Consider the following 57502-nt stretch of genomic DNA (forward strand, 5'->3'; position numbering starts at 1 on the left):
GACCGGACCGGCGCCCGGCGGACGACACCACCGCCGGGCGCCGACCCGCAGCACCCTCACCTCGCACCAGGGGAGACGACATGAACGCGACCAGCACCACCGGCCCCGAGTGCGGCGCGCCCGTGATCGAGCTCGGCCTGCCCCTCATCGGCGGCTCCCACCACCGGGCGTCGGCCGGCACCGCAGGTCTCGACGTCTCCGAGGTGAACCGCAGCGAGCGCTTCGCCCAGATGCGCGCCGGAGAGCTCGGGTCCCTGCACTCCTGGGAGCTCGTCACCGCCGTGGACGGCCCCGGCACGCGGCTCACCACGTTCCTCTCGGGCTGCCCGCTGCGCTGCCTGTACTGCCACAACCCCGACACCATGGAGATGCGCCGCGGCGAGCCGATCACGGCTGACGAGCTGCTGGGCCGCATCGCCCGCTACCGGCCCATCTTCGAGGTCACCGGCGGCGGACTGACCATCTCGGGCGGCGAGCCCCTCATGCAGCCCGCGTTCGTCGCGCGTGTCCTCCGCGGCGCCAAGGCGATGGGCATCCACACCGCCGTCGACACCTCCGGCTACCTCGGCGCGCACTGCACCGACGAGATGCTGGACGACATCGACCTCGTCCTTCTCGACGTCAAGTCGGGCCTGCCCGAGACGTACTCCAAGGTCACCGGCCGCGAGCTGCAGCCGACCCTCGACTTCGGACGTCGCCTCGCGGCCCGCGGCACCGAGATCTGGATCCGCTTCGTCCTCGTCCCCGGGCTCACGGACGCCCCCGAGAACATCGACGCCGTCGCCGACTACATCGCGACGCTGCCCACCGTCAGCCGCGTCGAGGTGCTGCCCTTCCACCAGATGGGCCGCGACAAGTGGGAGTCCCTCGGGATGCGCTACGAGCTCGACGACACCGAACCGCCGGCGCCGGACCTCGTGGCCCGGGTCCGCCAGCAGTTCCGCGACCGGGGACTGACCGTCTTCTGAGCCGTCCCGGCAGGCGGCCAGCCGCTGTGACTGGCCCCCCTGTCATCCGCGGTTCAGCATGTCATCCGCGGTTCAGCTGACCCGGGAGGTCGCCGCGGCGGCGAGGAGCTGTGCAAGGTCGTCGGGGCGGCTCCACATGGGCCAGTGGCCGGTGGGGAGATCGACGAGGTCCAGGTGCTGAAGGTTGGCGACCTCGGCGAACATGGGGTGACCGGCGTTGGCCAGCTCCATCAGCTGTGCGCTCGGGATCGAGCAGCACACCAGCGTGGTCGGGACCTGCAGACGTGCGTCGTTGGTGAGTTCCACCGGCTGGCGAAGCACGGGACCGGGCTCCGGGACGGCCAGGGCCCGGAAGCGCTCGAGATCGTGACTGCTCAAGCCTTCGAGGCTGGCCTGCTCCCCGAGCGCGTCGAAGGGCGGCAGGGGCAGCTCGTCCAGATCGTCCGGCAGGTCTGGAGCGAAGCCGGCTCCGGGCGCGACCGGTCCGCTGTCGACCCAGACCACGTGGCGGACGAGCTCGGGGTGCTGATCGAGCACCAGGCTCACCGGGGCGTTGGCTCCGCTGTGCGCCACGATGATCACCGGCTGCTCTTCGGACGCTGCGGCCCGTTCGATCGCCGCTGCCTGGTCGTCAAGGGTCCTGATCGCTCGCTCGTGGTCTGCCTCATCGAGGCCGGGAAGGGTCATCGGGACGGCTCGCCGGCCGGCAGCGGTCAGGTGTTCCACCACCTCGTCCCACGCCCACGCCCCCAGCCAGTGGCCGGCGATCAGGACAATGGTCGGTTCGCCTGTGTTGGTCGTCATGCTGCGATTCTCGCAAGGCCCTTGGACAAGGGCGTGTCACCATCTCTGACATGATTCTTGTCGGGGTGCGGAAGTGAAGCGGGCAGAGCGGCTCCACGCACTGTCCGAGATGCTGCGCCGCAACGGTTCCCGCGGATGCACTGCTGAGAAGCTGGCGGCGGAGTTCGGCGTGTCGGTGCGGACAGTGAAGAGAGATCTCACCGCCCTCGAGAACAGCGGTGCGCCGATCTGGTCGCGCCCGGGGCCTGGCGGCGGCTATGGTCTCGCCGCTCGGGCGAGCCTCCCGCCGGTCAGCCTGACCCCCGCGCAGGCGGTGGCACTGCTCGCGGCCGTCTCGGCTGCCTCCGATGCTCCTTATGCCGACCTGGCCTCAGCCGGCGTCCAGAAGATCCTGGACGTCCTCGACCCCAGGACCCGAACGAAAGCCGATGAGCTCGCGAGCCGCGTGTGGGTGGACACGCCATCGCCTTCCGTTCGCGCGGTCAGATCGGCACTCGACGAAGCGATGGCCGAGCAACGCGTCGTGCGCATCCGCTACGTCTCGCGTGACGGCAGCACGACGACCCGCGACGTCGAGCCGGTCATGTTCGCTTCCACGAACGGCCGTTGGTACCTGATCGGCTGGTGCCGGTTACGCAGCGATATCCGGTGGTTCCTCGTGACGGGAATCGAGCACGCCAGCGTGACCAAGATTCCCTGTGGCAACCACAGCATTCAGGAGGTCGGCATTCCCCCAGCGACGGCAAGGTCCGTGCAGAGCCGAGGTGAGTGAGGCGCCCATCGCGAGCAAGGTAGGGCCAGGTCAGAACAGCGTGTCCTCCCACAGGCCCGGCTGAGCGGACTCTGCCGGCGGCGCGGCTTCCGCCACGGACACCGCCGCGGCGACGAGCTCCGGACCCGGCGCCACGGGCACCACCGGACGCGCCACGGCACCGTCGCCGCCCGCACCGCCGCCCGCGAGCAGGAACCGCGCCGGCGACCGCAACGACATCAGCTCGAGACCACCCAGGGCGCCGTCGAGCCGGTCGCCGTCGACCGGCAGCAGCCCGGCCCCCGGCCCGTCGAGGCCCAGACCGAGATCCAGGTCCCCGCGCATCGTCATGATCTCGACGTTGCGCCAGAACGCTTCACGCCCCTCGGCCGACGCGAGCTTGCCGACGACAGCCTTCCCGACCTCCGCCGCGACGCGCTGGCCACCGTTCTCGTCGACGTCGGCGAACGCCGCCTCGACGCTCCCGAACACGCCGAGCAGGCGGGTGGCCGTCTTCTCCCCGATGCCCCGGATACCCGTGAGGTTGTCGGACGTGTCACCACGCATCGCGGCGTACTGCCGGTACTGGGCGGGGGAGATCCCGATCATCAAGGTCAGCCGCTCCGGGGTCAGCAGCGGCGACGCCTCGATGCCCCCGTTGATGACCCGCAGCACCGACGTGCTCTCGTCGATCAGCGCGAACGAGTCCCTGTCGGACGTGACCACGACCGTGGACCAGCCCGCCGCGCGACCGCACGCCGCCGCCGACGCGAGCACGTCGTCGGCCTCGAGCCCGTCCGGCACCACCACGTGCAGGCCTGCGTCACGCAGCAGCTCGGCCGTCGACGCGAGCTGCGCGACGAGCTCGGGCGCCTTCGGCCCACGCGTCGCCTTGTAGTGCGGGTGCGCGTCCTTGCGCACCGAGCGGGTGTGGTCGTCGAAGCCGACCACCACGGCGTCGGCCCCGACCCTCTCGACGGCCCCCAGCAGCTGGGACACGAAGCCCTTGACCGCCCAGGTGGGCCGCCCGTCCCGGGTGGTCAGACCCGTCCCGAACAAGGCGTGGAACGAACGGTGGACCAGGGAGTTCCCGTCCACCGCGAGGAGGGTGCGTGTCATGTCGGTCCCGTTGTGCGTGCGAAGGCAGGGCGACCCCCCAGGTCGCGGGCACAGCGCGGCGGGAGGGCGGCCCGCGGACGGGCCCGCACAGTCTCCCACGACGCGCTGCGCCGCCGGCCGGGCCCCCGGGCCCGGCCGGCGGCCCTCTCAGCGCGTCGGCACGTTCGCGACCCCGTCGGGAAGCAGCCGACGTCCCAGCACCTTCTGCGAGTACCCCGTGCGGTCCAGGTACGGGGTGATCCCCCCGAGGTGGAACGGCCACCCCGCACCCAGCACCATGCACAGGTCGATCTGGTCGGGGGAGGCGACCACGCCCTCGGTGAGCATGAGGCCGATCTCCTCGGTGAGGCCCGTGAGCACCGCGTCGAGCACGCCCGCCCCGTCGAGGGCCGTCGCCGTGCCGCCCGCGGGGACCTCGAACGCGTCCTGCACGCCCGGGTCCACGTCGAGCTCGGCCCCCGCCCCGTCGGGCTCGGGCACCACGCGCCGCCCGTCGGCCGCGAGCCGTTCGAGACCGGGGGAGAGCGGGTAGCGGTCCCCGAGGTCGGTGTGCAGCGAGCGCAGCACGTGCAGCGCGACCGGCAGCCCCACGAGCTGGATCAGCGCGAACGAGCCCATCGGCAGGCCGAGGGGCCGCAGCGCGGCATCCGCGACCTGCACGGGGGTGCCCCCCTCGACGGCAGCCGCCACCTCGGCGAGCATGCGCAGCAGCAGCCGGTTGACCACGAAGCCGGGCCGGTCCGCGACGCCGACCGCCGTCTTGCCCAGCGTCTTCGCGAGCGCGAACGCCGTGGCCACGGCCGCGTCGCTCGACCCCTGCGTGCGCACCACCTCGATCAGCGGCATCTGAGCGACGGGGTTGAAGAAGTGGATCCCCACGACCCGCTCGGGGTGGCGCAGCTGTGCCGACATCTCGGTCACCGACAGCGCGGACGTGTTGGTCGCCAGCACAGCGTCGGGCGCCACGACGTCCTCGAGCTCGGCGAAGACCCGCTGCTTGAGCGACATCACCTCGGTCACCGCCTCGATGACCAGGTCGGCACCGGCGAGCGTCTGCAGGTCGGTGCTCACCGAGATCGACGCGAGCACCCGGTTGGCCTCGTCGGCGCTGATCCGACCCTTGGCGGCCTGGCCCTCGACGAGCCGGCGGATCCCCGCGAGGCCCGCCGCGGCCCGTTCGTCGTCGACCTCCCGCATCACGACCGGCACCTTGAGCCGGCGTGCGACGAGCACAGCGAGCTGCCCGGCCATGAGCCCCGCCCCGACGATCCCCACGGTGCGGACCGGGCGGGCCAGCGACGGGTCGGGCGCACCGGCGGGCTTGCGGGCCTTGCGGCTCGTGAGGTCGAACGCGTAGAGCCCGGCCCGTAGCTCGTCCGACATGAGCAGGTCGGTGAGCGCGTCGTCCTCCGCGGCGAACGCCGTGTCCCGGTCGCTGTCGCGGGCGGCGGCGACGAGGTCGAGCGCCCGGTACGGCGCCTGCCTGGCGCCGTGCAGCCGCTGGTCGAGCTGGCGGCGGGCGCCCGCGACCACGGCGGCCCACTCGTCGGCCCCCTCGATCTCCCGGCGCTCGACGGTCGTCCGCCCCGCGAGGACGTCGGCCGTCCAGACCAGCGACCGCTCGAGGAAGTCGGCCGGGTCGAAGATCGCGTCCATCAGCCCGAGGCTGTGCGCCTCCGCGGCCCTGGTCATGCGGTTGTTCGCGAGCGGCCGCGTGAGGATGACCTCGAGCGCGGTCCGCACCCCGACGAGCTGGGACAGCAGGTACGCCCCGCCCCAGCCCGGCACGAGACCGAGGAACGCCTCGGGCAGGGCGAGGGCGGTGACGTCGGACGCGACCGTGCGGTAGGTGCAGTTGAGGGCGACCTCGAGCCCTCCACCGAGCGCCGCGCCGTTGACGTACGCGAACGTCGGCACGGCCATCTCACCGAGCATGCGCAGCGTCTCGTGGCCCAGGTGCGCGATCGACCGGGCCTCCTCGGGGTCGTCGAGCGCCGTCATGGTCCGCAGGTCCGCGCCGGCGGCCAGGTAGTACGGCTTGCCGGTCACACCGACGGCCACGATCTCGCCCGCGGCGGCCCGGTCGCGCACGGTGCGCAGCGCCGCCTGGATCTCGGTCAGGCCACCGAGGCCGAGCGTGGTCGGCTTGGTGTGGTCGAGGCCGTTGTCGATGGTCACGAGGGCGAGCGTGCCGCCACCCCCGGGCAGTGCGACGTCGCGGACGTGGGCGTGGGCAACGCGCTCGACCGGCGTGTCCAGGGTGGGCGTGGTCATCGGGCGCTCCCGTCGGTCGTCGCGGCGATCGGCTCGTAGTCGGGGTGGTGCGGGTTCTCCCAGATCACGGTGCCGCCCTGGCCCAGCCCCACGCACATGGTCGTCAGGCCGTAGCGGACGTCGGGACGCTCGGCGAACTGCCGGGCGAGCTGGGTCATGAGGCGCACGCCCGAGGACGCGAGGGGGTGGCCCACCGCGATCGCCCCGCCGTACGGGTTGACCCGCGGGTCGTCGTCCTTGATGTCGAACGCGTCGAGGAACGCGAGCACCTGTACGGCGAAGGCCTCGTTGATCTCGAACAGCCCGATGTCGTCGATCGTCAGTCCCGACCGCTCGAGCGCGCGCAGCGTCGCGGGCACCGGGCCGATCCCCATGACCTCGGGCTCGACGCCGGCGTACGCGAACGTGACCAGACGCATCCGCGCCGACATGCCCAGCTCGTCGGCGATGTCCTCGGCCGCCAGCAGGCACGACGCGGCGCCGTCGGTGAGCGGCGCCGCGGTGGCCGCGGTGACGCGCCCTCCGGGGCGGAAGGGGGTCGCGAGGTCCCGGATCTGCTCGAGCGTGGTCCCGGGACGCGGCGGCTCGTCGGTCGTGGCCAGCCCCCAGCCGTTCGCTGGGTCCCGCAGCGCCACGTACACGAGGTCCGGGGTGATCTTGCCGGCCGCGAGCGCCGCGGCGTACTTCTCCTGGCTCGCGACGCCGTAGGCGTCCGCCCTGTCGCGGGTGAGGGCCGGGAAGCGGTCGTGGAGGTTCTCGGCCGTCACGCCCATGTTGAGCGCGTCCGTGCTCACGAGGCGTTCGGACAGGAACCGCGGGTTGGGGTCGGCGTCGAAGCCCATCGGGTGGTGCCCCATGTGCTCGACCCCGCCGGCGACGGCGACGTCCTGGGCGCCGAAGCCGATCGCTGCCGCGGTCGAGGTCACGGCGGTCATGGCGCCCGCGCACATGCGGTCGATCGCGTAGCCGGGCACCGTGCGGGGGAGCCCGGCGAGCATGGCCACGGTGCGGCCCAGGGTCAGGCCCTGGTCGCCGCGCTGGGTGGTCGCCGCGATCGCCACCTCGTCGATCCGTTCGGGAGGCAGCTCGGGGTGCCTCCGGAGCAGCTCGCGGATCGTCTTGACGCTGAGGTCGTCGGCGCGGGTGTGGGCGTAGATGCCGTCCTCCCGCGCGCGGCCGAAGGGCGTGCGCACGCCCTCGACGAAGACGACGGGGCGGACGGTACGGGCGGATGCGCGCGGCATCGGACCTCCAGGCGGGACGGCGGTGTCCGGGTGGCGGTCTGGTCAGACACGCCTGGACCGACCGTACCCGGGACCAAGGTCCCGCACCAGCCCCAAGCTACTGCGCAGTAACGTGGGGCCGGCCGGCTCAGTCGGTGGCCGCCTGCGCGAACGCCGCGGCGAGCCGGGGCGCGATCAGGCTCACCTGCCATTCGCGGGCACCGCCCGCCGTCAGGAACGCCGCGATCGACTCCTCGTCGAGCCGCGCCGGAGGGGTCCAGCACAGCCGTCGCAGCAGGTCCGGCTGCAGCAGGTTCTCGGTCGGTACCGAGTGCTCGGCCGACAGGGCTGCCACGACGTCGCGTGCGACGGCGAGCCGGGCAGCGGCTGCAGGATCGCGGTCGGGCCACGCCCGCGGCGGCGGGGGAGCGTCCGAACGGGGCCCGCGCACCGACGGCAGCTCGGAGTCCGGCAGAGCCAGACCACGGTCGATCGCCTGCTGCCACAAGGTCGCCCGCCGGCGCGTGCCCTTGCCGGAGAACGCGGGGAGCGCCACGAGCTGGGGGACCGACCGGGGCAGCGCCTGGGCGGCGGCCATGATCGCGTGGTCGGGCAGCACCCTGCCCGGAGAGATGTCGCGCTGACGGGCGTTCTCGTCCCGCGTGGTCCACAGCTCACGGACCACAGCGAGACGCCGGGCGTCGCGGATCGCGTGCAGCCCGGAGACCCGGCGCCACGGCTCGACGCGCGGCGGGGGCGGCGGGGCGAGGCGCACGGCCTCGAACTCCTGCGCGGCCCACTCGGCCTTGCCCGCGACGGCCAGCCGCTCGGCCAGGATCTCGCGCAGCTCGACGAGCACCTCGACGTCGAGCGCCGCGTAGCGCAGCCACTGCTCGGGCAGCGGACGCGTCGACCAGTCGACCGCCGAGTGCTCCTTCGCGAGGCCGAGCCCCAGCAGCTCGGCGACCACAGCGGCGAGGCCCACGCGCTCGAGGCCCAGCAGGCGCGCCCCGAGCTCGGTGTCGAAGACCCGCGAGGGACGCAGCCCCTGCTCGGCGAGCCCCGGCAGATCCTGCGACGCGGCGTGCAGCACCCACTCGACCCCCACGAGGGCCTCGGAGAGCGTCGAGAGGTCAGGCAGTGCGATCGGGTCGATCAGCGCGGTCCCCGCACCCTCGCGGCGCAGCTGGACCAGGTAGGTGCGCTGCCCGTAGCGGTAGCCCGACGCCCGTTCGGCGTCGACGGCCACCGGCCCGGTGCCGGCGCCGAACGCCGCGACGACGCGCTCGAGCGCCTCGGGGGTGTCGACCACGGGCGGGACGCCCTCGGCCGGCTCGGTGAGCGGGACGACCTCGGGCGGGAGCGGCTCGCTCCGCGTGAGGGTCGGTTCGAGGGCGAGTTCGTCAGCCTCGTCGGACGGCGCGGCGTCCGCGGTGTCGTCCGTGGCCGGTGGATCGGGGAGCATGACCTCCACCGTATGCGCTCCGGGGGGTGCCGCCGCGCATGCCGCGCTGACACGGGCAGGTCGGTCCGGGTGGCGGACGTCCGGGACGCGGGTCAGGGGATGAGACCCGAGCGGATCGCGATCGCGACGAGCGCGGCACGGTCGCCCGTGCCCAGCTTGCGGGAGATGCGGGCCAGGTGGCTCTTGACCGTCAGCGCCGACAGGCTCAGCATCTCGCCGATGCGGCGGTTGCTGCAGCCGTCCGCCACGAGGGCCAGGACGCCGAGCTCGCGCGCGGTCAGCTCGGCGCGCGGGGGAGCGGTCGCGGGCGTCACCTGCTGCGGCACGGACGGGTGGGCCTCGGCCGCGACGGCACCACGCAGGCCGCCTGCGAGCAGCCCCACGAGCTCACGACGTCCCGCCCGGCGGGCCAGGAGGATCACGCGCCCCGAGCCGCGGCGCCGCAGGTTGCGGACCAGCAGCTGCCCGTCGCCGTCGGCCAGGTCGGTCACCACGATGCACATCTGCCCGATGCTGCGACGCGCGGTGTGCTCGGCCCCGGCCGTGGGCGTGGGGACGCGGCGGGGTGTGGGCGGGACGCCGCGCACGACGGTCGCGGCCCTGCGCAACGGTTCGATGCTCACTGGGACTCCTGGCGACGGATGCGGTGCGGGACGTATCCGACCCATCGGCACCCGGCGAACCGACCTTGAGGTCCGAGCTTCAGACCTTCGCCGCGAACCATCCGCACCGGGACCGCCCGCCCGAGACGACGCTCAGCGCCGACGGGGCAGCGGGACGACGCCGACCGGCAGCGGCGGCAGGCCGGCGACGCTGCACAGCAGCGAGGCCCAGGCCCGCAGGTGCGGGGCGAGGTCGTCGTCCTGCGCGGTCCAGCTCACGCGCATCTCGATCTCGACCTGGTCGGGGCGCTCGGACAGCGCACCGAAGCTCTGCGACAGCACCCGGGTGACGGTGCCGCCCGCGGCGTGCGGGGTGACCCCGAGTCCCTGGAACGAGTCCCGGAACCAGCTCCACGCGACCTCCGCCAGCAGCGGGTCGCCGCCCACCTCGGCCTCGAGGGTCGCCCGGACGAGCGTCACGAGCCGGAAGGTGCCGTTCCACGCCTCCTGCCCCTGCGGGTCGTGCAGCACCACGAAGCGGCCCGAGGCCAGCTCGTCCGCATCGGGATCGCGTCGCGTCGCGTGCACCTCTGCCGTCAGCGCGGCCGAGTACGGGGCGATCCGGCCGGGACCAGGCACCTCGTCGACCTCGAGCTCGGGGCGCAGCCGCACCGAGCGCAACGACCGCAACGCGCGGACGAACTCGGTGGGGGCTTCGTCCGGACCGGGGGGGATCACGCCTGCGAGCGTACGGGCGCGGACCCTCGGTCTTGCGGTACGGCACGCCGCGTCGTCGTTCGTGCCTCGCGACTAGGCTGGGGCACTGTACGAGACCTCTCGGCCACCCCGCCCCAGGGCGGGCGGCAGGCGACGAAACGGAGCAAGCGCGCATGACGGCAGCAGGAACCGCCCCCACAGGAACCGCCCAGATCGGCGTCACCGGTCTGGCAGTGATGGGGCGCAACCTCGCCCGGAACTTCGCGCGCCACGGGTACACGGTCGCCGTCCACAACCGGTCGTTCGCCAAGACGCAGTCGCTCATCGAGGAGAACGGCGACGAGGGCGCGTTCGTGCCGTCCGAGTCGATGGCCGACTTCGTGGCCTCGCTCGAGCGCCCGCGCAAGGTCGTCATCATGGTCAAGGCCGGCGCGCCCACCGACGCCGTCATCGCCGAGCTCGTCCCGCTGCTCGACGAGGGCGACATCGTCATCGACGCCGGCAACGCGCACTTCCCCGACACGCGGCGCCGCGAGGCCGAGCTCAAGGAGCACGGCCTGCACTTCGTCGGCTCGGGCGTCTCGGGCGGCGAGGAGGGTGCCCTGCTCGGCCCCTCGATCATGCCCGGCGGGTCGCGCGACTCCTACGCGGTGCTCGGCCCGATCCTGGAGGACATCTCGGCCAAGGTCGACGGCGTCCCCTGCTGCACCTACGTCGGCCCGGACGGCGCCGGCCACTTCGTCAAGATGGTGCACAACGGCATCGAGTACGCCGACATGCAGCTCATCGCCGAGGCCTACGACCTGCTCAAGCAGGGCCTGGGTGCGTCCGCTGCCGAGATCGGCGAGATCTTCCGCACCTGGAACGAGGGCGACCTCGAGTCGTTCCTGATCGAGATCACCGCCGACGTGCTCAGCCACGTCGACGCGAAGACCGGTCAGGCGTTCGTCGACATCGTGCTCGACCAGGCCGAGCAGAAGGGCACCGGTCGCTGGACCGTGCAGAACGCGCTCGACCTGGGCGTGCCGATCACCGGCATCGCCGAGGCCACGTTCGCACGCGCCCTGTCGGGCTCGGTGCCCCAGCGCACCGCCGCGGTGGGCGTCCTGCCCGCCGAGACCACCCCGTTCGACATCACCGACCGCGACGCCTTCATCGAGGACGTGCGCCTCGCGCTGTACGCCTCCAAGGTCGTCGCGTACTCGCAGGGCTTCGACCAGATCGCCGCGGCGAGCGCCGAGTTCGGCTGGGACATCGACCGCGGTGCCATGGCGCGCATCTGGCGCGGGGGCTGCATCATCCGCGCCCGCTTCCTGAACCGGATCACCGAGGCCTACGAGCGCCAGGCGGACCTGCCGCTGCTGCTCGCCGACCCGTACTTCGCGGGGGCGGTCGGCAACGGGGTCGGCGCATGGCGCCGGGTCGTGTCGCAGGCCGCGCTCACCGGGGTGCCCACGCCCGCGTTCTCGTCCTCGCTGGCCTACTACGACGGCGTGCGCGCCGAGCGGCTGCCCGCGGCTCTCATCCAGGCGCAGCGTGACTTCTTCGGGGCGCACACCTACCGGCGCACCGACAGCGAGGGCACGTTCCACACCGAGTGGTCCGGCGACCGCGCCGAGCACGACGCGTGAGCGGGCAGATCCAGCCGGTCATCCTGGGCGCCGACATCGGCGTCTACGCGCTCGCGCGGTCGTTCCACGAGGCGTACGGCGTGCGCTCCGTGGTCGTCAGCGGGGCTGCGCTGGGCCCGGTGGCGCACTCGCAGCTCATCGACAACGTCCTCGTCGAGGACGGGCACGACCCGCGCCAGCTCGTCGACCGGCTCGTGCGCCTGGCCGATGAGCTGAGCGGGCGCCAGCTCGTCCTCATGGCGAACTCCGACTGGCTCGTGCGTGTCGTCGTGCAGCACCGCGCCGAGCTCGAGCCGTACTACGTGGTGCCGTTCCTGTCCGAGGACCTGCTCGAGCGGATCTCCGACAAGGCGACGTTCGCGGAGATCTGCCAGGAGATCGGCATCAGCGTGCCGCGCACGATCGTGCAGGACTTCGCCCGGGCCGGGGAGAGCGGCTGGCAGCCCGTGCCGGTCGACATCGACTACCCGCTCATCGCCAAGGCCGCGAGCAGCGCGGACTACCAGGACGTCGAGTTCGCCGGCAAGAAGAAGGTCTTCGAGATCGGCTCCGCCGCCGAGCTCGACGCGCTGTGGGACTCGCTCGCCGCGGCGGGCTTCCGGGGACGGTTCGTGGTCCAGGAGCTGATCCCCGGCGACGACACGCAGATGCGTTCGATCACGGCGTACGTCGACAGCCTCGGGCAGATCACGCTGCTGTGCTCGGCGCACGTGCTGCTCGAGGAGCACACCCCGTCAGGGCTGGGGAACCCCGCGGCGATGGTCACCACGCGCATCGACGGGATGCTCGACCAGGCCCGGCACTTCCTGAAGTCCACCGGCTACGTCGGCTTCGCGAACTTCGACGTCAAGGTCGACCCGCGTGACGGGTCGTTCCGGTTCTTCGAGGTCAACCCCCGGATCGGGCGCAACAACTACTACGTGACGGCGGCCGGGGCCAACCCGATGCGGTTCCTGGTCGAGGACCGGGTCGAGGGGCGCGCGGTCGAGCCCGTCGTGGTCGACCGCGAGATCCTGTACTCGATCCTGCCCCACCAGCTGCTGCTGCGGTACGTGCTCGACCCCGCGCTCCGGGCTCGCGTGCAGGGGCTCATCAAGGGCGGGAAGGTCGCGCACCCGCTGCGCTACGCGAAGGACGCGTCACCGCGCCGGCTCGCGTACGTCGCGGCCGCGATGATCAACCAGGTCCGCAAGTTCCGCCGGTACTACCCCGAGGTCACCGGCACGGGCTTCTGAGCGTGCCTCCACCGGCACCATGCCGTTGACGAGGAAGGGTCCCGGAGCGGTCGCTCCGGGACCCTTCCTCGTCGGTGCGGGCGCGGGGGTCAGTCGAGGATCTCGCTCGTGCCCGAGTACAGGTGGAGCACAGGGACCTGGAGCTCCTCGCGGGCCCGTGACGCCCAGTCCCGGTGGAAGGTGTCCTCGACGGCGTGCGGATAGGTGACGACCACGATCTCGCGTGCGCCGCCTCGCACAGCGGCGCGCAGCGCGGGCAGCGGGTCGTCGTCGATCACCTCGCCCGTCACCTCGCGACCCGCCGGCCGGAACGCCTCGAGGCTGTCCTCGAGCTGCTCGGCGGCCGTGCGCCGGGCCTGCGCGGGCGACGGCTCACGACCGAGCACGGTCTCGAACGCCTCGCGCAGCTCGCCCAGGCTCAGGTCGTCGATCAGGGAGACCAGCACGTTGCGCTCGGTGTCGGCGGGCACGAGCACCCGGTAGGCGAGCTCCTCGCCCTCGTGCAGCGACAGGATGTGGGTCACGTCGGTCGGCGCGACGGCGTTCTCGGCCAGGACCACGATGGTGTCAGTCACGGCTGCGAGCCTAGTCGCGGCCCTGGTCACGCGCCCGCGGACGGACAGCACAGCACCGCGTCAGTCGGGCGGCTCGAGGTCGGGGGTGTCCGCTGACCCCGGGGTCCGCAGGAGCCACCGCCCGAGCAGCGACCCGCCGGCGTGCAGCAGGTGGGCGGGCGTCGCGTCGACCGGCGGCGCGAGCCATCCCTCCGACGCGAGGACCCGCGGCGCGGGACCACCCACCAGCAGCGGGCTCGTGGTCAGGCACAGCTCGTCGACGACGTCGTGGGCCACGAGCTCCGCGAGCAGGTGCGGACCCCCTTCGGCCAGCACCCGGACGAGACCCCGTCCGGCCAGGGCCGCGAGCGCCCGGGCAGGCTCGACCGTCGAGGTGCCCGCGACGATCACCCGGTCGGGGCCGACGATCTCCCGCAACCGGTCGAGACCGGCGCGGTCCGCGACGGTCAGCACGAGCGGGGGGCGCGGGCCGGACAGCAGCCCCGCGGGGAGCGCGCCCGACGCGCTGACGACCGCGAGCTCGAGGTGCGGGGCCTGGCCCCTGGCGCTGCGGGCGGCGGCGAGGCCCGGTGCGACGGTGAGCGCGCGGTAGCGCTCGGCGCGGGCGGTGCCGGCCCCCACGAGCACGACGTCAGCCCAGCTGCGCTGCACCTCGAAGGCACGGTGGTCGGCCGCGGAGTTGATCGAGCCCGAGACGTGGTCGGCACCCGTGGCCGCGCCGTCGAGCGTCGTGACCATGTTGGCGCGCACGTAGGCCGCGCGGCCCGCCTCCGGCAGAGGATGGGCGTAGAGCGCGCTGAGCGTGCGCTCGTCGGGCTCGGGTGCCAGGCGCTCACCGGCGCGGGCGAGCGGCAGCAGGACGTCGAGCGTCGGGGCGGGCACGCCTTCAGGCTAGCGAGCGGGGGGTGGCGCGTCGTGGGGGGCGTGCGGGACCGCCAGGTGTGCAGGTCGCGCGCGGGTGGGTGACACGTAGGCTGAGCGCTCGTGACGTCGACCGACCCCGCCGCACCCGCCCCGCCGACGAGCCTCGTGGGGCGCCGTCCGCTGGTGCCGGTGGACCGCCTGCTCGACGAGCTCGTGCCGCCGCGTCACTTCGCGTCCGAGTCGTTCGCGACCTACCGCCCCGACCCCGCGCACCCCAGCCAGCAGGACGCGCTCGCACGGCTCGAGGTCGTCGCGGCCGGGCTGACCGCGGTCACCGCGCCACGGTGGTGGCGGCGACGGCGCGCGGACCCGGTGGCGGTATACCTCGACGGTGGGTTCGGGGTCGGCAAGACGCACCTGCTGGCGTCGCTCGCGCACGCCGTCGACGGGCGCGCTGCGTACGGCACGTTCGTCGAGTTCACGAACCTGGTCGGCGCGCTCGGGTTCCTCCCGACGGTCGAGGCGCTGGCCCGGCGTCCGCTCGTGTGCATCGACGAGTTCGAGCTCGACGACCCCGGCGACACCGTGCTCATGGCCCGCCTGCTGCGTGAGCTCGCGGACCGCGGTGTCTCGCTCGCCGCGACGTCCAACACCCTGCCCGGGTCGCTGGGCGAGGGGCGCTTCGCAGCGGAGGACTTCCTGCGCGAGATCCAGGCCCTCGCGGGCCGCTTCGAGGTGCTGCGCGTCGACGGGGAGGACTACCGCCACCGGGTGGCCGCGACCGACGACCGCGGTCTCGACGACGACACCGTGCGCGCCGCGGCGGCGCTCGTGCCGGGCGCGACGATCGACCGGTTCGAGGACCTGCTCGCCCATCTGGCCACCGTGCACCCCAGTCGCTACGGGGCGCTGCTCGACGGCACGTCGCTCGTCGCGCTCACCGAGGTCGGGCCCGTGCACGCGCAGGACGTCGCGCTGCGGCTCGTGGTCCTCGTGGACCGCCTCTACGACCGTGACGTGCCCGTGCTGCTCGGCGGCGGGGGAGAAGGCCGGCTGTTCAGCGACGAGATGCTGCGTGGCGGGTACCGCAAGAAGTACTACCGGGCCCTGTCGCGGCTCGGTGCGCTGGCGAGCGCGGGACGGGCGTCGTTGCCCGGCGCGTCGGAGCTCCCCGACGGCCGCAGCGCGTAGCGGAGCGTCTCAGGCGAGCACCACGACGCTGCGTCCGGGCACCACCGCGTGCGTGGGCCCTTCGTCGTCGCCCGGGTGCTCGAGCTCGACGTCGGACCATGCGGCGCGCACCGTGAGCGGCCCCACGGCCCGCAGGGGCACGCGTCGGGGCTCGTCGGCCAGGTTGACGACGACGCGCGCGGGCCCACGCTCGACGACGAGCCACCCGCGCCAGCCCCGAGCGCCATCGCGCCCCGGGGACGTCTCAGGCCCGGACCCCCCGGCCTCGACGTCCACGTCGGGCTCGAAGTGCACGTCGGTGGCTCCCAGGTCGCCCGACGCCAGGTCGGGGATCGCCCGGCGCAGCGCGACCAGGTCCCGGTACCAGTCGAGGAGTCGCGCGGACCGGTTCTCGTCGCGCTCCGCGCGGTCGAGCACGCTCGCCGCGAACGTCGCCGGGTCCTGCGGGTCGGGGGCCACGACGTCACCGCCGTACAGCTCGACCCACCCGTGGTCGCCGAACTCGCCGCGCCGTCCGCTGCGCACCGCCTCGGCCAGGTCGGGCTCGGGGTGGTCGGTGAAGAACAGCCACGGGGTGCGGGCGCCCCACTCCTCGCCCATGAAGAGCATGGGCGTGAACGGCGAGAGCAGCACCAGGGCGGCCTCGGCCGCGAGCGCCCCGTCGTCGAGCCGGGCCGCGGGCCGGTCGCCGAGCGCGCGGTTGCCCACCTGGTCGTGGTTCGAGGCGAAGACCACGAACCGGTGGCCGTCGGTGCCGGGCGGCACCGGCGTGCCCCAGGGGCGGCCGCGGAACGTCGACCACGAACCGGCGTGCACGAAGACCTGGGTGAACGCGGTGCGCAGCACCTCGGGGCTGCCGAAGTCGACGTAGTAGCCGTGCCGCTCGCCGGTCACGAGGGCGTGCACCGCATGGTGCACGTCGTCGGCCCACTGGGCGGTCATGCCCCAGCCGCCGTCGACCGTGGGCAGCACGGCGACCGGGTCGTTGAGGTCCGACTCGGCCACGAGCGACAGGGGGCGACCCAGGGAGCCCGCGAGCGCGGCGACCTCGTCCGACAGCTGCCCGAGCAGGTGCCGGGCGGAGCCGTCGACGAGTGCGTGCACGGCGTCGAGGCGCAGCGCGTCGACGTGGAAGTCGCGGAACCAGCGCAGCGCGGAGTCGACGACCCAGCGGCGCACCTCGTGGGCGCCGTCCTGGTCGAGGTTGACCGCGGAGCCCCACGGGGTCTGGTGCGCGGGGGTCAGGTACGGCCCGAACGGGGCGAGATAGTTGCCCGAGGGGCCCAGGTGGTTGTGCACCACGTCGAGGCACACCGCCAGACCGTGGCGGTGCGCGGCGTCGACGAAGCGCTGCAGGGCGCGCGGGCCGCCGTAGGGCTCGTGCACGGCGTACAGCGAGACGCCGTCGTACCCCCAGCCGTGGGCGCCGTTGAAGGGGGCCACGGGCAGCAGCTCGACCACGTCGACGCCGAGGGCCACCAGCTCGCCCAGGTGGGTGGTCGCCGCGTCGAGGGTGCCCTCCGGGGTGAACGTGCCGACGTGCAGCTCGTAGAGCACGCCGCCCCGCACGTCGCGTCCCGGCCAGTCCTGGTCGGTCCAGGGGAACGTGGTGGCGTCGAAGGCCGCGGCGGCGGCGTGCACGCCGTCGGGCAGGTGCTCGGCGCGGGGGTCGGGGTGCGGCGGCGCCCCGTCGACCGCGTAGCCGTAGCGGGTGCCCTCGGGCAGGTCCAGGTCGGCCTCCCACCAGCCGTGCTGGGTGCGGTGCAGCGGTTCGCGCCGGTGCGTGTCCGGAAGGTCGAGCTCGACGTCGTGGGCGGCGGGTGCCCACACCCGGGGCCGCACGATCACTCCTCGGCCCGGACGAGCAGGGCGACGGGCAGGTCGGTGAGCAGCGGGCCGATGCGTTGCAGGCCGCCGTCGGTCTCGCCGCCGCGGAGCACGTCGCGCCAGTGCCCGTCGGGCAGTGCGACCGTGTGCTCGCCCCAGCCGCCCAGGCGCTCGAGGGCGACCGCGAGCCGGGTGGCCACGACCACGACGTGCGGCGTGCCCTCGACCGTGCGGGCGAACGTGACCGCATGGTCGGACGAGTGGGCCAGGGGCACGAAACCTGCGTGCGGGCCCGTGAACGCCTCGGGTGCGTCGCGGCGGGTGCGCAGCGTGCGCGCGGTCACCAGCAGCTTCTCGTCGGCCAGGTCCCGGGGCGCCGCACCCGTGTCGAGCCGGGCGAGGCGTGCCGCGAGCTCGTCGACGGGCACCGGGCGCCGGTTGTCGGGGTCGACCAGGGCGATGACGGGCGCCTCGGTGCCCTGGTACACGTCGGCGACCCCCGGCAGGGTCAGCTGGACGAGCTTGGTCCCGAGCGTCGCGGCGCGCACCGCCTCGCGGGTGCGTTCCTCCCAGCCGGTGAGCAGCATCTGCACCTGCGGGTCGACGAGCGCCGAGCGGGCCGTGAGCAGCACGCCCTCCTCGTAGTCGGCGTCGGGGCTCACCCATGAGGTGTGGGTCTTGGCCTCGCGCACGGCCTTCGTGAGGTAGGTCGTGAGCCGGTCGGCCGCGAGCGGACCCTGGTCGGTCCACGTCCCGGCGAGCGTCTGCCACAGCAGGTTCTCGGTCCGCCCGTCGAGCAGCGCGCTGCGGTACGGCGCGGACGCGGCACGCAGCTGCTCGACCAGCGCCGCCCACTCGAGGGGGAGCTCGGAGAGCACGCCGATGCGGGTGCGGGTGTCCTCGGTCCGCTTGGTGTCGTGCGTCGAGGACGTCGTCATGCCCAGCGGTGTCGCACGCTGGGCGTGCGCGGCCCACGAGACGAGCTCGGTGGGCGGCAGGGCGAACCGCGAGGGCTCACCCCCGACCTCGCACAGCGACACGAGCTGGGTCCACCGGTAGAACGCGGTGTCCTCGACGCCCTTGGCCATCACCGCCCCGCAGGTCTGCTGGAAGCGCACCACGAGCTCGTCCCGCTGCGCCTCGCCGGTGCGCCCGGCCTCACCCACGGCGTGACCGAGCAGGAGCTCGACGACCACGTCGAGCGTCGGCAGCCGCTCGGGGGCGAGACGTTCACGGGCCAGGTGGGCCGCGGCCTCCATCGCGGCGAGCGACGCCGGGTCGACGGGGCGCCCGGGCACGACGTACGCGCGGTAGCGGTCGAACGCGACCAGCAGCTCGATCAGGCAGTCGTGCAGGGCGCGCCACGTGTGGTCGCGCAGCCACAGGTCGTCGTGGCAGATCTCCGCGGCGAGGTCGGTGATCCGGTGCACCTCGGCGTACAGGGGGCCGGCGACGACCTCGCGCTTGGCCTCCTCGATCACGGCGGCCAGAGCGTCGCTCGTGTCCCCGGCGATGCGGTGCATGAGTGCGCCGAGCTCGGCCGCGCCACCCGGGTCGACGAACGTCTGCTGGACGCGCCACAGCCCGTCGTAGCCCGTGGTGCCCGCGGTGTCCCACTCCGGGTCGAGCTCCTCCTCGCCCTCCAGGATCTTCTCGACCACGACCCATGCGCCGCCCGTGCGCTCCCGCAGCCGCTCGAGGTAGCCCGCCGGGTCGGCCAGGCCGTCGGGGTGGTCGACCCGCAGCCCGTCGACGGTCCCGTCGGCCAGCAGCTCGAGCACCAGCGCATGCGTTGCGTCGAACACGTCCGGGTCCTCGACCCGCACGGCGGCGAGGGTGTCGATGTCGAAGAACCGGCGGTAGTTGAGCTCCTCGTCGGCCACCCGCCAGTACGCGAGACGGTAGTGCTGACGCTCGACGAGGTCGGGCAGCGGCAGGTGCTCGGTGCCCTCGCGGACGGGGAACGCGTGGTCGTAGTACCGCAGCACCCGCGTCGGCCCCTCCCCGGGGACGTCGACCTCGTCGAGCGTGAGCTCACCTCGGGCGAGCACTGCCCCGATGCGCTCGCCGAGCACGGGCATCAGCAGCGCGCCCTCGCCGGCTGACCAGTCGACGTCGAACCACGGGGCGTACGGCGACGAGGAACCCTCGGCGAGCACCGACCACAGGGCGCGGTTGAGCCACGCCGGGGTGGGCACCGCCATGTGGTTGGGCACGATGTCCAGCACCAGGCCCAGCCCTGCCGCGTGCGCGGCGTCCGCGAGCGCCCTCAGGCCGTCGCGGCCTCCGAGCACCTCGGACACGGTGCCGTGGTCGACCACGTCGTACCCGTGCTGCGAACCGGGTGCGGCGGCGAGCACGGGGGACAGGTACAGGTGCGTCACGCCGAGCGAGGCGAGGTAGGGCACCTGCGCGCGGGCGTCCGCGAACGTCAGCGCGGGGCCGAGCTGCAGGCGGTACGTCGAGACGGGCACGGGCCGGCCCGGCGCGGGCAGGTGCCGGGCGGGCGTCCCCTCCCAGGGCGCGCTCATGCGGGGGTCGCCGCGGCGGCCGGGAGGTCGGAGACAGGCGGGCGGGTCAGCAGCACGACCGAGCGCTGCTCGAGCTCGAGGCTCGCGCCCGCGTCGAGCTGCGCGCCGGGCTCGACCCGCGTGTCGGTGCCGAGCACCACGGTCCACCGCTGGCCGTACTCGGCGGGGGGGAGCGTGAACTGCACGGGCTGGGACTGGCCGTTGAACAGCACCAGGAAGCTGTCGTCGACGATCTGGTCGCCGCGCAGGTCCGGCTCGGCGATGGCCTCCCCGTTGAGGAAGACCGCCACCGAGCGGGTCTGCTCGCCCTCCCACGCGGTGTCCTGCATGTGCTCGCCCGTGGGCGTCAGCCACGCGATGTCCCGCAGCTCGGACTCACCGCCGTGCTCGGCGGCGCCCGCGAAGAACCGGCGCCGCCGGAGCACCGGGTGGTCACGGCGCAGGCGCACCAGGTGCCGGGTGTGGTCGAGCAGCGCGATGCGTTCCTCGTCGAGGTCCCAGTCGACCCAGGACAGGGGCGAGTCCTGGCAGTAGACGTTGTTGTTGCCGTGCTGCGTGCGCCCGATCTCGTCGCCGTGCGAGAGCATCGGCACGCCCTGGGACAGCAGCAGCGTGGCGAGGAAGTTGCGCTGCTGGCGCCCGCGCAGGGCCCGCACCTCCGGGTCGTCGGTCGGTCCCTCGACCCCGCAGTTCCACGACCGGTTGTGGCTCTCGCCGTCCCGGTTGCCCTCGCCGTTGGCCTCGTTGTGCTTCTGGTCGTAGGACACCAGGTCGTGCAGCGTGAACCCGTCGTGCGCGGTGATGAAGTTGACCGAGGCGATGGGTCGGCGCCCCGTGTGCTCGTACAGGTCGCTCGAGCCCGACAGGCGGCTCGCGAACTCGCCCAGGGTCGAGGGCTCGCCGCGCCAGAAGTCGCGCACCGTGTCGCGGTACTTGCCGTTCCACTCCGACCACAGCGGCGGGAACCCGCCGACCTGGTACCCGCCGTCGCCCAGGTCCCACGGCTCGGCGATGAGCTTGACCTGGGAGATGACGGGGTCCTGCTGCACGATGTCGAAGAACGCCGAGAGCCGGTCGACCTCGTGGAACTGACGGGCGAGGGTGGCAGCGAGGTCGAAGCGGAACCCGTCGACGTGCATCTCCTGGACCCAGTAGCGCAGCGAGTCCATGACGAGCTGCAGCACGTGCGGCGAGCGCATGAGCAGCGAGTTGCCGGTGCCCGTGGTGTCGAAGTAGTGCGTCGGGTCGGCGTCGACGAGCCGGTAGTAGTTCGCGTTGTCGATGCCGCGGAAGCCCAGGGTCGGACCCAGGTGGTTGCCCTCGGCGGTGTGGTTGTAGACCACGTCGAGGATCACCTCGATGTCGGCCTCGTGCAGCGCCTTGACCATCGACTTGAACTCCTGCACCTGCTGGCCGGCCTCGGGGTAGGCCGCGTAGCCGTTGTGCGGGGCGAAGAAGCCGATCGTGTTGTAGCCCCAGTAGTTGCTCAGGCCCTTGTCGACGAGCCCCGGGTCGACCACGAACTGGTGCACCGGCATGAGCTCGACGGCCGTCACACCGAGCGACGTGAGGTGCTCGACGACCGCCGGGTGGGCCATGCCGCCGTACGTGCCGCGCAGCTCCTCGGGGACGGCCGGGTGCTGGCGCGTGAGGCCCCGCACGTGCGCCTCGTAGATCACGCTCTCGTGGTACTCGTGACGCGGCGGGCGGTCGTGGCCCCAGTCGAAGTAGGGGTTGATCACGACGGCCGTCATGGTGTGGCCCGCGGAGTCGTCGTCGTTGCGCTCGTCCTCGGCGCCGAAGCGGTAGGAGAACAGCGACGGGTCGCCGTCGACCTGGCCGTCGATGGCCTTGGCGTACGGGTCCAGGAGCAGCTTCGAGGGGTTGCACCGATGGCCGGCCGCCGGGTCGTACGGGCCGTGCACCCGGTAGCCGTAGCGCTGACCGGGTTGCACGCCGGGCAGGTAGGCGTGCCACACGAACGCGTCGACCTCGGGAAGGTCCAGGCGCTGCTCGGTGCCGTCGGCGCCGATCAGGCACAGCTCGACCCTCTCGGCGACCTCGGAGAACAATGCGAAGTTCGTCCCCGTGCCGTCGTAGGTCGCACCGAGGGGGTAGGGACGTCCAGGCCAGATCTGCATGCGCCAAGAGTGCCAGCGCCCGGTGCCGCGCGCAGGATGACCTGGTCAGAGATGCCGGCCAGATGTCGGCGCGCGGGGGCGGTGGGAGGATCGAGGAAGCGCGACCGCCGCGGGGGCAGGTCCGGGCCGGTGCACCGCGGGGCGGGCCGTCCCGTCCCGTCGGCGTCCGAGCGGACGGGGGACACGGATGACCTCGATGCTGGCGTACCGGATGCTCGAGTGGGGCCGACCGCCCCGCTCCGTCGAGGTCGACGTCCCCGAGCCGGGACCCGGGCAGGTCCTCGTGCGGATGGTCGCCTCCGGGGTGTGCGCGACCGACCTGCGGGTGATGGACACCCCGGAGGGCGCTGTCTGGGGCGAGGTGCCGTTCACGCTCGGGCACGAGAGCGCGGGGCGCGTCGCGGAGCTGGGTCCCGGCGTCGAGGGTCTCGAGGTCGGCGACGGGGTGCTCGTCTCAGGGGTCCTGTTCTGCGGGCGCTGCGACCGGTGCGTGCGCGGGCTGCAGCACCAGTGCCGGCACCTGCGTCTGGCGGGCCACGGCACGGGCGACGACGGCGGCCTGGCCGAGTACCTCCTGGCCGAGGCCCGGCACGTCGTGCCCCTGGGGCCGCTCGACCCGGTGGCCGCGGCGCCGCTCGCGGGCCCGGGCGCGGCCGCCTACCGCGCGGTGCAAGAGGCGGCCCCCCTGCTGGTTCCCGGTTCGAGCGCCGTCGTCATCGGCCTGCGCGGGCCCGGCTCGTTCGCGGTCCAGTACCTCGCTCAGCTCACGGGCGCGCAGGTCGTCGCGCTCGACCCCGACCCGGACCTGCTGGCCGATGCCCGGCGCTGGGGCGCGGAGGAGGCGTTCGCACCCGACGGCGACGCCGCGGCGCTCGTGCACGAGCTCACCGGGACGGGCGCCGACGTCGTGCTCGACCTCGTCGCGACGGACCGCACCCTCGCGATCGCGGTGGGGGCCCTCGGCGCAGGTGGGCGCGTGGTCGTCGACGGGGACGGCAGTGGCACCGTCGCGCTCGGCTGCGACCGCCTGCCGCGCGACGGTGGCCTCGTGTGCGTGAGCGGGTGCACGCCCGCCGACCTGCGGGCCGTCGTGGCGCTGGCCATCGCGGGCCGCCTCGCCTTCACCACCACGACGTTCCCGTTCGCGCACGTCGACGAGTGCGTGCGGGCGCTGCGGGACGGCGACGTGAAGGGCTGCGCGGTGGTGACCCTCGGATGAGAGCCAGGGCGCCCGGTTGCTAGCATCGCGCCATCACCAACTCACCTCTGCACCCCGCCCTGCCGCCGCGCCCGCTGCGCGTCGGTCTCGTCATCGACGACTCGCTCGACCGGCCTGACGGCGTCCAGCAGAACGTCCTGACCCTCGGCCGGTGGCTGACGTCGCAGGGCCACGAGGTCCACTACCTCACGTCGACCACGACCCGGACGGATCTGCCGAACGTGCACTCCCTCACCCGGAACGTGAGCGTGCGGTTCAACGGGAACCGGCTGAGCACACCCCTGTGGCCCCGGCGGGGCGACCTCGACGACGTGCTCGCGCTCGGCCTGGACGTGCTGCACGTGCAGATGCCCTACAGCCCGTTCCTCGCCGGTCGCGTGATCTCCCGGGCGCCGCGCAGCACCGCGGTGCTGGTCACGTTCCACATCCTGCCGCTGTCGCGCGCCGCGCGGGCCGGGACGTACGCGCTCGGCGCCGTGCAGCGCACGCAGGTGCGCCGCCTCGACGGGGTGCTCGCGGTGTCGGCCGCGGCGGAGGAGTTCATGCACGGCGCGTTCGGCGTGCCGGGCGACGTGGTCCCCAACCCGGTCGAGCTCGCGCCGTTCCAGGCGGCACGCAGCGCTGCCCTCGCCGTCGAGGCCGACACCTCCCGCCCGCGCGTGGTGTTCCTCGGTCGGCTCGTGGAGCGCAAGGGCGCCGGGTCGCTGCTCGACGCGCTCGGCGTGCTGGCCCGCGAGCGGGCTCTGTCCCCGGGCATCGAGGTGGTCGTCGCGGGGACCGGTCCCGAGCGTGAGCGCCTCGGTCGCGTCGCGGTGGCGCAGGGGCTCGAGGGGGTCGTGACGTTCCCCGGCTTCGTGGCCGAGGAGGACAAGCCCGCGCTGCTCGCGTCGGCCGACGTCGTCGCCCTGCCCAGCCTGGGCGGCGAGAGCTTCGGCATCAGCGTGGTCGAGGCGCTCGCGTCGGCGCGCGGCGTGGTGCTCGCCGGGGACAACCCGGGGTACCGCTCGGTCATGGACGGCCTCACCGACCAGCTCGTCGACCCGCGCGACCCCGACGCGTTCGCCCGGTCGCTCGCGACCTGGCTCGCCGACGCCGAGGCGCGCCGCACCGCGAGCGTGCGGCAGGCGGCCGCGGCCGAGAAGTTCGACGTCGCAGTCGTCGGGCAGGCCGTGCTCGGCCACTACGCGACGGCCCTGCGGCACGCGGACCTGAGGGTCGGGCGCGACCACGGCAGCGCCGCCGGACGCCGCGGGTAGATGGTCCTGTCGGCCCACGAAGGGGTGGCTGTAGCGTGCCGAGCATGCGTAGAACCTTGGAAGTGACCTGCCAGAGCTCTGTCCCCGCCCGGCGCCCGCGCGCCCGGGCCGTCCTCCTCGTGGGGGCCCTCGTGCTCGGCCTCTCGGCCTGTGCCGGAGGTACCACCACCACCGCCGCGTCCGACGCGAGCACCCCCGGCGCGACGACCAGCCCGTCGGCCGAACCCCTCACCGGCCAGCTGCGCATCATGGCAGCCGCCTCGCTGCGGGCCTCGTTCGACGAGCTCGTCGCGGAGTTCGTGGCCGACAACCCGGAGATCGACACCCCTGTCGTGACGTACGACGGGTCCTCGACGCTCGTGATGCAGCTCGTCGAGGGTGCCGAGGCCGAGATCTTCGCCTCGGCCGACCAGGCCACCATGACCAAGGCCCTCGACGCCGACCTCGTGCCCGGTGAAGCCGAGCAGTTTGCCACCAACACGCTCGAGATCGCCGTCGCCGCCGGCAACCCGGCAGGAGTCACGTCGCTCGCCGACCTGGCGTCGGCTGACCTCCAGGTAGTCCTGTGCGCCCCTGAGGTGCCCTGCGGCGCGGCGGCGGCCAAGGCCCTCACCGCCGCGGGTGTCACAGTGACCCCCGTGAGCGAGGAGCAGAACGTCACCGCTGTGCTCACGAAGGTGGCGATGGGTGAGGCCGACGCGGGCCTGGTCTACCGCACCGACGTGCTCGCCGCGGACGGAGACGTCGAGGGGGTCGAGTTCCCCGAGGCGTCGCAGGCAGTGAACAGCTACTTCATCGCCTCGCTCCAGGAGACCGCGACGAGCCCCGTCGCGACCGCGTTCGTGGAGTTCGTGCTGTCCGCCCGGGGTCAGGAGATCCTCGCGTCGCACGGCTTCTCCGCGGCATGAGCCTCACGGCGCACCGCACGCGCGAGGCCGTCGCGCCTCCGCGTGCGGTCGCCGTGGGTGTCCCGCGTCTGCTGTACGTGCCCGCGGCGATCGGCCTCGGGCTCATGACGCTGCCGGTCCTCGCGCTCGTGGCGCGCGCGGACTGGCCCGGGATCCCTGCGGCGGTCACGTCCCCCGAGGCGCTCTCGGCCCTCGGGCTCTCCTTGCGGACCGCGCTGGCCGCGACCGCGCTGTGCCTGCTGCTCGGGGTGCCGCTCGCTGTCGTCCTCGCGCGGGCGTCGTCCCGCATCGCGAACCTGGTCAGGGCCGTCGTCACGCTGCCGCTCGTGCTGCCCCCCACCGTGGGCGGCATCGCACTGCTGTACCTGCTCGGCCGCCGCGGGCTCATGGGTGAGCAGCTCGACCTGATGTTCGGCGTGCGCATCCCCTTCACCACCACCGCGGTGGTCATCGCCCAGGCATTCGTCGCGCTGCCGTTCCTCGTCATCGCGGTCGAGGGTGCGCTGCGCAGCGCGGGCGACGGGTACGAGGTCGCCGCGGCCACGCTCGGCGCGGGGCGGTGGACCGTGCTGCGGCGCGTCACGCTGCCGCTCGTCGGCCCGGGCCTCGTGAGCGGGACCGTGCTGTGCTTCGCCCGGGCGCTCGGCGAGTTCGGCGCCACGGCGCTGTTCGCGGGCAACACCGCGGGCGTGACACGCACCATGCCGCTGTCCATCTACACCGCCTTCAACGGGGCGGGCGTCTCGCAGGACTCCGCGGTGGCGCTCTCGTTGCTGCTCGTCGCGGTCGCCGTGGTGATCCTCGTGCTGGTCCGCGCCTGGCGACCGGGGGAGCGCGCATGAGCGACTTCCTCGAGGCCCGTTTCACGGTGCACCGCGACGACTTCTCGCTCGATCTGGGGTGTGCCGCTGCCGAGGGCGAGGTCCTCGCCGTGCTGGGCCCGAACGGGGCCGGCAAGTCCACCCTGCTGGCCGTGCTCGCGGGGCTGCTGCGGCCCAGCGCGGGGTTCGTCCGGGTGGGCGACCAGGTGCTGACCGACGTGCCCGGCACCGGTCGGGGCACCCTCGTGCGGCCCGAGCGCCGTGCGGTCGGGCTGCTGGGCCAGGACGGCCTGGTCTTCCCGCACCTGACGGCGCTCGACAACGTCGCGTTCGGTCCGCGCTCAGCAGGGATGGGGCGGGCGGCCTCCGACGCCGTCGCGCGCCGGTGGCTCGAGGACGTCGGGCTCGGCGAGCTCGCCGACCGCCGCCCGGCCGCGCTCTCGGGCGGTCAGCGGCAGCGCGTGGCCCTGGCCCGGGCGCTGGCCGCCGAGCCGCGCGTCCTGCTGCTCGACGAGCCGCTCGCCGCGCTCGACGTGGGTACCGGCCCGCAGATGCGTCAGCTGCTGCGCGAGCAGGTCGCCCGCACGGGCACCACGACCGTGCTCGTCACGCACGACGTGCTCGACGCGGTCGTGCTCGCGGACCGGGTGCTCGTGCTCGACGAGGGCCGCGTGGTCGACGAGGGGCCGACGGCCGCCGTGCTCGCCGCCCCGCGCGACCCGTTCACGGCCACCCTCGCCGGGGTCAACCTGGTGGTGGGCGACGTCCGGGGCGACGGCGTGCTGGCCCCCGACGGCCGGCTCGTGGTGGGGCGTGAGCCGCTGGCGCCCGGCGGGCAGGGTGCGGCGGTGTTCGCGCCGTCGGCGGTGGCCGTGCACACGCGCCCGCCCACGGGGGCGAGCCCGCGCAACGTGTGGCGCACCACCGTCGTCGCGCTCGAACCGGGTCACGCCGTGATCAGGGTGCGGACCGCGGGTCGGCCCGAGGTCGTCGCCGATCTGACCCCTGCGGCGGTGGCCGAGCTGGGCCTGCGGCCCGGCTCCGAGGTGTGGCTGTCGGTCAAGGCGACCGAGGTGGGGCTGCACCGCCGCTGAGGTCCCGTACTCCTGACCGGGCCCGCCCGGAGCTACGAGGTGCGGCGTCGGCGCGGGGTGAGCCGCACGTTCGGCAGGTCGGGGGCCGGGATGTGGTCGTCGCCGTGACCGGGCACGGTGCCGAACCGGGCCGCGCGGTCGTGCTCCCACGCGTCGCGGGCCTCGGCGACGTCCGCGTGGCTGCGGCCCAGGAAGTTCCACCACATCACGAGGTCGTCGCCGAACGGCTCGCCACCGATGAGGAGGAACCGCGCCCCCGCCGTGCTGGCCACGTCGAGGTGCGTGCGGCCCGTCCCGAGGTAGAGCAGGGGCCCCGGGCCGTGGCGCATCCCGGCGACGTCGATCTCGCCCTCGAGCACCAGGACGGCGTGCTCGAAGTCGCGGTGCAGCGGGACGGCGGTGCGGGTGCCCGGCTCGACCACGACGTCGGCCCCCACCAGCGGGGAGTGCACCCGCGCGGGCGAGACGTGCCCCGCCAGCTCGCCCACCAGGACGGTCACGTGCAGGCCGTCTCCCGTCACGAGAGGCAGGTCGGTGCGCTGCTCGAAGCTCGGGGCCATGTCGCTCGCCTCCCGGGGCAGCGCGAGCCACAGCTGCACGCCACGCAGCAGCGGACGCTCGCCGAGCGACATCTCCGAGTGCGACACCCCGTGCCCGGCGGTCATGAGGTTGAGCTGGCCCGGGCGCACCACCACGTCGCTGCCCACGCTGTCGCGGTGGTGGATCTCGCCGCTGACGGGCCACGTCACCGTCTGCAGGCCGGTGTGCGGGTGGGGGAGCACCCGCATGTCGACGTGCTCGGGGCCGAACTCGTCGAGGAAGCACCAGGCCCCGACGAGCGGCAGGTCGCGCTGCGGCAGCGTGCGGCGCACGTGCATCGCGCGCAGACCCCCGAGCGGCACGTCGCGAGATGCCAGGAGGCGGCGCACGGGGCCGGTCGCCGCAGCGGGGTGGGGCGGCGCGGTGCGGGACCGCTCCTCGAGGTTCGTCACCCTGCCACTGTGCCACCCGATCCCGGCGCCTCGCGCCGCCCGGGCTGCGTCGAGCGGGCGGCGGGTCTGCGCCCCCAGGTGCGCCGTCCAGGCCGACGCGGTAGAACCGGTGCATGACGAGCGAGCCGAGCAACCTCACGTCCGACCCGTCCGCCGAGCGCATCGCCGTCCGCCGACTCTCGGACGACGAGGTCCGGGCGGAGGACGCGCGTGCGGGCGGGGACGCGGCAGCTGCCCCCCGGTCGCTGCACGCCGTCGAGCTGCGGCCCGACGACGAGGCCATCTCGAGCAACGACGAGTGGGACGACCCCGAGCGGCTCTGACACCGGGCGTCTGTGAACCCGCACGTCAGTCGAGCGCTGCGCCGCTCTCGCGCCACCGCTCCACGAGCTCGTCGCCGTCGCGACCCTGGACCACGGGCACCCCGTCGTCGCGGGTGCGTCCGCGAGCGCGTGCGCCCTCGGCCACGGGGACCGGCGCGCCGTGCGCGAGCACGTGCTCAGCGCCCGTGAGCTGTCTGATCACCACGGCGCGGACCGCGGCCGGGCGCTCGCGCACCAGCTCGGCGTAGACCTGCGGGTCGCGCTGGCCGTCGTCGCCCACCAGGACCCAGCGCACGTGCGGGAAGTCGGCGGTGAGCCGGCGCAGCGCCGCCCGCTTGTGCTCGCGGCCGCTGCGGAACCAGCCGGTGTTGGTGGGGCCCCAGTCGGTGAGCAGGAGCGGGCCGGTCGGGAACCCGTGCCGCCGCAGGAACCTGCCCAGCGCGGGGGCGGCGTTCCAGGCGCCCGTGGAGAGGTAGACGACCGGCACGTCGTCGCGGCCGGCGAGCAGCTCGCGGTAGAACCGGGCCATGCCGGGCACCGGTTCGCGGGCGTTCTCGTGCCGCACGAAGCTGTTCCAGGCGGCGACGAGGGGCCGGGGGAGCCGGGTGACCATGACGGTGTCGTCGATGTCGCTGACCACGCCGTACCGGGTCGACCTCCCGATGACCCGGACGGGCACGGTGGCCCAGTGGCCCCCCGCGGCGCGGACCACGACGTCGTGCCAACCGGGGGACAGCGCCGCGGGGACCACGGCGTCGAGGTAGCCGCCCCGGTCGGTACGCAGCCGGTGGCGGCGTCCCGCGACCTCGACCTCGAGATCGGCACCGGGGACCTGGGCCGTCGCGAAGCTGCGCCAGCCCCGCACGGCGCCCTCGACACGGGTGGGCAGCTCCGCGGCCGCACCGGCCCCGGGGATGTCCTCGCTCCGGACCTGGGGCGCGGCGAGCACGGCCCGGGCCAGGACGCGCACCCATTCGCCGTCGCCGTAGCCGACGTAGGGCTCGACGCGCACGGTCCAGCCGCGCGCGCCGAGCCACGACGCGACACGGCGGTTGACCGCGTCCTCGACGCGTGCCGCGCGGTGCGGCCTGCGCGAGGACGCGACCCGCGCGCCGGGGGAGGGTTCGCTCCTCAGCGCTTCGACCCGCCCTTCGCGGCGGCACCTGCCTTGGTGGCAGCCTGCTTCTCCGTCTCGGCCCCGGCCGTGCTCAGACGACCGCCCGAGGACTCGAGGTGGGCCCGGACGAACCACTGGAACAGCTCGAGCTGGCGGAGCTGGCCGATGATCAGGTCGTTCGTCACGTCGTCGAGGCCCTCCGTCTTCTCCATCGCCTCACGGTGCGAGGCGATGACCCCGTCGTAGACCTCGTCGAGCGCACCGAGGTGCTCGATCGCCCCGGCGCGTCCGATCGCGTAGTCGTCCCAGGTGCGGTGCTCGACGATGTACCCGGGGGTGCCCTGGGGCGGGACGCCGAGGGTGGCGATCCGCTCGGCGGTCTCGTCGACCATCTCCCGCACGGCGTCGACCTGCGGGTCGATCATCTCGTGCACCGCGATGAACTGCGGACCCACGACGTTCCAGTGCACGTGCTTGAGCGTGAGCGCCAGGTCGTTCAACGAGTTCAGCCGGTCCTGCAGGATCTCGGCGACCTCGGATCCCTGCGCGGGGGTCAGTCCGGGGACGGTGAACTTCGGCAGGTCGGTGCGGCTGGCCATGATGCGGGTCTCCTTCGCACGTCAGGGGGACCACCTACGGAGGTGTGGTGGCGCCTCCACCGTGCCGTACCTGCGCCGACGTCGCATCCTGGGGAGCCGCCTCGGCACGTGCGCGCCGCCGCCGACGCCACCGCCACCACAGCGCGCCACCGGCGGCCAGCATGACCAGCACGAGCAGCGGGGCGAGCAGCGCGGCCAGTGACAGCGACAGGCTGGTGGCGTCCTCGGCGGCGCTCAGCACGGGAGCGCCCAGCCCGAACGTGGTCGCGTTCACGACCGGGCGTGCGAGCGCCTTCGCGGCGTGCACCGCGAGCGCGAGCAGCACCCCGGTGGCGACCGGCACCCACTGGCCGGAGCCGGCGAAGGCCCCGGGGTCGGTCACGACCGCGGTCTGGGACGCTGCCCCGGCGCCGAACGCGATACCGCCGGCCCCGGGACGCACGACCGACTGGACGACGTCGTTGACGTGGTCGACCCCGGGAACCTTGTCGGCCACCACCTCGAGCACGAGCAGCACGGCCAGCACCGTGAGCACCCAGCCGTTGGTGAGCCACTCCCAACCTCCCGGCGGGGACACCACGTCGGTCCAGCGCCCGAGCGCACCGAGCAGCAGGAGCGGCACGTAGGCGTTGAGGCCTGCGGCGGTCGCGAGGCCTGTCCCGGTCAGCAGCTCGAGCATCGCGCCAGCATCGCACCCGGACGCGTCCGCGCGGCGACCCTCACGCGTCGAGCGGGCCGAACGGGTCTCCCTCTCCCACGAGCCGGCGCACGACGTCGTCGGGCCCGAGCTGCGCGAGACCGGGCCCGATCTCGTCCCAGGAGCGTGGGGCTGCGACCGCCGGGCGCTCGCGACCGCGCAGCGAGTACGGGGTGATCGTGGTCTTGGCCGGGTGGTTCTGCGACCAGTCGAGCAGCACCTTCCCGCCGCGCAGGTCCTTGCGCATCACGGAGACGACCAGCGCGGGGTGCGCCGCGGCCAGCTCGCGGGCCACGTCGTGGGCGTACTGCCGCACCTCCATCGCGGAGCGTCGGACCGGCAGCGGCGCGTACAGCTGCAGCCCCTTGCTGCCCGACGTGACGGGCACGCACGCGAGGTCGTCCTGCGCGAGCCGCTCGGCGACGAGGTGCGCGACCCGGGCGCACTCGTCGAGCCCGGCCGGGGCCCCGGGGTCGAGGTCGATCACGAGCCGGTCGGGCGCCCGCACGCCGCCGCGCGGCCCGACCCGCCACTGCGGGGTGTGCAGCTCGAGCGCGCCCTGGTTGCCGACCCACACCAGCGCGGCCAGGTCGTCGAGGAACGGGTAGGTCAGGTCCTTGCCCTCGTCGTCGGTGCCCGGTGCCGCGGGCAGCGTCTGGCGGCGCACCCAGTCGGGGGCGCCGGCAGGGATGTTCTTCTCGAAGAACCGTTCGCCGTCCACGCCCTGCGGGAACCGGATCCGTGTGACGGGGCGGTCGCGCAGCTGGCGCAGCAGCGCGGGAGAGACCCGCGTGAGGTAGTCGATGACCTCGGCCTTCGTCATCGCCACCGACGGGTACATCACGCGGTCGAGGTGCGTGAGGCGCACCCGGTGGCCGCCCACGTCGACGACCTGGGCGTCGTCCGCGGGGCTCACTGCTCCTCCCAGGGGTCGACGCCGGTGTCGTCGCGCACCCCGCGCACCACGGGGTGCCGCAGCCGGCCGACCTGGGTGCGGTGCAGGTAGGTCACGTCGAGGGCCACCACCGGATCGCACCACGTCGTGCCGCGGGCGTCGACCGCCGGGACGGGATCGTCGAACGGCGACGCGTCCCGCGTGTGCGGTGCGAGGCGTCGGGCCAGGTCTTCCGCGAGCCGCCCCGTGATCCCGCTGCCGGCCCGGCCGAGGTAGCGCAGGCGCCCCGCGGCGTCAGGCGCGGCGAGGAGCACAGCCCCGAGCGCCCCGCCGCCCGACGTCGCGGGTCGCCACCCGGCGACGAGCGCGGTGCGGGTCGTGCGGTGCGCTGCCTTGACCCAGTCGTGCGAGCGGCGTCCGGGCTGGTAGGTCGACGCGCGGCGCTTGGCCACGACCCCCTCGAGGCCGTGCTCGCGCGTCACCTCCCACAGCTCGGCCCCGTCGGGGTACACCGGCGAGAGCTGCACCGGGGCGGGCAGGGCGAGCCGCTCGAGCGTGGCCCGGCGGTCGTCGAAGGACCGCCGGGTGATGTCGACGCCGTAGAGCACGAGGATGTCGAAGACCAGGTAGGCGACAGGCAGCTCGTGCGCGAGGCGTTCGGCCCGGGCCGGGTCGCGCACGTGCATGCGCTCGGCGAGGGCCTCGAACGAGGGCACCCCGCCGGCCATCGCCACGACCTCGCCGTCGAGCACGGCGCCCTGGACCGAGGCGAGGGGGGCGAGCTCGGGGTAGGCGGCGCTCACGTCGCGACCGGTGCGGCTGAGCAGGCGCAGGCGCCCGCCCGTGGTGTCGGCCAGCACCCGCACGCCGTCCCACTTGACCTCGTACGCCCAGCCCGGACCCGCGGGCAGGCCGGACTGCGGGTCGGCTCCGGTGGCGAGCATGGGCTGCACGGGTCCATCCTGCCGAGAGGACCCCGGATCGGCGCGCGCTCGGGCGCTCGTCGCGCGTGCTCCGGGCCACGAGGGCGGGGAGGTGAGCACGTGCGCGCGATCTGGAAGGGCGCCGTCGCGTTCGGGCTGGTCAACGTGCCGGTCAAGCTCTACGCGGCCACGGGTGAGCACGAGGTCCCCCTGCACCAGGTGCACAGCACGGACGGCGGCCGGATCCGGTACCGCAAGACGTGCGCTGTGTGCGGCGAGACGGTCGAGATGGATGAGATCGCCAAGGGCTACGAGACGGCCGACGGCGAGCTGGTGATCCTCACCGACGAGGACCTCGCCCAGCTCCCGCTCGCGACCGAGCGCGAGATCGAGGTGGTCGAGTTCGTGCCGCAGGACCAGGTCGACCCGATCCTGCTGGCCAAGACGTACTACCTCGAGCCCGAGCGCACCGCGGTCAAGCCGTACGCCCTGCTGCGCGAGGCGCTCGCGACGACCGAACGGATGGCCGTCGTCAAGGTCGCCCTGCGCCAGCGGGAGTCCATGGCGGTGCTGCGCGTGCGGGACGACGTCATCTGCCTGCAGACGCTGCTGTGGCCCGACGAGGTGCGCGCAGCGGACTTCCCGGTGCTCGACTCCGAGGTGCAGGTCAGGCCGCAGGAGCTCGCGATGGCCTCGTCGCTGGTCGAGTCGCTCGCGGGCGACTTCGACCCGTCCGGGTTCGAGGACTCGTACGTCGGCGCTCTCGAGAGCCTCATCGAGGCGAAGGTCGCCACGGGGAGCACCCGCGAGATGCCCGCCGCCGAGGGAGCCGGTGGCCGGGAGGGCGAGGCCGAGGTGGTCGACCTGCTGGCCGCGCTGCAGCGCAGCGTCGAGAAGGCGCGCGGCGATCGCGGGGGAGCGGGCGCCGGCGAGAAGCCCGCGCGGCGGGCGACGGGCACCCGGGCCAGGAGCCGCAAGGACGCGACGCCCGACACCGGCACGGCGGACGAAGGGGGCGAGAAGGCCACGGGCACCGAGGGTGCACCGGCCCGGCGTCGGGGCGGCGACGGGACCGGGTCGTCCGGCGGCCGTGCGAAGGATGCGTCGACACCCCGGACCCGCAAGCGCGCGTCGGACGAGGACGCGTCGGCCCCCGCCAAGCCGCGCCGCCGCGCGTCCTGACCGCCCGTGACGACCCCCGCGACGCCCACCGGCACCGGTGCGCAGCGTGCCCAGGATGCGGCCGTCGCCGCGCTGCGCCGCATCGCGTTCCTGCTCGAACGCGCCCAGGCCAGCAGCTACCGCTCCGACGCGTTCCGTCACGCGGCACGCAGCGTCGAGCGGCTCGACCCCGACGAGCTCGGCACGCTCGTGCGCACCGACGGGCTCACCGACCTGCCGGGCGTCGGCCAGCGCACAGCCTCGGTCGTCACGGCGAGCGTGCGGGGCGAGCCCCTCGACTACCTCGAACAGCTCGAGGCCGAGAACGCCGCCGACCGGGGGCCGCGGCCCGGCGACGAGCTGCGCGCCGCGCTGCGCGGCGACCTGCACACCCACACCGACGCGAGCGACGGCGGCAGCCCGATGCAGGAGATGGTGCTCGCCGCGATCGAGATCGGTCACGAGTACGTCGCGGTGACCGACCACTCCCCGCGGCTCACGGTCGCCAACGGGCTCTCGGCGGCGCGGCTGCGCGCCCAGCTCGACCAGGTCGCGGCGCTCAACCGCGCCGTCGCGCCGTTCCGGGTGCTGACCGGGATCGAGGTCGACATCCTCGACGACGGCACGCTCGACCAGGACCCCGACCTCCTCGACGAGCTCGACGTCGTGGTCGCGTCGGTGCACTCCAAGCTCCGCATGGACCGGGCGGCGATGACCCGGCGCATGCTGGCCGCCGTGCGCGACCCGCGTACCGACGTGCTCGGGCACCTGACCGGACGCCAGCTCACGGGACGACGCCAACGACCTGCCAGCGAGTTCGACGCCCCCGCTGTGCTCGCGGCGTGCGCCGAGAACGGGGTGGTCGTCGAGATCAACTGCCGCCCCGACCGCCTCGACCCGCCGCACGCGCTGCTGGACCTCGCGATCGCGGCAGGTTGCGACTTCTCGGTGGACTCCGACGCCCACGCCCCCGGCCAGCTCGACTGGCAGATCGCCGGCTGCGACCGCGCCGCGGCGCACGGGGTGGGGCCGGACCGGGTGGTCGACACCCTCCCCGTGGACGCCCTCCTGGCCCGGTTCGGCGCCCGGATGTGATGTTCGCGGTGCGTGGCGTGGCACTGTCGACCCAGCGGCGCCCACTAGGGTCGTGCGCGGCGGTCGACCGTCGGGGTGCTCAGCGACCCCGGTCGGTTCGACCTCGTCGTCCGGGGTTCGTCCCCGGACCTGCACGTCCCGACTGACAAGGAGCACAACTTCCGTGAGCGTGAACCGCACCGAGCTCGTCCAGGCCATCGCCGCCAAGGCGGGTCTGACCAACACTGCCGCCGACGCGGCGCTCAAGGCCTTCCAGGAGATCCTGGTCGAGCAGCTTGCCGCCGGCGAGAGCGTCACCATCCCCGGCCTGCTCGCGGTGTCGCGTGCCGACCGTGCCGCTCGCACGGGCATCAACCCGCAGACGGGTGAGAAGCTCGAGATCCCCGCGGGCTACCGCGTGAAGCTCACCGCGGGCAGCGCCCTCAAGCGCGCCGTCGCCAAGTAGTCCCACGAATCGCCCGCGAGGCCCCGACCGCTCCGGCGGTCGGGGCCTCGCGTGTGCCCGGGCCCCTCGATCCCGGGGTTCCACCGGGTGCTTCGCCTAGACTGGGGCGTCGTGCGCCGGGCACGTGACGCGTGGGGGAGGTCCTGATGGCGGTGGTGCAGCGCAACACGCGGCAGCGCGCCGAGGTGATCGCCCTCCTCGACGGTCTCGACGAGTTCCGCAGCGCTCAGCAGATCCACGAGATGCTCCGGGCGCAGGGATCGAGCGTCGGCCTCGCGACGGTGTACCGGGCCGTGCAGACCCTCACCGAGAGCGGTGAGGTCGACGTGCTCCGCTCGGCGGACGGCGAGGCCGTGTACCGCCGGTGCGAGCGGCGCAGCCACCACCACCACCTCGTGTGCCGCGACTGCGGTCGTGCGGTCGAGATCGACGGGCCGGGCACCGAGGCCTGGGCCGAGCAGGTCGCGGCATCGTACGACTTCGCCGACGTCGAGCACACGATCGAGCTCGTCGGCACGTGCGCCGACTGCCGCGCGGTGCGGGCCCAGCGGGACCACGCCCACGAGTCCTGAGGTCGGCGGTCGCGCCGACGCCGGTCGTCCCAGGGGCGTCGTGGCGTCCGGCAGAATGGCCCGGTGACCTCCAGCCACGCCCCGCTCCGGCGCGACTTCGCCTCCGACAACTACGCGGGGGTGCACCCCGAGGTGCTGGCCGCGCTGGCCGAGGCCAACGGGGGGCACGAGGTGGCGTACGGGGCCGACGCGTGGACCGCCCGTCTGCAGGACGTGCTCCGTGCGCACTTCGGCCCGACCGCACAGGGCTTCCCGGTGTTCAACGGCACCGGCGCGAACGTGCTCTCGCTGCAGTCGATGCTGCCGCGCTGGGGCGCGGTGGTGTGCGCCGAGACCGCGCACGTCAACACGGACGAGAACGGCGCCCCCGAGCGTGTGGGCGGGCTCAAGCTGCTCACGGTGCCGACCCCGGACGGCAAGCTGACCCCCGAGCTCGTCGACCGGCAGGCGTGGGGCTGGGGCGACACGCATCGCGCGCAGCCCGGCGTCGTGTCGATCACGCAGTCGACCGAGCTCGGCACGGTCTACACCCCCCAGGAGATCCGCGACCTGACCGAGCACGCCCACGCGCTCGGCATGCGCGTGCACCTCGACGGGTCGCGGCTCTCGAACGCCGCCGCGGCGCTCGACGTGACGCTCGGTGCGCTGACGTCCGACGTGGGTGTCGATGTCCTGTCCCTCGGCGGCACCAAGAACGGGCTCATGTTCGGCGAGGCCGTCGTGGTGCTCGACCCCGAGGCCGTGAGCGGGATCGAGTACCTGCGCAAGGTCGACATGCAGCTCGCGTCGAAGATGCGCTTCGCCTCGGCCCAGCTCGTCGCGCTGTTCGAGGGCGACCTGTGGCGCCGCTCGGCCGCCCACGCGAACGCGATGGCGGCACGGCTGCGCGCTGGCGTGGAGTCCGTCCCGGGCGTCCGGCTGACCCAGCCGACCGAGTCGAACGCCGTCTTCGCGGCGCTGCCCGCGGGCGTGGCCGACCAGCTGCGCGAGGTCCGTCGCTTCTACGACTGGGACGCGGCCGCGGGCGAGGTGCGCTGGATGTGCGCGTTCGACACGACCGAGGCCGACGTCGACGCGTTCGTCGCCGCGATCCGCGCCGCGGTGGGCACCGCGACCGTCTGACCCCCGGCCGTCCGGGCGCGACACCCCTGGTCGCATCGGTGTCGCGCGTCGCGGCGGGCATGGTGACAGGTGCGGGGAGCGAACCGCCTCACGCCCCGCACCTGTGCGTGTGGTCGGCTCGGCCGACGGTGGACCGCCCGGGCCGGAGGCCTCAGAGCGGGTTCGGCGCCACGCAGGTGGGCGCCGTCCGGTGGTCCCGCCCGTGCGGACGGGACCACCGGGGGTGGGGCTTCAGCTCACCGTGCAGGCCTGACCGTTCAGCGCGAACGCGGTCGGTGCGGTGTTGGTTCCCGTGTGGGACCCGTTGAAGCCGATGTCGACGCTGCCGTTCGCGCCGAGGGTGCCGTTCCACGCGGCGTTGGTCGCGGTCACGGCGCTACCGGACTGGGACCACACCGCGCTCCATCCCTGGGTGACCTGCTGTCCCGAGGCGAAGGAGAAGGTGAGCTTCCAGCTGCTCAGTGCCGAGCTGCTCGTGTTGGTGATGCGCACCGACCCGGTGAAGCCGGTGTTCCAGCTGTTGGCCGTGTACTTCACGGCGCACGAGCCGACCGGTGGGGTGGTCGGGGTGGGCGTGACCGACGGCGTGGGCGTCGGCGTGACGGTGGGTGTCGGCGTCGGCGTGACGGTCGGCGTCGGGGTCGGCGTGGGCGTCACGGTCGGCGTGGGCGTCACGGTCGGGGTCGGGGTCGGACCGGTCGTGATGGCGGGGTACGCGTTCTGCACGAGGGTCTTGAACTGTGCGTCGAACCACTGGCCGGCGAGCGGGGCGTCCGGGGTCGCGCCCGTCAGCTGGTTGCTGAGCTTGGGCGAGACGAAGGTCGGGTCGCACATCCGGTCGAAGGCCTTGCCCTGGTCGTTGGCGATCTCCTTCGAGGCCCCGTCGGACTCGCCCGGAGGCTTGATCCAGACGAACGCGTCGAGGTGGGAGCTCGTGTAGCCGGACGGCGTCGCCTGGGGGCGCTCGCCGATGCCCGCACCGAGCGGGTTGCACCAGGCGCCGCGGTGCACGCGCTTGTCGACGCGCGACTGGTTGACGTAGGTGTTGAGGTCGGTGCTGGTCGAGACGGCCGTCGGTCGGGCCGAGCCGCCCCAACCGTTGCGTGACGTGTCGACGAGCATGCCGGTGCTCGCCGGGAAGCCCTCGGCGACGAGCAGGCTGTACAGGTGCGCCGTCCAGTCGATCTCGTCGAAGTCGTCGTTCCACTCGTAGAACTTGGCCGACTTCACCTGGGCGCCGCCCACCTGCAGGGTGGGGTTGGTGAGGAAGGGCTCGACGAGCGGTGTGGTGTTCGCGGTGTTGGTGACGAAGCCGTCGACCGAGGCCAGGCCCGCGGTCGTGGTCCGTGCGACGTCGGCGAAGAGCTTCGCGGCGGGTGCGGCGTTCGACGGCCAGCCGAGCCACCCAGAGTGGGCGGCGTCGATGTAGGTGTAGACGTTCGGGATGGCGTGCAGCTTGTCGAGCGCGTACTTCACGCCCGCGCGGTAGTACGGCGCGGACTGCTGGCATGCGGCCTCGGACGAGTTGGTGATGAGGTTGGGCAGCGAGTCGGGCTCGATCGTCGCCGAGATGCGGATGTTCTGGTACTTGGCGTCGGAGAGCAGCGCGGCGATGGGGTCGATGTACTCGGTCTTGTAGCGCGCGAGCCCGGCGTCCGTGGCGGGCAGCTCCCCGTTCGATGCGAGCGCGTAGCAGTCGCGGCCGGGCAGGTTGTAGATGACGAGGTTGAGCACGAGCGGCGTGCTGCCCTGCTTCTGTGCGAGGGCCTGGTCGAGGTGGTATTTCAGGCCGTTGCCGTCGGCGTTGCCGGCGATGGCGCTGATGCGGTCCATCCAGACCGCGGTGGGCTGGTTCTTGATCGCGCGCATCTTCGCGGCGAGGGCCGTGTCGGTGGTCCGCCCGGCGGAGGCCTCGACCGACGCCGACCAGGTGGGGTTCACGTACTGGATGGCTCCGGCGTACGGGTTGTCGACGTGGGCCTCGGCGGCGCTCGCGCCGCTCGAGAGGAACGTCAGAGGGACGGCGACGAGCGCTGCCGCCGTCACGGCGGTGGCAGCCGCCTTGAGTCGCTTGGGGATCTTGGACACTCGGTCCTCCGGGGTGGGTTCGGCACGCCGCCCGGCCGGTCCGCCCGGGCGACAGTCGCCCAGCGATCAGTCCGCGGCGACTGTGGGGAACGTGACACGCGAGGGTTTGCGGGCGGGATGTCGTGAATCGTTTAGGCACCCGCCCGTTACCCGATCGTGACCCGCGTCGTCCGACTCTGCGGACCGGACGGCACCGCGTCCTGGCGCGTCAGCGCGAGCGTGGACCGGTGCTCCCGCGCACCGCGATGCCACCCACCGGGACCGTGCGGCTCGGATCCTGGTCGCCGTCCAGGATCGCCAGGACCGCGTCGCCGACCGCCGTCCCCAGGGCGGTGAGCGGCGTCGGCAGCGTCGTGATCGACGGTGTGGCCAACCGGCACAGCGCTGAGTCGCTGCCCGCCAGCACCGACAGCTCCCACGGCACCTCGAGACCCGTGCGGCGGGCCACGTCGAGCGCGGCCACCGCCATCTGGTCGGTGTCGTAGACGATCGCGGACGGGGGGAACGGGGAGGTGAGCAGCCGGCGGGTGGCTGCCGCCGCGTCCTCCGCCGTGGCCTTCGTCGGTTCGTGGACCAGGCCACCCCCGGCCCGCTCGACCGTCGCCCGCAGCGCATCGAGCCGGACCCGCGTGCGGTGCAGCGCAGCCGGCCCGGTGACGGCGGCCACCTCGCGGTGACCCAGCTCGACCAGGTACGTGCCCACCCGGGCGTAGGCCTCCTGCTCGTCGAGCCACACCGTCGCGAGGCCGTGCGCGACCTGCGGCGACCCGAGCACGACAGCGGGCACGCGCATCCGGGCCAGGGCCTCGACACGGGGGTCGACCGTGAGCACGTCGGTCACCACCATCACGTCGAACCGGCGCTCGGCCCACCACGTGCGGTAGGTCGCGACCGCCTCGTCGACCGATCCGACGATCTGCAGGACGAGTGCGAGCCCGCGGCCGGCGACCACGTCCTGGATCGCCGTCACCAGGTCGAGGAACGACGTGGCGTGCGCCGTCGCGCCGGCGCCACGCCCCAGCACGAGCCCGACCGCCCGCGGGCCGGTCCGCATCGAGCGCGCGGCAGCGCTCGGGCGCCACCCGAACTCGTCGGCGACGCGCAGCACGCGCTCGCGCGTCGCGGCCGACACGCCGGGCCTGCCGTTGAGCGCGTAGGAGACCACGGCGATCGAGACGCCTGCCGCCCGGGCGACGTCGGAGATGGTGGGCCGGCGCGTCGTCGAGCCGGGTCCGTCTGGTGCAGGTATGTCCACGATCGCCTAGTCTGTCGCCCGATGCGTGCGAGCGCATCGTCTCGGCTCCGACGACGTAGACGAGGTGTGTGCATGGTGAGCACCATCAGGCGCGGGCACGTACCGCTGAGCGCACGACGCACCATCGGGGTCCTCTCGCCTGTGGTCGGGGGCTTCTACTTCGGAGGGCTCATCGCCGGCATCGCCCGCGCGGCCCGCAGCGCAGGGCACCGCGTGGTCGCGGTCCAGACCTACCCCGCCGGCCTCGACCGCGAGCGCTACCCCGACGAGCCGCTGCTCGAGGTCCCGGTCGCGCTCGGAGCCGTGGACGGGATCATCGTGATCGCGAAGGCCGTGCGGCACGACCGGCTGGCCTCGGTGCAGGGGTGGGGCCGACCCGTCGTGCTCGTGAGCGAGGACGAGACGACGCTGCCCGCACCGGTGGTCGTGCCAGACAACGCGGGGGGTGTGCGTGCCGCTGTGCTGCACCTGCTCGAGCACGGCCATACGCGGATCGGCTTCGTGGGCAACATCGCCCAGCGTGACCTGCGCGAACGCTACGTCTCGTACCGGGACACCCTGGCCGAGCACGGCATCGAGCCCGCGCCCGAGTGGTTCTACGAGACGCTCGACAACCATGAGCCGGGCGGAGCGGACGCCGCGGCGCGTTTCCTGGCGGGCGGGGCGCCGACCACCGCGACGGTGGCGGCCACCGACCGGGCGGCCATCGGCTTCCTGCGGGCGCTGCGGGCCAACGGCCTCGTGCTGCCCCGCGACCAGGCCGTCGTCGGGTTCGACCACACCGAGAGCGGAGCCCGGTTCTCGCCGCGGCTGTCGACCGTCGACCCCCACAACGACCGGCTCGGCGAGCTCGCCGTCACGCTCCTCCTGGCGAAGATGCGCGGTGAGGACGTCGCCGCGGGCACGCACCGGTCGCCCACCACGCTCTTGACCCGGGAGTCCTGCGGCTGCGGGGAGACAGCAGCGGGTGCCGCGGACGTCGCCGGGCCCGGCGACGAGCGCGGCGGCAGCCCTGCCCAGGTGCGGCTGCGCACCGTCGCCGACGCGGGCTTCGGTGGTGCCGTGTCGACCGGCGCCGGCCGACGGCCCCACGAGGACGCCCGGGCGAGCTGGTGCCACGGCGTGGCCGAGCCGCTGGCCGTCGCGGCCGAGCGCGGCGCCGTGCCGACCCCGACCGCCCTGGCACGGCTCGCCGACCTCACGTCGGCGCTGCAGCCGCACCCCGAGGCCCTCGAGCAGCTGGTGTCGGTGGTGCGGGACCTCGAGGCCGAGACGATGGAAGCGCTGCCACCCGGATCGCCGCACGTGGGGACGGTGCGGCGGGTCGCGACCGAGGTCCTGCTGGCGCTCACGAAGGGCTGCGTGCGGCCGCTGCTCGCCCGCAGCGGGCACCTCGAGCGGACGATCGCGGACCAGTACGAGGTCGACATGGACCTGCTGCGCGGCAAGGGCACCAGCCCGCGTGCGCTCACCTGGCTGCCGCGCGCCGTGCGCGGCCCTGCGTGCCTCGGGCTCTGGGTCGGGCGCGAGCGGGCCCCGGGCGACCGTGAGGTCGAGGTCGTGGGCGTGTACGACACCTCGGGCACGCTCTCGCGGCTCATCGGTTCGCGAAGCCCGGCGAGCCAGTTCCCGCCCGCGGCGCTGGGCCGGGCCGCGAACGGGCCGAGCGGCGACCTCACGTTCGTGATCCCGGTCAGCGTCGCAGGCAGCGACTGGGGCCTGCTCGCGATCGAGGGCACGGTCGAGGCAAGGATGACGAGCGCCCGGGACAAGTTCAACCACTGGGCGGCGCTGCTCGCGGTCGCCCTCGACCAGGAGCGGCTGCTCGGCTCGCTCCGCGAGCAGCGCCGCGCGCTCGAGCAGGCCGCGGCCCGCGAGCGCTCGCTCGCCGACAAGGTCCGCGCGAGCGAGGAGCGGTACGCGCTGGCCTCGATGGCCGCGCAGGACGGCACCTGGGACTGGGACGTCTCGGCGGGCGCCGTCTACTTCTCGCCCCGGTGGAAGCAGGTGCTCGGCTACCAGGACGAGGAGATCGGCAGCTCACCGACAGAGTGGCTCGAGCGGGTGCACCCCGACGACCGTGACGAGCTCTCGGCGGCGATCGCGGCGCAGCTCGGCGGCGCCCGCGTCCCGCTCGAGCTCGAGCACCGCGTGCGGACGTCGAACGGGGACTACCGCTGGATGATGTGCCGCGCGGTCACCGTGCTCGACGACGCGGGCTGCCCCGCCCGGCTCGTCGGTGCGCTCGTCGACATGACCGAGCGCAAGGAGCAAGAGCTCGCGCTGCGCCGCAACGCGCTGCACGACCCCGAGACGGGGCTGGCCAACCGGATGCTGTTCCTCGAACGGCTGGGGACCGCGATCAAGAGGGCGCGTCGGTCGACCGACTACGACTGCGCTGTGGTCCTCGTGCGGCTCGAGCACGCCGACGCCTCCGCGGACGACGAGCTGCTGCTCCGGGGCGAGGTCATCCGCAGGCTCCGGGGGGCGACGTTCGACGGTGACACGGCGGCACGCCTGGGGCAGGACGAGTTCGCGATGCTCATCGACGACGTCGGCAGCGGCGGCGACCCGACCCGCGTCGAGGACCTCCTGACGCACCTGCAGCTCGACCTCGGCGCGGACCTGGCCGTGGGCGTGCTCGCGGGGGTGCGGCGCTACCACGACGCGGACGACGCGCTGCGCGAGGCCGACATCGCCCTGCTGCGGGCGCAGACGCAGCCGGACGCACGCAGGCGCTCGGCCCTGCGGTGAGCGGGGCCGAGCGCCTTCGTGCGCTGCGTGGTGGGACGCGGGTCGGTCAGCGACCCGTGGTCTGGCGCGGACGACGGTCGCGCGAGTCGGGACGGTCGCCGCGGTGCTCGGTGCGGTGCGCACCGGCGGGACGCGACGCGCCCTGACCCGCACGGGGGCCGGGGCCCTCGTCGAGGCGCATGCGCAGCGGGCGTCCAGCGACACGGGCGCGTCCGATGCGGTCGAACGCCTCGGGGCTGAGGCTCGCGGTGATCTCGACGAGCGAGAAGCTGCCGTAGATGTCGATCTTGCCGAGATCCTTGCCCGTCAGGCCGCCCTCGTTGGTGAGCGCACCGACGATCGCACCGGCCTGGGCGCCGTGCGTGTGACCCACCGCGACGCGGTAGCGCGTGGCACCGTCGGGACGGTGCGTGGCGCGACGCGGCCCGTCGGAGGACGGGCGTGCCGAGCGCTCGTGGCGGTCGCCACGCTCGGGCGACAGCGAGGCGCGGCTCAGCGCGTCGTCGATGTCGTCGCCGTGCGTCGGGCGGGCCGAGGGGCCCGTGTCGCCCACCGCGAGCGCCGCGAGCACCGCGGCGAGCTCGACCGGGTCGACCTCGGGGTTCTCCGCGAGGAACGCGGCGACGGTGGTGCGGTACAGGTCCAGACGCCCGGCCTCGACCCGCTCTGCCACGCTGCCCAGCAGCCGCTGGACGCGGTGCGCCGAGACGTCGGCGGGGGAGGGGATCTGGATCTCCTCGAGGCGCTGGCGCGTGGTGCGCTCGATCGCGCGCAGGCGGTGCTGCTCGCTCGGCGTGACGAAGGTCAGCGCCTCGCCGGTGCGGCCGGCGCGGCCCGTGCGGCCGATGCGGTGCACGTACGCCTCGGGCTCACCCGGGGCGTCGAAGTTGACGACCAGGCCGATGCGGTCGACGTCGAGGCCACGGGCCGCGACGTCGGTCGCGACGAGCACGTTGAGCGAGCCGTTGCGCAGCCGCTCGACGATCTTCTCGCGGTCGCCCTGGGCGACGTCACCCGAGATGTGCGCGGCGGAGATGCCGCGCTCGACCAGCGCGTTGCCGACCTCCTCGGCCGCACCGCGGGTACGGACGAAGACGATCGCCGCGTCGGCGTCGGAGACGGCCAGGACGCGGGCCAGCGCACCGGCCTTGTGGCGGTAGGGCACGACCGCGTAGGTCTGGTGCACGCTCGTGACCGTCGACGACTGCCGCGACACGGCGACCTCGACGGGGTTGTTGAGGTGCTGGTTGGCCACGCGGCGGATCGCGGGCGGCATGGTCGCGGAGAACAGCGCGACCTGGCGGTCCGTGGGGGTCGTGTTGAAGATCTTGTCGACGTCCTCGGCGAAGCCCATGCGGAGCATCTCGTCGGCCTCGTCGAGCACCAGGAAGCGGATGTTGTCGGGCCGCAGCGTGTGGCGCTCGAGGTGGTCGATCACCCGGCCGGGGGTGCCGACCACGATCTGTGCGCCGCGGGCCAGCGCACGCTGCTGCGGGAGGAACGGCGAGCCGCCGTACACCGCGACGACCTCGACACCGGGCAGGTGCTTGGCGAAGGTCTCGATCGCCTCGGCGACCTGCATCGCGAGCTCACGCGTCGGGGTCAGGACGAGCGCCTGGACCTCGCGCAGCGACGGGTCGACCGCGGCGAGCAGCGGCAGGCCGAACGCGGCGGTCTTGCCCGTGCCGGTCTGGGCGACACCGGTGATGTCGCGACCCGCGAGCAGCGCGGGGATGGCCTCGGCCTGGATCGCGGAGGGGATCGTGAAGCCGAGGTCGGCGATGGCGCGCTCGAGGGCTGCCGGCAGGCCGAGGTCGGCGAAGGTCACGCTGGGTGCTGCGTCCGACGACTCGGTCGTGGGCAGGGCAGCAGAAGGCAAGGACGTCATGTGTGAATGGCACCGTTCGGATTGCTTGGGAGTCGCGTGCGGGCCGGCCAGGGGGGCCGTCCCGAAGGTCGCAGTCCCGAACACATCCACGGCGGTGAGGCCGGTACACAGGCACGAGGGAGGCGCGACGAACTCCAGGTTCGGTGCGAGTCTAGCGTCGATCGGGGGTGGTCCGGTGGTGACCTGGCGCACACGGGGCGCCCCTGGCGGCCTGATCCCAGCGTCGTCGCAGGTCAGGGGCATGCGGTGCGGGCACGTGTGAGACCGGACACCGCGCGCGTCAGGCGATGCCGAGCCGGTGCGCCTCGATGACGGGGCAGGCGTCCATCACCACGTCGAGCCCTGCGTCGCGCGCCCGGGCGGCAGCGTCCTCGTCGACAACCCCGAGCTGGAGCCAGACGGCGCCGGCGCCCGTCGCGATCGCCTGGTCGACGACGGCGCCCGCGCGGTCCGAGTTGACGAACACGTCGACCACGTCGACCGGGCGAGGCACGCTGTCGAGGTCCGGGACGCCGGGGGAGCCGTGCACGGTCTCGGCCCGTGGGTGCACGGGGACGATCTCGTGACCGAGGGTGCCCTGCACGAACTCGGCCAAACCCCACGCCGCGCGGGTGCGGTTCGCCGACAGGCCCACGACCGCCCAGCGGCCCGGGCTCGTCAGGAGCCGCCGGACCACCTCGGTGTCGTTGATGTGAGCCACGTGCCCAGCGAACCACACCCGCGGCGCGGACCGTCAGTGCTTGAACGCGTCCTTGATCTTCTCGCCGGCCTGCTTGACGTCGGCCTTGATCTGGTCGCCGCGCCCCTCGGTCTCGAGCTTCTCGTCGTCGGTCGCCTTCCCGGCGCCCTCCTTGATCTTGCCCGCGGCGTCCTGCGCGGCGTTCTTCGCCTTGTCATCGATGCCCATGCGGCACCCCTCTCGTGGCTGATGCTCCGGTGGAACTGCGCATCGACCGTACGCCGGACGTCGCGCGCCCGCGCGGCGGGACGACAACGGGTCCGAGCCGCCTAAGATCGACTCTCGGTGAGATCTACGACGACAGGGGACGCAGTGGCGGAGAAGGCGGCCGTCTCTGACCGCGTGCTGACGGTGCCCAACGCGATCAGCCTCGCGAGGCTGCTCCTGGTGCCGGTGTTCGCGGTGCTGATCGCAACGGGCGAGGACGGCTGGGCGTTCCTGGTGCTCGCGGTCTCGGGCGCCAGCGACTGGCTCGACGGGGTGCTCGCACGGCGGCTGGGGCAGGTCTCGAAGCTCGGGCAGATGCTCGACCCCGCGGCCGACCGCCTGTTCATCCTCGTCACGCTCATCGGGCTCGCGTGGCGTGACGTCGTGCCGTGGTGGCTCCTGGTCGCGATCGTGCTGCGCGACCTGCTGCTGCTCGGGATGCTCGGGGTGCTCGCGCGCCGAGGCTACGGGCCGCTGCCGGTTCATCTGGCGGGCAAGGCCGGGACGTTCGCGCTGCTGTACGCGTTCCCCCTGCTGCTCCTCGCGGAGTGGCCCGCGCCCGTGGGGACGGTCGCGCTCGTGCTCGGCTGGGCCTTCGCCTGGTGGGGGATCGCCCTGTACTGGTTCGCCGGTGTGCTCTACGTGGTCCAGGCCTGGCACCTGCTGTCCGCAGACGCCCGGGGCGCCGACGTCCGAGCCGTGCCATGACCTCGGAAGGTGCCCGGCGGCCCGTCGACGCGTCGATGACGCTGCTCCACGAGGTCGTCAGCAAACCGCTGGACCCGGGTTACCGCATGGTGGCCGACCGCCGAGCGCTGCACGGTGAACCGGCCAGGTCGCCGGCGCGGGCCGTCGGGCTGCTGATGGTCGCGCTCGCCCTGGGGCTCGGCACGACCGCGGCGACGCTCGCGCTCCGCGCCCCCGAACCGGCCGTCGTCGCCGCCCGCACGCTGCTCGAGGACCAGATCCTCGAGCGCTCGGCGGACATGGAGGACCTGCACGCACGGTCGTCCGAGCTGACCTCCGAGATCGCGCAGCTGCAGACATCGGTGCTCGCTGCCGCCGGGTCGCCGCTCGTCGACCAGCTCGAGGCCGACTCGCTCGCCTCGGGCGCCGTCCCCGTGACGGGCCCGGGACTGCGCATCACGCTCACCGACCCCCCCGACGCCGCTCTGGAGGACGACGCGCTGGCGAAGGTGCTCGAACGGGACGTCCAGATGGTCGTGAACGGGCTGTGGGACGCCGGCGCGGAGGCCGTCGCGGTGAACAACCAGCGGCTGACCTCCACGACCGCGATCCGCGAGGCCGGCGGCTCGATCATGGTCGACGTGGTCCCCCTCATCGGGCCGTACGTGATCGAGGCGATCGGCGACCCGCAGGACCTCCAGGTCGCGCTCGCACGCTCCACGGCCGGCCAGTACATGGTGGGGCTGCGCATCGACCCCGGCCTCGGGGTGGAGATCAGTCCGCAGACGTCGCTCTCGCTCGCGCGGGCGACCACCGTCACGTTCCGTTCGGCCGTCGTGCCGGAGGGTGTGCCGGTCCTCGCCGCGGGTCCGGGGCCCCGCGGGTGACGGCCGATCGGGTGATCGGTCGTCGGGCGATGCCCTGCCGACCGGTGGGGTGCCGTCGTGGGCACGAGTTGTGGCAGGGTGCGGTGCGCACACCGAGCGGTAGAGGGAGTCTGACGTGATCGCAGTCATCGGCCTGGTGGTCGGGGTCGTCGTGGGTCTGCTGGTGCAGCCCGTGGTCCCCGTGTACCTCCAGCCGTACCTGCCGATCGCGGTGGTCGCGGCCCTCGACGCGCTCTTCGGGGGCCTGCGCGCGATGCTCGACGGGATCTTCGACGACCGCGTGTTCCTGGTCTCGTTCCTGTCGAACGTGGTCGTCGCCGCGCTCATCGTGTTCCTGGGCGACCAGCTCGGCGTGGGGTCGCAGCTCTCCACGGGCGTCGTCGTCGTGCTCGGGATCCGGATCTTCTCCAACGCAGCCTCGATCCGCCGTCACCTGTTCAAGGCATGAGCACGACCGACGCGCCGGGCACCGACGGCACCGGCACCGACACCGAGGAGCACCCCGAGGCGCCTGCACCGGCTGCGCCCGGACCGGCCGGCCGGCCCGCGTGGGCCACGCTGCGACAGCTCCTGCGTCCGCGGCTGACGCGGGCGCAGCTGCTCACAGCGCTGCTCTGCGCCCTGCTCGGGTTCGCCGTGGTGGCGCAGCTCCGCCAGACCCGGGACGACGGCCTCTCCACGCTGCGGCAGTCCGAGCTGGTCGGGATCCTCGATCAGACGACCCGCCAGGGCGACGACCTCCAGCGTGAGATCGCCGAGCTCGAGGCCACTCGCCAGGAGCTCGTCTCGGGGACGGACAGCCGGCAGGCGGCGCTCGACGCGGCGACCCGCAGCGCGGCGGTCCAGGGGATCCTGACCGGCCGCCTCCCGGCCGAGGGTCCCGGGATCGTCCTGACGCTGACCGAGCCCGACGGCGCGATCACCTACCTCTCGTTGCTCAACGTGCTCGAGACGCTGCGCAACGCGGGCGCGGAGGCCATCCAGCTCAACGACGTGCGCCTGACCGGCACGACCTACTTCGCACCGGGAGCGGGCGGTGTCGAGGTCGACGGGACCGTGCTGCACGCCCCCTACCGATGGGTCGCGATCGGGAATCCGGACGTGATGGCGTCCGCCCTCGACATCGTCGGCGGGGCACTGGCCGCGGTGCGCAACGACGGCGGGCACGGACTCGTCTCGACCGGCGCCACGGTCGAGGTGACCGCCACCAAGGAGACGCCGACGCCCCGCTACGCGACACCTCAGCCGGCACCGTCCAGCTGACGACCGCGTCTGCGATCGTCCGGCGCGCGGCGCGGTGCTACACGTTCGCGCTGCATCCGCATAGGCTGTCGGCACACGCGTGACCTCGAAGGCGGGTCGCAGTCACGAGCAGGCCCGGGAGGCGGCATGAGCAACGACCGGCAGCTACCGGAGCAGCAGCGGAGCGCACACGACGAGCACGAGCAGGGGTATGTCCCCTCGGCGTCGGACACCACCGTGTTCTCCAGCATCGACTCGACCGAGCTCGAGGTCGTCTCAGGTCCAGGGCTCGCGGGCGACGCCCTCGCGGCGGTGCATGCTCTCCCCCCGACCTCCGCGCTGCTCGTCATGCAGCGGGGCCCGAGCGTGGGTGCGCGGTTCCTGCTCGACGCCGAGCGCACGGTCGCCGGTCGCAGCCCCGACGCGGACATCTTCCTGGACGACGTGACGGTCTCGCGCAAGCACGCCGAGTTCGTGCGTGAGGGCGACGACTTCGTGGTGCGGGACATCGGTTCGCTCAACGGCACCTACGTGAACCGCAACCGGATCGACGCGATCGCGCTGCGTCCGGGCGACGAGGTGCAGATCGGCAAGTACCGCATGACGTTCCACCCCAGCCCGCGCGCGGGTCATGAGGGCTGAGGGCCACTCCGTGCGGAACGGCGGGGGCGCGGCGAACGCCCGGGTGGCGAGCTCGACGACGGTGCAGGAGCTCGAGGCCGAGGCGGACGACCAGCCGGTCGAGCCCTGGCCCCGGGGCATATCGCGGCGCGCGACCATGCGTATCTCGGACGTGCTCGCCGCGCTGCAGATCGAGTTCCCCGCGGTGACGAACTCCAAGCTGCGGTTCCTCGAGGAGCAGGGCCTGGTCCAGCCGGTACGGACCCCTGCGGGGTACCGCCAGTACAGCCCGGCGGACATCGAACGGCTGCGCTACGTGCTGCGCCAGCAGCGTGACCGCTACGTGCCGCTCAAGGTCATCGGAGCCCAGCTCGCGGCGCTCGACGCGGGCGAGGAGGACGACGTCCCGCTGCGCGCCCAGCTCGCGACCCGCGACGGTGTGCGTCCCGCGCCGGCCACCGGGGCGCGGCTCACGGCGGAGGCGCTCGCCCGCGAGGCCGGCGTCGACCCCGAAGTCGTGACCGGGCTCGTGACGGCGGGGGTGCTGCGACCGACGGCGTCGGGGCACTTCGACGCCTGGGCCCGCGACGTCGTGGTGCTGGCCGTCGCGCTCGGTGAGCACGGTGTCGACGCCCGCCACCTGCGGGTGTTCCGGACGGCGGCCGACCGGCAGGCGGATCTCGTCGAGCAGATCGTGGCGCCGTGGCGGGGGCGCCACGCGCCGTCCTCCCGCGCGCGTGCGGGCACCCTCGCAGCCGAGGTCGGTGAGCTCTGCACGCAGCTCCACACGGCGCTGGTGCGTGCCGCGGTGTCCGAGCTGGCCCCCTGACGGCGACGTCTCCGCAGCGTGCGGGCACGCGTTCGACTCATGGGGCCGACCTCGCGTGCTCGACGTAGCGTGGGCACGTGGGGGAGGACGAGGAGCTGGTTCCGGTCGAGGTGGTCGGTGTGCGGCAGCATCTGGTCGACGAGGAGATCGTCGTCCTGCTGCTGGACCCGGCCTCCGAGCTCTTCGTGCCCATCGTCATCGGGCCCAGCGAGGGCAGTGCGATCGCGTCCGCGCAGGCCGGCATCGTGCCGCGCCGTCCCATGACGCACGACCTGCTGTGCGACGTCATCAGCGCGGCCGGCACCGTGCTGCGGCGCGTCGAGATCACGAGCCTCGAGCACGGGGTGTTCCACGCCGCGCTCGTGCTCGGGTCGGGCGGTCGGGTCGACTCGCGGGCGTCGGACGCGATCGCGGTCGCGGTGCGGGTCGGCTGCCCCGTGCTGTGCTCGGCCGAGGTGGTGGCGATCGCCGGGGTCGAGGCGTCCGCCGGGCCCGCCGAGCAGGAGCTCGAACGGTTCCGGGAGTTCCTCGAGCAGGTCACGCCCGAAGACTTCGACACGGGTCAGGACCCGGGCGGGGAGGGTCGGTGAGCACAGACCTTCGACCTCAGGTCGAACGTGAGACTCGCCCTCGCGACACTCCGTCGCGGCGCGCCGGGCGACGTCGTTGACGACCCCCAGGTGCGGGCCTAGCGTGGCGACCAGACATCCGAAGCCCGAGGTCACGCACCGCGACGACCGGCCGGGCACACCGCCTGGACGGATGACGGCAGCGAGTGGAGGACCCCGTGAGCGGCACCGGTGACAGCGTAGAGGCCGCGGGTGGCGTGCCTCAGCGCGCCCAGGGGCTGCTCTTCGGAGACGAGCTGCCCGACCTGGACATCACGACCGGGTACCGGGGCCCCACGGCGTGCCGCGCGGCGGGCATCACCTACCGCCAGCTCGACTACTGGGCGCGGACCGGGCTCGTCGAGCCCACGATCCGTCCCGCGACGGGGTCCGGCACGCAGCGGCTCTACAGCTTCCGCGACATCCTCGTGCTCAAGGTCGTCAAGCGGCTGCTCGACACGGGCGTCTCGCTCCAGCAGATCCGCACCGCGGTGAGCACCCTGCGTGAGCGCGGTGTCGACGACCTGGCCCAGATCACCCTGATGTCGGACGGTGCGAGCGTGTACGAGTGCACCTCGGCGGACGAGGTCATCGACCTGGTGCAGGGCGGGCAGGGCGTGTTCGGGATCGCCGTAGGTCGTGTCTGGCGCGAGGTCGAGGGCACGCTCGCCGCGCTCCCCACCGAGCGGGCCGACGAGTCGCACGACGACACCGCGAAGGTCGAGGACGACCTCGCGGCACGGCGCCGGGCCCGCACCGCGGGCTGAGCCCCGCGACCCGCCGACGCGGCGGTCAGCGCGTGGACGGTGCGCGCAGCGCGCGGTCCAGCAGGTCGTCGAACGCCTGGGAGAGCTCCGCCGCCGCGGCACCGGGCCAGGCGTGCACGGGCTGGGCGGCACCCTGCGCCTGCTGGAGCGCGGCACGCTCCGGAAGCATCGGGCTCAGCACGAGCGGGCCGTAGAGCGAGCGGAGCTCCTCGAGCCGGAACGCCTGCTCGACCGACCGGGCCCGCACCCGGTTGACCACGACACCCAGCGGCTGGAGCGACGGCGCGGCGCCCCGTCGCAGCTCGTCGATCGTGCGCATCGCGCGACCCACCGCCATGACGGAGAACAGGCCCGGCTCGGTGACGACCACGGCCCGGTCGCACGCCGTGAGGCCGGCCCGGGTCAGGCCGCCCAGCGAGGGCGGGCAGTCGAGCAGCACGAGGTCGTAGCCGGCGACCCAGGAGAGCGCGAAGCGGAGACGGTCGAGGTCACGGCCGCTCTCGTCGGCGCCGTCGTGCCGTGCCGAGGCCGCGGACCCGACCAGCACGTCGAGGCCCTCGTCGGCCCAGCTGCTCGGCGCGGTGGCGGCGCGCACGGTCTCGGCCGACGGGTCGTCCAGCACCGCGGCCACGTCGAGGTGGTCACCCGCTCCCACGCCCAGCGCGAGCGTGCTGTCCCCCTGGGGGTCGAGGTCGACGACGAGGGTGCGCAGGCCGCGCTCGAGCGCGGCCGAAGCCAGCCCGAGGGTCACCGACGTCTTGCCCACGCCACCTTTGAGACTGCACACACCCAGCACCAGCACGGCGCTCACGGTAGCGGGCTCAGGAGCCCTCGACGAAACCCGGCCGTGGGATCATCGGCTGAGCCGTTTCGCCATGCGGTTCGTCGCGTCGTCGCTGGAAGCGGCCCGCTACGGTGCTCACGAACCAAACGAATGGGGTGAGTCGTGTTCTCCAAGGTGCTCGTAGCCAACCGTGCCGAGATCGCCGTGCGCGCGTTTCGCGCCGCATATGAGCTGGGTGCCCGGACCGTGGCCGTCTTCCCGCAGGAGGACCGCAACTCCGAGCACCGGCTCAAGGCCGATGAGGCGTACCCGATCGGCACCCCGGGTCACCCCGTGCGCGCCTACCTCGACATCCAGGAGATCATCCGCGTCGCGCTCGACGCCGGTGCGGACGCGATCTACCCCGGGTACGGCTTCCTGTCGGAGAACCCCGCGCTGGCCCGCGCGGCCGAGGCCGCGGGTCTGACCTTCATCGGGCCGCCGCCCGAGGTGCTCGAGCTCGCCGGCAACAAGGTGCGCGCGCTCCAGGCAGCACGCGAGGCCGGCATCCCCGTGCTGCCGTCCTCGGCCCCGTCCGCGGACGTGACCGAGCTGATCGCCTCGGCCGACGAGGTCGGCTTCCCGATCTTCGTCAAGGCCGTCGCGGGCGGTGGCGGCCGCGGCATGCGCCGCGTCAACACCCCGGCCGAGCTGCCCGAGGCGCTGGCCGCCGCGATGCGCGAGGCCGACGCCGCGTTCGGCGACCCGACCGTGTTCCTCGAGCGGGCCGTGCTGCGCCCCCGCCACATCGAGGTCCAGATCCTCGCCGACGGCCAGGGCAACGTGGTGCACCTGTACGAGCGGGACTGCTCGCTCCAGCGCCGCCACCAGAAGGTCGTCGAGATCGCCCCGGCCCCCGACCTCGACCCGGCCGTGCGTGACGCCCTGTGCCGCGACGCGGTCAAGTTCGCCCGCAGCATCGGGTACCAGAACGCGGGCACGGTCGAGTTCCTCCTCGACACCGTGGGCGACCGTGCGGGCGAGCACGTGTTCATCGAGATGAACCCGCGGATCCAGGTCGAGCACACGGTGACCGAGGAGGTCACCGACATCGACCTGGTGTCGTCGCAGATGCGGATCGCCGCGGGGGAGAGCCTCGCGGATCTGGGCATCGACCAGGACTCGATCCGGATCAACGGCTGCGCGCTGCAGACCCGCATCACGACCGAGGACCCCTCGAACGGCTTCCGGCCCGACACCGGCCGGATCATCGCGTACCGCTCGCCGGGCGGCGCCGGGGTCCGGCTCGACGGCGCGACCGCGTCGGCGGGCTCCGAGATCTCGGGCCACTTCGACTCGATGCTGGTCAAGCTCACGTGCCGCGGCCGGGACTTCCCGACCGCTGTGCGCCGGGCGCGGCGTGCGCTCGCCGAGTTCCGCATCCGCGGGGTGCGGACCAACATCCCGTTCCTGCAGGCCGTGCTGGCCGACCCCGAGTTCGCTGCCGGGCACATCTCCACGTCGTTCATCGACGAGCGCCCCGAGCTGCTCGCAGCCCGGGAAAGCGCCGACCGTGGCACGCGCCTGCTGTCGTACCTGGGCGACGTGACGGTCAACCGTCCGAACGGCGCCCGGCCCGCGGACGCGGTCGACCCGCGGCTCAAGCTGCCCCGTGTCGACCTCGCCGCACCGGCGCCCGCGGGCAGCAGGCAGCGGCTGCTCGAGCTCGGTCCCGAGGGCTTCGCGCAGGCGCTGCGTGCCCAGACCGCGGTGGCCGTGACCGACACGACGTTCCGCGACGCCCACCAGTCGCTCCTCGCGACCCGGGTGCGGACGCACGACCTGCTCGCGGTCAGCGCCACCGAGGCCCGGCTGCTGCCCCAGCTGCTCTCGGTCGAGGCGTGGGGCGGCGCGACCTACGACGTGGCGCTGCGCTTCCTCGGTGAGGACCCGTGGGAGCGGCTCTCGTCGCTGCGCGAGGCCATGCCGAACCTGGCGCTGCAGATGCTGCTGCGCGGCCGCAACACGGTCGGATACACGCCGTACCCGACGGCGGTCACGGCGGCGTTCGTCCGCGAGGCGACCGCGACCGGCATCGACATCTTCCGCATCTTCGACGCGCTCAACGACGTCGAGCAGATGCGCCCGGCGATCGACGCTGTGCGCGAAGCGGGGACGCCGCTCGCCGAGGTCGCGCTGTGCTACACCGGCAACCTGCTCGACCCCGCCGAGGACCTCTACACCCTCGACTACTACCTGCGGCTCGCGGACCGGATCGTCGAGGCCGGCGCTCACGTGCTGGCGATCAAGGACATGGCGGGCCTGCTGCGCCCGGCAGCCGCGACCCGCCTGGTGTCAGCTCTGCGTGACCGGTTCGACCTGCCCGTGCACCTGCACACGCACGACACGACGGGCGGCCAGATGGCCACGCTGCTGGCCGCGGTCGAGGCCGGGGTCGACGCGGTCGACGCCGCGAGCGCCGCGATGGCCGGCACCACGAGCCAGCCGCCGATGTCGGCCCTCGTCGCGGGGCTCGAGCACACGCCGCGCGACACGGGGCTGTCGCTGCGGGCGGTGTGCGACCTCGAGCCGTACTGGGAGGCCGTGCGTCGGCTCTACCGTCCGTTCGAGTCGGGCCTGCCGGGCCCCACGGGGCGCGTCTACGACCACGAGATCCCCGGTGGCCAGCTCTCGAACCTGCGCCAGCAGGCGATCGCGCTGGGTCTCGGCGGGCAGTTCGAGCAGATCGAGGAGACGTACGCCGCGGCGGACCGGATCCTCGGCCGGCTCGTCAAGGTCACGCCGTCGTCGAAGGTCGTCGGTGACCTCGCGCTGCACCTCGTGGCACGCCACGCGGACCCGGCGGACTTCGCCGCGAACCCGCAGGAGTTCGACATCCCCGACTCGGTGGTCGGTTTCCTCTCGGGCGAGCTGGGCGACCCGCCTGGCGGCTGGCCCGAGCCGTTCCGCTCGAAGGCGCTGGCCGGGCGCACAGTCCGCACCAAGGTCACGCCGTTGTCCGAGCAGGACCACGCCGACCTGGCCGGCGACTCCGCGACACGTCGCGACCGCCTCAACCACCTGCTGTTCGCCGGGCCGACCAAGGAGTTCGAGACGTTCCGCGCCTCGTACGGCGACGTCAGCGTGCTCGACACGACGCGCTACCTGTACGGCATGACCAACGGCGACGAGGTCGACATCGAGCTCGGCAAGGGCGTGCGGCTGCTCGTCGGGCTCGAGGCAGTGGGTGAGCCGGACGAGCGCGGCATGCGCACGGTGATGTTCACGCTCAACGGTCAGATCCGTCCGCTGCAGGTCCGCGACCGCACGGTCGAGGTGGACGTGGCGATGGCCGAGAAGGCCGACCCCGGCACGCCCGGGCACATCGCCGCCCCGTTCGCCGGCGCCGTGACGCCCGTGGTCCAGGAGGGCATGCGGGTCGAGGCCGGTCAGACCGTCGCGACGGTCGAGGCCATGAAGATGGAGGCCGCGATCACCACGCCCGTCGCGGGCAAGGTGCAGCGGCTCGCGATCGGCGCGGTCCAGCAGCTCGAGGGCGGCGACCTGGTGATGGTCGTCTCCTGACGTCCGACCCTGTCCCTCCGGTGGGCTCCTGCGCGCCGGAGGGACAGGGCGTCGGTGGCACGGTGCGTTGGCGGGGGCGTGCGCGGGCGTCGATGCTGGGGAGATGACGACCGACCTGACGTCCTGGGGGCACTCGTGCGTGCGGCTCGAGCGGGACGGCCGTCGGCTCGTGATCGACCCCGGGGTGCTGAGCGACGCACGGGCGCTGGACGGCGCCCAGGCGGTGCTGCTGACGCACGCCCACCCCGATCACGTCGACGTGTCCGCGCTGCGTCAGGTCCTCGACGTGAACCCCGCGCTGGAGGTCTGGGCACCGCCCGACGTCGTGCTGATGCTCGCTGACGGGACCGCTGTCGACGAGCGCCTGCACGGTGTGACGTTCGGGGACCGTGTGGACGCGGCCGGCTTCGACGTCGAGGTCTTCGGCAGCTGGCACGCCGTGGTGCACCCCGACATCCCGCTCGTCCCCAATGTCGCCTACCTGATCGACGAGGCGCTGCTGCACCCGGGTGACTCGTTCACGGTGCCTGACGGGCGCACCGTCGACACGCTGCTGACGCCCGTGGGCGCCCCCTGGTTGAAGATCTCGGAGGCGGTCGACTACGTGCGTGCGATCACGCCGCGTGTCGTCGTCCCGATCCACGACGGCGTGCTCAGCCCGCCCGGCAAGACCCTCGTCGACCGCGTGATGCGCGAGCAGTGCCCGGACGTCGAGTACCTGCGCCTGACCCCGGCGGATCCGCTGCCCGTGAGCTGACGCGGTGGGTGCCGGGGTCGTCCTCCGGGTCGCCGCCGTGCTAGCCGTCGTTCGGCGCGTCGAGGACAGGGGTCGCTGAGGGCGTCATGCATGCTGAACGCGTGATCCGAGTCGAGCGGCTGTCCGAGGACCAGTGGGGCGTGCTCCGCGACGTCCGCCTCCGCGCACTGTGGCAGAGCCCGCACACCTTCGGGTCATCGCTCGCCCGCGACCAGCGCTTCAAGGAGCCGCACTGGCGCATGCGGCTGCGCGGGAGCCCGTGGTTCGTGGCCCGTGTCGACGGTGTCGAGGAGCCGCTGGGTCTCGTGTCGATGCTCACCGAGCCGGGTTCGCCGATCGACGACCGGCACGTCGTGAGCCTGTGGGTGGACCCGGAGCACCGCCGTCGCCGCGTCGCGTCGGCGCTCGTGGGGACCGTCATCGCCGAGGCCCGCGCGGCCGGGGCGACGACGGTGTCGCTGTGGGCGGCGGAGGACAACGTGCCCGCTCTCGGTGTGTGCGAGGCGCTCGGCTTCGTCGCCACCGGTGCCCGGCAGACGCTCCCTCGTGACCCGTCGCGCGCTGAGCTGCGGTTCGAGCTCGACATCTCCGCCCCGGAGTCCTGAGCCGGGTCAGTCCCGCGCCGGGCCAGGAGAGTGCACGGTGCGCAGACGCCGATCGGCAGTCGG

At 73.6% G+C, this 57502-nt stretch carries 52 protein-coding genes; 28 read left to right on the forward strand and 24 right to left on the reverse strand.

What is annotated here, in order from left to right:
- Positions 1 to 80: 80 nt before the first annotated feature.
- Positions 81 to 968 carry a pyruvate formate-lyase-activating protein gene (gene pflA, locus ACGIF2_RS00730; protein ID WP_396042443.1) on the forward strand — a complete coding sequence of 296 codons (888 nt, stop codon included), beginning with the start codon at positions 81 to 83 and terminating at the stop codon, positions 966 to 968.
- Between the two features lie 72 nt (positions 969 to 1040).
- Here pflA and ACGIF2_RS00735 read toward each other — a convergent pair whose 3' ends face one another.
- Positions 1041 to 1772 (reverse strand): alpha/beta fold hydrolase, encoded by a 732-nt coding sequence (locus ACGIF2_RS00735; protein ID WP_396042445.1) that lies wholly within the window; start codon positions 1770 to 1772, stop codon positions 1041 to 1043.
- A gap of 73 nt (positions 1773 to 1845) precedes the next feature.
- Here ACGIF2_RS00735 and ACGIF2_RS00740 point away from each other — a divergent pair, with 73 nt between their 5' ends.
- Positions 1846 to 2544, forward strand: coding sequence for a helix-turn-helix transcriptional regulator (locus tag ACGIF2_RS00740; RefSeq protein ID WP_396042447.1), 699 nt, complete (start codon positions 1846 to 1848; stop codon positions 2542 to 2544).
- Positions 2545 to 2574: 30 nt separating this feature from the next.
- On the opposite strand, the gene ACGIF2_RS00745 is transcribed toward ACGIF2_RS00740, so the two are convergent.
- From ACGIF2_RS00745 to ACGIF2_RS00770, 6 genes are all read right to left on the reverse strand, one after another.
- Positions 2575 to 3642: a 5'-3' exonuclease H3TH domain-containing protein gene (locus ACGIF2_RS00745; protein ID WP_396042449.1), complete on the reverse strand. Its 1068-nt coding sequence runs from the start codon at positions 3640 to 3642 to the stop codon at positions 2575 to 2577.
- Positions 3643 to 3789: 147 nt separating this feature from the next.
- Complete coding sequence (locus ACGIF2_RS00750) at positions 3790 to 5916, reverse strand: 3-hydroxyacyl-CoA dehydrogenase NAD-binding domain-containing protein (protein WP_396042451.1); 2127 nt, start codon at positions 5914 to 5916, stop codon at positions 3790 to 3792.
- A complete protein-coding gene (locus ACGIF2_RS00755; protein ID WP_396042453.1) occupies positions 5913 to 7160 on the reverse strand; it encodes a thiolase family protein in 1248 nt (415 codons plus the stop codon). Before ACGIF2_RS00755 ends, ACGIF2_RS00750 begins: the two co-directional genes overlap by 4 nt.
- A 127-nt stretch (positions 7161 to 7287) precedes the next feature.
- Entirely contained in the window at positions 7288 to 8604 is a 1317-nt protein-coding gene (locus ACGIF2_RS00760; protein WP_396042455.1) for an HRDC domain-containing protein, read from the reverse strand.
- 92 nt (positions 8605 to 8696) lie between these two features.
- On the reverse strand, positions 8697 to 9227 hold the full coding sequence (locus ACGIF2_RS00765) for a response regulator transcription factor (RefSeq protein WP_396042457.1): 531 nt from the start codon (positions 9225 to 9227) through the stop codon (positions 8697 to 8699).
- 132 nt (positions 9228 to 9359) lie between these two features.
- A complete protein-coding gene (locus tag ACGIF2_RS00770) occupies positions 9360 to 9944 on the reverse strand; it encodes a DUF3000 domain-containing protein (RefSeq protein WP_396042459.1) in 585 nt (194 codons plus the stop codon).
- A 152-nt stretch (positions 9945 to 10096) separates the two neighbouring features.
- Between ACGIF2_RS00770 and gndA the strand changes: the two genes are divergently transcribed.
- Together gndA and ACGIF2_RS00780 are read left to right on the forward strand one after the other, a co-directional pair.
- Complete coding sequence (gene gndA / locus ACGIF2_RS00775; RefSeq protein ID WP_396042461.1) at positions 10097 to 11554, forward strand: NADP-dependent phosphogluconate dehydrogenase; 1458 nt, start codon at positions 10097 to 10099, stop codon at positions 11552 to 11554.
- Positions 11551 to 12789: a hypothetical protein gene (locus ACGIF2_RS00780; protein WP_396042463.1), complete on the forward strand. Its 1239-nt coding sequence runs from the start codon at positions 11551 to 11553 to the stop codon at positions 12787 to 12789. The genes gndA and ACGIF2_RS00780 overlap by 4 nt, the downstream gene beginning before the upstream one ends.
- 89 nt (positions 12790 to 12878) lie before the next feature.
- Here the strand turns inward: ACGIF2_RS00780 and ACGIF2_RS00785 are convergent, their stop codons facing one another.
- Together ACGIF2_RS00785 and ACGIF2_RS00790 are read right to left on the reverse strand one after the other, a co-directional pair.
- Complete coding sequence (locus ACGIF2_RS00785) at positions 12879 to 13364, reverse strand: hypothetical protein (protein ID WP_396042465.1); 486 nt, start codon at positions 13362 to 13364, stop codon at positions 12879 to 12881.
- Between the two features lie 60 nt (positions 13365 to 13424).
- Positions 13425 to 14246: a dihydrofolate reductase family protein gene (locus tag ACGIF2_RS00790; protein ID WP_396042467.1), complete on the reverse strand. Its 822-nt coding sequence runs from the start codon at positions 14244 to 14246 to the stop codon at positions 13425 to 13427.
- 102 nt (positions 14247 to 14348) lie between these two features.
- On the opposite strand from ACGIF2_RS00790, the gene zapE reads away from it, so the two are divergent.
- Positions 14349 to 15419, forward strand: coding sequence for a cell division protein ZapE (zapE, locus tag ACGIF2_RS00795; RefSeq protein WP_396042469.1), 1071 nt, complete (start codon positions 14349 to 14351; stop codon positions 15417 to 15419).
- Between the two features lie 9 nt (positions 15420 to 15428).
- On the opposite strand, the gene treZ is transcribed toward zapE, so the two are convergent.
- The 3 genes from treZ to glgX are packed head-to-tail and all read right to left on the reverse strand — an operon-like array spanning position 15429 to position 21918.
- The gene (gene treZ, locus ACGIF2_RS00800) at positions 15429 to 17261 is read right to left on the reverse strand and encodes a malto-oligosyltrehalose trehalohydrolase (RefSeq protein WP_396042471.1); all 1833 of its coding nucleotides are present in this window, start codon (positions 17259 to 17261) and stop codon (positions 15429 to 15431) included.
- Positions 17262 to 17263: 2 nt separating this feature from the next.
- Positions 17264 to 19777 carry a malto-oligosyltrehalose synthase gene (gene treY / locus ACGIF2_RS00805; protein WP_396042473.1) on the reverse strand — a complete coding sequence of 838 codons (2514 nt, stop codon included), beginning with the start codon at positions 19775 to 19777 and terminating at the stop codon, positions 17264 to 17266.
- Complete coding sequence (gene glgX / locus ACGIF2_RS00810) at positions 19774 to 21918, reverse strand: glycogen debranching protein GlgX (protein WP_396042475.1); 2145 nt, start codon at positions 21916 to 21918, stop codon at positions 19774 to 19776. Before glgX ends, treY begins: the two co-directional genes overlap by 4 nt.
- Before the next feature lie 187 nt (positions 21919 to 22105).
- On the opposite strand from glgX, the gene ACGIF2_RS00815 reads away from it, so the two are divergent.
- From ACGIF2_RS00815 to ACGIF2_RS00835, 5 genes are all read left to right on the forward strand, one after another.
- Complete coding sequence (locus tag ACGIF2_RS00815; protein WP_396042477.1) at positions 22106 to 23137, forward strand: alcohol dehydrogenase catalytic domain-containing protein; 1032 nt, start codon at positions 22106 to 22108, stop codon at positions 23135 to 23137.
- Positions 23138 to 23229: 92 nt separating this feature from the next.
- The gene (locus tag ACGIF2_RS00820; RefSeq protein ID WP_396043324.1) at positions 23230 to 24393 is read left to right on the forward strand and encodes a glycosyltransferase family 4 protein; all 1164 of its coding nucleotides are present in this window, start codon (positions 23230 to 23232) and stop codon (positions 24391 to 24393) included.
- Positions 24394 to 24455: 62 nt separating this feature from the next.
- Complete coding sequence (modA, locus tag ACGIF2_RS00825) at positions 24456 to 25301, forward strand: molybdate ABC transporter substrate-binding protein (RefSeq protein WP_396042479.1); 846 nt, start codon at positions 24456 to 24458, stop codon at positions 25299 to 25301.
- Positions 25298 to 26143, forward strand: coding sequence for an ABC transporter permease (locus ACGIF2_RS00830; protein WP_396042481.1), 846 nt, complete (start codon positions 25298 to 25300; stop codon positions 26141 to 26143). Before modA ends, ACGIF2_RS00830 begins: the two co-directional genes overlap by 4 nt.
- Complete coding sequence (locus ACGIF2_RS00835; RefSeq protein ID WP_396042483.1) at positions 26140 to 27216, forward strand: sulfate/molybdate ABC transporter ATP-binding protein; 1077 nt, start codon at positions 26140 to 26142, stop codon at positions 27214 to 27216. Before ACGIF2_RS00830 ends, ACGIF2_RS00835 begins: the two co-directional genes overlap by 4 nt.
- 32 nt (positions 27217 to 27248) lie before the next feature.
- On the opposite strand, the gene ACGIF2_RS00840 is transcribed toward ACGIF2_RS00835, so the two are convergent.
- Positions 27249 to 28208, reverse strand: a complete 960-nt coding sequence (locus tag ACGIF2_RS00840; RefSeq protein WP_396042485.1) for a pirin family protein — start codon at positions 28206 to 28208, stop codon at positions 27249 to 27251.
- 113 nt (positions 28209 to 28321) lie between these two features.
- On the opposite strand from ACGIF2_RS00840, the gene ACGIF2_RS00845 reads away from it, so the two are divergent.
- Positions 28322 to 28531, forward strand: a complete 210-nt coding sequence (locus ACGIF2_RS00845) for a hypothetical protein (RefSeq protein ID WP_396042487.1) — start codon at positions 28322 to 28324, stop codon at positions 28529 to 28531.
- A gap of 25 nt (positions 28532 to 28556) precedes the next feature.
- Here ACGIF2_RS00845 and ACGIF2_RS00850 read toward each other — a convergent pair whose 3' ends face one another.
- The 5 genes from ACGIF2_RS00850 to ACGIF2_RS00870 all read right to left on the reverse strand — a co-directional run bounded on the left by ACGIF2_RS00850 (position 28557) and on the right by ACGIF2_RS00870 (position 32783).
- Entirely contained in the window at positions 28557 to 29543 is a 987-nt protein-coding gene (locus ACGIF2_RS00850; RefSeq protein ID WP_396042489.1) for an App1 family protein, read from the reverse strand.
- A 119-nt stretch (positions 29544 to 29662) separates the two neighbouring features.
- Positions 29663 to 30247, reverse strand: coding sequence for a Dps family protein (locus tag ACGIF2_RS00855; RefSeq protein ID WP_396042491.1), 585 nt, complete (start codon positions 30245 to 30247; stop codon positions 29663 to 29665).
- Between the two features lie 34 nt (positions 30248 to 30281).
- Positions 30282 to 30926: a DUF4126 domain-containing protein gene (locus tag ACGIF2_RS00860; RefSeq protein WP_396042493.1), complete on the reverse strand. Its 645-nt coding sequence runs from the start codon at positions 30924 to 30926 to the stop codon at positions 30282 to 30284.
- 40 nt (positions 30927 to 30966) lie between these two features.
- On the reverse strand, positions 30967 to 31860 hold the full coding sequence (gene ligD, locus ACGIF2_RS00865) for a non-homologous end-joining DNA ligase (RefSeq protein ID WP_396042495.1): 894 nt from the start codon (positions 31858 to 31860) through the stop codon (positions 30967 to 30969).
- On the reverse strand, positions 31857 to 32783 hold the full coding sequence (locus ACGIF2_RS00870; RefSeq protein ID WP_396043326.1) for an ATP-dependent DNA ligase: 927 nt from the start codon (positions 32781 to 32783) through the stop codon (positions 31857 to 31859). The genes ligD and ACGIF2_RS00870 overlap by 4 nt, the downstream gene beginning before the upstream one ends.
- 99 nt (positions 32784 to 32882) lie before the next feature.
- On the opposite strand from ACGIF2_RS00870, the gene ACGIF2_RS00875 reads away from it, so the two are divergent.
- The 5 genes from ACGIF2_RS00875 to ACGIF2_RS00895 all read left to right on the forward strand — a co-directional run bounded on the left by ACGIF2_RS00875 (position 32883) and on the right by ACGIF2_RS00895 (position 37157).
- A complete protein-coding gene (locus ACGIF2_RS00875; protein ID WP_396042497.1) occupies positions 32883 to 33944 on the forward strand; it encodes a Ku protein in 1062 nt (353 codons plus the stop codon).
- A gap of 6 nt (positions 33945 to 33950) precedes the next feature.
- Positions 33951 to 35018, forward strand: coding sequence for a PHP domain-containing protein (locus tag ACGIF2_RS00880; RefSeq protein ID WP_396042499.1), 1068 nt, complete (start codon positions 33951 to 33953; stop codon positions 35016 to 35018).
- A gap of 163 nt (positions 35019 to 35181) precedes the next feature.
- Positions 35182 to 35463 carry an HU family DNA-binding protein gene (locus tag ACGIF2_RS00885; RefSeq protein ID WP_396042501.1) on the forward strand — a complete coding sequence of 94 codons (282 nt, stop codon included), beginning with the start codon at positions 35182 to 35184 and terminating at the stop codon, positions 35461 to 35463.
- Between the two features lie 146 nt (positions 35464 to 35609).
- On the forward strand, positions 35610 to 36035 hold the full coding sequence (locus tag ACGIF2_RS00890; RefSeq protein ID WP_396042503.1) for a Fur family transcriptional regulator: 426 nt from the start codon (positions 35610 to 35612) through the stop codon (positions 36033 to 36035).
- A gap of 63 nt (positions 36036 to 36098) precedes the next feature.
- Positions 36099 to 37157, forward strand: coding sequence for a threonine aldolase family protein (locus ACGIF2_RS00895; RefSeq protein ID WP_396042505.1), 1059 nt, complete (start codon positions 36099 to 36101; stop codon positions 37155 to 37157).
- A 231-nt stretch (positions 37158 to 37388) separates the two neighbouring features.
- On the opposite strand, the gene ACGIF2_RS00900 is transcribed toward ACGIF2_RS00895, so the two are convergent.
- Both ACGIF2_RS00900 and ACGIF2_RS00905 read right to left on the reverse strand, forming a co-directional pair.
- Positions 37389 to 39245, reverse strand: a complete 1857-nt coding sequence (locus ACGIF2_RS00900) for a glycoside hydrolase family 6 protein (RefSeq protein WP_396042507.1) — start codon at positions 39243 to 39245, stop codon at positions 37389 to 37391.
- 208 nt (positions 39246 to 39453) lie between these two features.
- Positions 39454 to 40500, reverse strand: a complete 1047-nt coding sequence (locus tag ACGIF2_RS00905) for a LacI family DNA-binding transcriptional regulator (RefSeq protein WP_396042509.1) — start codon at positions 40498 to 40500, stop codon at positions 39454 to 39456.
- Positions 40501 to 40572: 72 nt separating this feature from the next.
- On the opposite strand from ACGIF2_RS00905, the gene ACGIF2_RS00910 reads away from it, so the two are divergent.
- Positions 40573 to 43254 carry a substrate-binding domain-containing protein gene (locus ACGIF2_RS00910; RefSeq protein WP_396042511.1) on the forward strand — a complete coding sequence of 894 codons (2682 nt, stop codon included), beginning with the start codon at positions 40573 to 40575 and terminating at the stop codon, positions 43252 to 43254.
- 46 nt (positions 43255 to 43300) lie between these two features.
- Here ACGIF2_RS00910 and ACGIF2_RS00915 read toward each other — a convergent pair whose 3' ends face one another.
- From ACGIF2_RS00915 to ACGIF2_RS00925, 3 genes are all read right to left on the reverse strand, one after another.
- Positions 43301 to 45142 (reverse strand): DEAD/DEAH box helicase, encoded by a 1842-nt coding sequence (locus ACGIF2_RS00915; RefSeq protein ID WP_396042513.1) that lies wholly within the window; start codon positions 45140 to 45142, stop codon positions 43301 to 43303.
- A gap of 280 nt (positions 45143 to 45422) precedes the next feature.
- Positions 45423 to 45842 carry a CoA-binding protein gene (locus ACGIF2_RS00920; protein WP_396042515.1) on the reverse strand — a complete coding sequence of 140 codons (420 nt, stop codon included), beginning with the start codon at positions 45840 to 45842 and terminating at the stop codon, positions 45423 to 45425.
- A 33-nt stretch (positions 45843 to 45875) separates the two neighbouring features.
- Complete coding sequence (locus tag ACGIF2_RS00925; protein ID WP_396042517.1) at positions 45876 to 46049, reverse strand: CsbD family protein; 174 nt, start codon at positions 46047 to 46049, stop codon at positions 45876 to 45878.
- A gap of 144 nt (positions 46050 to 46193) precedes the next feature.
- On the opposite strand from ACGIF2_RS00925, the gene ACGIF2_RS00930 reads away from it, so the two are divergent.
- From ACGIF2_RS00930 to ACGIF2_RS00965, 8 genes are all read left to right on the forward strand, one after another.
- Complete coding sequence (locus ACGIF2_RS00930) at positions 46194 to 46796, forward strand: CDP-alcohol phosphatidyltransferase family protein (protein WP_396042519.1); 603 nt, start codon at positions 46194 to 46196, stop codon at positions 46794 to 46796.
- Complete coding sequence (locus tag ACGIF2_RS00935) at positions 46793 to 47662, forward strand: DUF881 domain-containing protein (RefSeq protein WP_396042521.1); 870 nt, start codon at positions 46793 to 46795, stop codon at positions 47660 to 47662. Before ACGIF2_RS00930 ends, ACGIF2_RS00935 begins: the two co-directional genes overlap by 4 nt.
- 115 nt (positions 47663 to 47777) lie before the next feature.
- Positions 47778 to 48110, forward strand: a complete 333-nt coding sequence (locus tag ACGIF2_RS00940) for a small basic family protein (protein ID WP_396042523.1) — start codon at positions 47778 to 47780, stop codon at positions 48108 to 48110.
- Complete coding sequence (locus ACGIF2_RS00945; protein ID WP_396042525.1) at positions 48107 to 48925, forward strand: DUF881 domain-containing protein; 819 nt, start codon at positions 48107 to 48109, stop codon at positions 48923 to 48925. The genes ACGIF2_RS00940 and ACGIF2_RS00945 overlap by 4 nt, the downstream gene beginning before the upstream one ends.
- A 126-nt stretch (positions 48926 to 49051) precedes the next feature.
- The gene (locus tag ACGIF2_RS00950; protein WP_396042527.1) at positions 49052 to 49546 is read left to right on the forward strand and encodes an FHA domain-containing protein; all 495 of its coding nucleotides are present in this window, start codon (positions 49052 to 49054) and stop codon (positions 49544 to 49546) included.
- A gap of 43 nt (positions 49547 to 49589) precedes the next feature.
- Complete coding sequence (locus ACGIF2_RS00955; RefSeq protein ID WP_396042529.1) at positions 49590 to 50354, forward strand: MerR family transcriptional regulator; 765 nt, start codon at positions 49590 to 49592, stop codon at positions 50352 to 50354.
- A gap of 77 nt (positions 50355 to 50431) precedes the next feature.
- Complete coding sequence (locus ACGIF2_RS00960; protein WP_396042531.1) at positions 50432 to 50944, forward strand: bifunctional nuclease family protein; 513 nt, start codon at positions 50432 to 50434, stop codon at positions 50942 to 50944.
- 197 nt (positions 50945 to 51141) lie between these two features.
- The gene (locus tag ACGIF2_RS00965) at positions 51142 to 51729 is read left to right on the forward strand and encodes a MerR family transcriptional regulator (protein WP_396042533.1); all 588 of its coding nucleotides are present in this window, start codon (positions 51142 to 51144) and stop codon (positions 51727 to 51729) included.
- A 25-nt stretch (positions 51730 to 51754) separates the two neighbouring features.
- Here the strand turns inward: ACGIF2_RS00965 and ACGIF2_RS00970 are convergent, their stop codons facing one another.
- Complete coding sequence (locus ACGIF2_RS00970) at positions 51755 to 52531, reverse strand: ParA family protein (RefSeq protein ID WP_396043328.1); 777 nt, start codon at positions 52529 to 52531, stop codon at positions 51755 to 51757.
- 144 nt (positions 52532 to 52675) lie between these two features.
- On the opposite strand from ACGIF2_RS00970, the gene ACGIF2_RS00975 reads away from it, so the two are divergent.
- The 3 genes from ACGIF2_RS00975 to ACGIF2_RS00985 all read left to right on the forward strand — a co-directional run bounded on the left by ACGIF2_RS00975 (position 52676) and on the right by ACGIF2_RS00985 (position 57439).
- Complete coding sequence (locus ACGIF2_RS00975) at positions 52676 to 56077, forward strand: pyruvate carboxylase (RefSeq protein ID WP_396042535.1); 3402 nt, start codon at positions 52676 to 52678, stop codon at positions 56075 to 56077.
- A 103-nt stretch (positions 56078 to 56180) separates the two neighbouring features.
- On the forward strand, positions 56181 to 56834 hold the full coding sequence (locus ACGIF2_RS00980) for an MBL fold metallo-hydrolase (protein WP_396042537.1): 654 nt from the start codon (positions 56181 to 56183) through the stop codon (positions 56832 to 56834).
- Between the two features lie 101 nt (positions 56835 to 56935).
- Complete coding sequence (locus ACGIF2_RS00985; RefSeq protein ID WP_396042539.1) at positions 56936 to 57439, forward strand: GNAT family N-acetyltransferase; 504 nt, start codon at positions 56936 to 56938, stop codon at positions 57437 to 57439.
- The last annotated feature ends 63 nt before the right edge of the window (positions 57440 to 57502 follow it).

The sequence above is a fragment of the Cellulomonas sp. P22 genome, assembly GCF_044392165.1.

Coding starts and splice junctions, on each gene's coding strand:
- gndA (WP_396042461.1), top strand. CDS start 10,097: ATGACGGCAGCAGGAACCGCCCCCACAGGAACCGCCCAGATCGGCGTC.
- ACGIF2_RS00935 (WP_396042521.1), top strand. CDS start 46,793: ATGACCTCGGAAGGTGCCCGGCGGCCCGTCGACGCGTCGATGACGCTG.
- pflA (WP_396042443.1), top strand. CDS start 81: ATGAACGCGACCAGCACCACCGGCCCCGAGTGCGGCGCGCCCGTGATC.
- ACGIF2_RS00945 (WP_396042525.1), top strand. CDS start 48,107: ATGAGCACGACCGACGCGCCGGGCACCGACGGCACCGGCACCGACACC.
- ACGIF2_RS00950 (WP_396042527.1), top strand. CDS start 49,052: ATGAGCAACGACCGGCAGCTACCGGAGCAGCAGCGGAGCGCACACGAC.
- ACGIF2_RS00925 (WP_396042517.1), bottom strand. CDS start 46,049: ATGGGCATCGATGACAAGGCGAAGAACGCCGCGCAGGACGCCGCGGGC.
- glgX (WP_396042475.1), bottom strand. CDS start 21,918: ATGCAGATCTGGCCTGGACGTCCCTACCCCCTCGGTGCGACCTACGAC.
- ACGIF2_RS00915 (WP_396042513.1), bottom strand. CDS start 45,142: ATGACGTCCTTGCCTTCTGCTGCCCTGCCCACGACCGAGTCGTCGGAC.
- ACGIF2_RS00980 (WP_396042537.1), top strand. CDS start 56,181: ATGACGACCGACCTGACGTCCTGGGGGCACTCGTGCGTGCGGCTCGAG.
- ACGIF2_RS00815 (WP_396042477.1), top strand. CDS start 22,106: ATGACCTCGATGCTGGCGTACCGGATGCTCGAGTGGGGCCGACCGCCC.
- treY (WP_396042473.1), bottom strand. CDS start 19,777: ATGAGCGCGCCCTGGGAGGGGACGCCCGCCCGGCACCTGCCCGCGCCG.
- ACGIF2_RS00860 (WP_396042493.1), bottom strand. CDS start 30,926: ATGCTCGAGCTGCTGACCGGGACAGGCCTCGCGACCGCCGCAGGCCTC.
- ACGIF2_RS00890 (WP_396042503.1), top strand. CDS start 35,610: ATGGCGGTGGTGCAGCGCAACACGCGGCAGCGCGCCGAGGTGATCGCC.
- ACGIF2_RS00910 (WP_396042511.1), top strand. CDS start 40,573: ATGGTGAGCACCATCAGGCGCGGGCACGTACCGCTGAGCGCACGACGC.
- ACGIF2_RS00830 (WP_396042481.1), top strand. CDS start 25,298: ATGAGCCTCACGGCGCACCGCACGCGCGAGGCCGTCGCGCCTCCGCGT.
- ACGIF2_RS00835 (WP_396042483.1), top strand. CDS start 26,140: ATGAGCGACTTCCTCGAGGCCCGTTTCACGGTGCACCGCGACGACTTC.
- ACGIF2_RS00735 (WP_396042445.1), bottom strand. CDS start 1,772: ATGACGACCAACACAGGCGAACCGACCATTGTCCTGATCGCCGGCCAC.
- ACGIF2_RS00870 (WP_396043326.1), bottom strand. CDS start 32,783: ATGCTCGCCACCGGAGCCGACCCGCAGTCCGGCCTGCCCGCGGGTCCG.
- ACGIF2_RS00760 (WP_396042455.1), bottom strand. CDS start 8,604: ATGCTCCCCGATCCACCGGCCACGGACGACACCGCGGACGCCGCGCCG.
- ACGIF2_RS00845 (WP_396042487.1), top strand. CDS start 28,322: ATGACGAGCGAGCCGAGCAACCTCACGTCCGACCCGTCCGCCGAGCGC.
- ACGIF2_RS00745 (WP_396042449.1), bottom strand. CDS start 3,642: ATGACACGCACCCTCCTCGCGGTGGACGGGAACTCCCTGGTCCACCGT.
- ACGIF2_RS00855 (WP_396042491.1), bottom strand. CDS start 30,247: ATGGCCAGCCGCACCGACCTGCCGAAGTTCACCGTCCCCGGACTGACC.
- ACGIF2_RS00750 (WP_396042451.1), bottom strand. CDS start 5,916: ATGACCACGCCCACCCTGGACACGCCGGTCGAGCGCGTTGCCCACGCC.
- ACGIF2_RS00755 (WP_396042453.1), bottom strand. CDS start 7,160: ATGCCGCGCGCATCCGCCCGTACCGTCCGCCCCGTCGTCTTCGTCGAG.